The sequence below is a fragment of the uncultured Roseobacter sp. genome (genome assembly GCF_947493125.1).
GTDB lineage: Bacteria > Pseudomonadota > Alphaproteobacteria > Rhodobacterales > Rhodobacteraceae > Roseobacter.
This window is the reverse complement of sequence record NZ_CANLQB010000007.1, coordinates 57,672-115,342: the sequence shown is the minus strand read 5'-3', so window position 1 is coordinate 115,342 and position 57,671 is coordinate 57,672. Positions and strand designations below refer to the sequence as shown.

The following is a 57,671-nucleotide window of genomic DNA, read 5'->3' as shown; positions in this document are numbered from 1 at the left end:
TCGCATTCTGGAAGCCGGGTATCGGTTGAATATTCCACGCATGTTTGCGGCCCTTATCCTGATTGCCGCCACTGGAGTCATCATTTTCGCCGGGCTGAGTTTTCTCAGTCATATGCTTTTGCGGAAATGGCATGAAAGTGCCTTGAAGCAGGACCGATAATGGACTTTCTCGATCTTCCGAATGGGCATGTGACCCTGTGCAACCTGACTGTGCCTGCATGTCTGATAGGTGAGGAGGGTGATCTGATCAGGTGTGACATTTCGATGGATCGAGGCCGTATCTCTGACGAGCCCGGTCAGATGGTCGACATGCTGGGCGCGATGCTGTTCCCGGCCTTTGTCGATATGCACACCCATCTGGACAAAGGTCATATCTGGCCACGTGCGGCCAACCCTGATGGAAGCTTCGATGGCGCACTGCGCACCGTCGGCGATGATCGGACGGCGCATTGGACAGCGGAGGATGTCGCTGAGCGCATGGAGTTCAGCCTCCGCTGCGCCTATGCGCACGGAACCCGTGCAGTGCGCACGCATCTCGATAGCATTCCGCCGCAAGACGATGTCTCATGGCCCGTATTCATGGATCTGCGGGCCAATTGGCGAGGCCGTATAGACCTGCAAGCGGCGTGTTTGATTGGATGCGAGGGGGTCGGGTTGGACACGGGTTTTGTCCACACGGCAGATCTTGTCGCTGATGCAGGCGGTGTTCTGGGTATGGTTGCCTATCCCGTCCCGGACATTGAGGCGCGAGTTCGACTATTCCTTGATCTCGCGAAGGAACGCGGTTTGGCAGCGGACTTCCACGTGGATGAGACGCTTGACCCGGCTTCCGAAACACTCCGCGTGATTGCGGAAACGGTGATCGAAACGGGTTTTGATGCACCTGTCACCGTAGGCCATCTCTGCTCTCTATCGACGCAAGACGAGGACCGGGCCGCGAGTACGATGGATTTGGTCGCGCGTGCAGGTCTCCATGTTGTCTCCTTGCCGATGTGCAATCTCTACTTGCAGGACCGGCAGGCCGGTACCCCACGCTTGCGGGGCATCACACTGGTCCATGAACTCAAAGCGCGGGGCATCGCCGTAAGCTTCGCCTCCGACAATACGCGAGACCCTTTCTACGCCTACGGCGATATGGACATGATCGAGGTGATGCGGGAGGCCACGAGGATCGGCCACCTGGATCATTCCGATACCGATTGGATTCGCGCCTTCACATCCAATCCGGCTGCGGCCTGCGGGTTCGATGCGCCTGACCTGACCTCCGGGGCGCCGGCCGATTTTGTGATCTGTCGCGCGCGCACCTGGACGGAGCTCTTCGCGCGCCCGCAATCCGATCGTATCGTCGTGCGGGCGGGTCAACAGATCGACCGCGCCCTACCTGACTACTCCGAACTCGATCACTTGATGAGGATGCCATGATTGTAAATATAGACGCCGCAAAGGCTGCGCTCGCTCACCTGGATCTGGAGGATGCGGGGGCGGGCATCAAAGCGAAGAGTCGAGACTTCTTCTGGTACTCTCCTGTACTAAAGGCGCGTCTTGATGACGTTTCAGCAGACTTTGTGGTTTCCCCTCGTAGCGAGGCAGAGGTGATTGAAGTCCTCAAGGCCTGCTATGCAAACGATGTCCCCGTGACCACCCGCGGTGCGGGCACGGGCAATTACGGCCAAGCCATGCCCTTGGCGGGTGGATGCGTGATGCATTTACGGCATATGACGGCGGTGAAGGATATCCAACCCGGCCGCGTGGTTGTGGAGCCGGGCTGTCTGCTCAAGGATCTCGATGCGGCCTGCAAAGAGCATTCGCGTCAGGAAATCCGCATGTTTTCATCTACCTGGGCGACCGCTACGATTGGAGGGTTCATTGCCGGCGGTTCGGGCGGCGTCGGTTCCTGTACCTGGGGATCTCTTCGGGATCTGGGTAACATCATCCGCCTGCGTGTTGTCACCATGGAATCGGAGCCCCGAGTGCTGGAATTTCAGCGCGAGGAACTTGCCCGGGTCAGCCACGCTTACGGCACTAACGGTATCATCACCGAGGTCGAGATGCCGCTGGCGCCAGCTTACGACTGGGTGGAGATGTTTGTCGCCACGGAAGACTTCATGGAGGCCGCGCGCTTCGCAGAGGAGTTGGCGAATGAAGATGGTATTCTGATCAAGCTTGCTACAGTGTTCGAAGCACCCATCGCCAAAGACTATTTCCAACGGGTGGCTCCGCATGTCGAAAGGGAGACCAGTCTTGTGGCCCTCATGGTCGCGCCGCAGTCCATGGATGGGTTTCGCACTTTCTTGGAGCGCCGCCCCGCCGCGCGCCTGATCTATCGCAGCGACGATCATAGCTGGGAGAGGGGGCCGGGCATGATCTTTGAATATGGCTGGAACCACACCACGCTGCGCGCTCTGAAGGTTGACCCGAGTATCACCTATCTGCAGGTCCGCTATGGCTTCCCCCAGCATCTCGACCTGATCGCGAAAATGCGTGATGCGCTGAGCCCCGAGGTCCTGCAGCATCTGGAGGTCATGAAAGAGAACGGCAAGATCATGTTTGCCGGACTGAGCCTCGTGAAATTTACGACGGAAGAGCGGCTTGATGAGATCATTCAGATGCACGAGGACGCAGGTGCGCTGATCTTCAATCCCCATCGCTACACTCTGGAAGAAGGCGGGCGGCAGACCGTGGATGATCGGCAACTGGCGTTCAAGCGCGAAGCGGATCCGAAGGGCTTGCTCAATCCTGGCAAGATGATCGCCTGGGACGATCCGAACTGGAGCTTTGATCGCATGTACAGCTACCCGAAGATCCGCGCCGCCGAATAGCCATGACCCGCGCGCTGGTCCTCTTTGCCCACCCGTGCACGGAGAGCTTCTCCGCCGCCTTGCATGACCGGGTGGTCGGTCGCCTGCGCGCGCGGGGGTGGGACGTCGACGATTGCGACCTCTACGCAGAGGGCTTCTCGCCGCTTCTCACCGCAGAGGAGCGGCGCGGCTATCACGAGGAGGCGACCAACACCGGTTCGGTGACCCGTTACGTTGACCGCCTGCGCCGCGCCGAGGCGCTGGTGCTTGTTTTTCCTGTTTGGAATTTTGGCTATCCAGCCGTCCTGAAGGGCTTCTTTGATCGCGTGTTCCTGCCAGGGGTGTCCTTTCGATTGGAGCAGGGTAGGGTACGACCGAACCTGCGGCATATTCGAAAACTGGCGGCCGTGACGACCTATGGGGGCACCCGGACGCGTGCGTTTTTGGCCGGAGATCCCCCGAGAAAGAGCGTGACTCGCGCCGTCTGGCATGTGTGCCGTCCGGACAAGATGCGGTATCTGGCGCTTTATGACATGAATCGAGCAACGGACCAGCGCAGGGCGCGCTTCTTGTCCCAAGTGGATGCCGAAATGGAGAGATTCTGAATGCGCGCGCTTGTCGTCTATTGCCACCCGAAGAACACCAGCTTCACTGCTGCAGTGCGTGACGTCGTTCTCGAGCGTCTGAGCGCAGCGGGTGCCGAGATGCGCGTGATCGATCTCTATAAGCGCGGGTTTGCTCCGGTTCTCACCGGAGAGGAACTGGACATTTACGAGGATACGCCAGGCAATCGGGCCTCGGTTGCAGAGGACGTCGACGACATTCTGTGGTGCGATACCCTCATCTTCATTTACCCAACATGGTGGTATGGCTTGCCAGCCATGCTTAAGGGATGGCTGGACCGTGTGCTGTTGCCAGACGTTGCCTTCCTGATGCCAGACGGAGACAACGACAATATCCGTCCCGGTCTGACCCATATCAGTCGTTTGGGCGTCTTCACGACCTGCGGGGCCAGTTGGGGTTTGACGCAGATGATCGGTGCGCCCGGCAAACGCATGATCCTGCGGGGCGTTCGTGCCATCTGTGCGCGGCGCTGCAGGACCGCTTTCGCGGCGCATTATCTTATGGACAGTTCGACGGACGCAAGCCGTCGTGAGCATCTCGATAAGGTCGCACGCAAGATGGACAGGTTCATTGGCGCTGTGCCCGAGAAACGAAGGGAGGCCCGCGCATGATACCCATTCTGGATTGGTCGCAGTTCGAAACCAACCGCCCAGTGTTTCTCGCGGAGTTGAGCCAGGCGGTCCGCGGTTCGGGGTTCTTCTTGTTGCGAAACCACACTGTCTCACCGGCGTTGCGGGCGCGCGTGTTTGATTTCGTCGATGCCTTCTTTTCCTTGCCGGCCCGGGACAAGCGCGCGTTGTCCATTCTCAAGACGCCCCACTTCCGCGGCTGGGCGGCGGAAGGAGACGAGTCGCTTGATGACAACTCGGCGCTGGTGGACCGGAAGGAAAGTTTCAACATCGGTTTCGACTTGCCGCCCGATGATCCGCGTGTGCAGCGGGGAGAGCCTTTCCGAGGGGTCAATGTCTGGCCGCCGATACGGGGCTTTCGTGAAACGATGCTGGAGTACTTCGAAACTGCATTGGCTCTGGGCGTTGATATTCACCGGGCCTTTGCCGCCGATCTCGGATTGGAGCCAGAGCACTTCACCCCCGCATTCAAAGATCCCCTGGCCGCTTTGCGATTGCTGCATTATCCTCCGGCAACGGGCGCCCAGAACGAAATTGGTGCAGGCGCGCATACCGACTACGGCGCGATCACGCTTTTGATGACCGATGGTGAGCCGGGGCTTCAGGTCAAGCCGCGCGGTGGAGGCTGGACCGAGGTCCCGCACCTACCCGACGCCTACGTGGTGAATATCGGAGACTGCCTCATGCGCTGGACGAACGACATTTATGTCTCCACACCGCATCGGGTCCTGCCGCCCAAACGCCAGCGCAGGTCGGTTGCCTTCTTCGTTGAAGCGAATCCCGACACAATCGTTTCGGCTTTGCCGGGGACGGGAACACCAAAGTATCCTCCGGTCAGGGCGGCGGACTATCTGAGATCCCGCCTTGACGCGACCTACGCACCGAAGGAGGCCATATGACCTCATTGGATTGGGCCGACCTTCGCGCGCCCGACTTCGCCCAGGTTGATCCCATGAAAACAATTGCGATCCTGCCGACGGCGGCGATTGAGCAGCACGGGCCGCATCTGCCGGTTGGTACGGATACGCTGATCGGGCAGGGCATGCTGGATGAGTTCCGCAGGCAAGCGCCGAACGGCATGGATCTGCGCATCCTGCCGCTGCAGGCAGTCGGCAAATCCAATGAACATCTCTGGGCTGCTGGGACGCTGACGTTGACAGCGGCAACGGCGCTGTCGGCCTGGACAGAGATCGGGCTTAGCGTTGCGAGAGCAGGGATCCGCAAGATCGTAATTGTGAACTCTCATGGCGGAAATCTCGATCTGATCTCGATCCTGTCCCGTGAACTGCGCGTGCAGGCGGCGATGCTTGCGGTGAAATGCCAATGGGGCGCGTTCGGCGCACCTGCAGGTCTCTACTCTCAGCAGGAAGCGACCTTTGGCATTCACGGCGGCGATGTCGAGACCTCGCTGATGCTGCATTTTCGACCAGACACAGTCGATATCACCGCAGCAAAGGACTTTCGGTCAACCGCTGAGCATGGCGCAATTCAACCTATTGGCCCCGTGTCTTATGGATGGATCGCCAGTGATCTCAACCCCGAGGGGACCGTTGGCGAGGCGCATCTGGCAAGCGCCGAGAAGGGCGCGGCAACGGCGCGTCATCAGGTGGCGGGCTTTGTTGACCTTTTGAGACAGGTTGCCGAGGCAGATTTGCCACCGCTTTGATCTCCTCTCTAACCGACAACGAGGACTTCAGTACCCCAATCAATGCATTTCTGTGTCAAGTGACCGGGCAGGGGTTGATCGGTGACAACTGTGGAAACCGATCCCATCGAAGCGATTCTGGCCGGAGCTGTCCGGCTGAACTTGGAATGATCGGCAACCAGCAGGCATTTGCGCGATTGCGCAATGATGGCTTGGCTGACGCCGACCTCCTGAATGTCGAAATCAAGGATGTCTCCATCTTCATCCATGGCAGAACAGCCAATCACAGCAAAATCAAATTTGAACTGACGGATGGTCTCGACGGTCAGGGTGCCGATAAGTCCGCCATCCGAACGCCGAAAGGCGCCGCCCGTCACGATGATTTGGCAATCCGGGTTGTCGACCAGGATATTGGCGATGTTCATGTTGTTGGTGATCACCATCAGGTCACGATGCTGAAGCAGTTCCCGGGCGACGGCCTCCGTACTTGTGCCGATATTGAGAAAGACGGAGCAGCCTTCTGGGATCTGCTGGGCGCAGGCGCGTGCCATTGCCACTTTCGATCCTTGGTTGAGATTGCGCCTTTCCTCATACTCGATATTGGTTGTGCCAGACGGCAAAATTGCCCCACCATGAACACGTTCGAGTTTGTTCGCTTCTGCCAATTCCGAGAGGTCACGCCGGATCGTTTGCAGAGTCACTCCGAAATGCTCCGCCAAAGCTTCGACGGTCACTTTGCCTTCGCGTTGTGCGATTTTCAGGATATCTGGATGGCGAAAAGTCTGCGACATAGGGGACCTCTTTTGCCTTGACTAGCTGAAAAACAGAATATTTTCCAATATATTCTCGATGCCCTTGAATGAGTGTCAGCAAAAGGCGCAATCATTTGCAGGCCAATCCTCTGGCCAGCCGTGCCGCGGCATTACAGGCGCAATTGGAATGATATGCATCGGATTTGAAGTATCGAGAGGCGAGCAAAAGCGAAAATAAACGAAAAAATTCGCTTGATCATGGGGTGCAGGCGGGATAGCACTGCGGAAAAGAAGCGCACATGACGTTGGGAGGGTTTTGTGTCGTCGCAGAAAGTGCAATCCAAGGCGTATGATCTGTTCATCGTTGGCGGCGGCATCAACGGCTGCGGCATTGCGCGCGATGCGGCGGGCCGTGGGTTGAGTGTTGCGCTGGCAGAGATGAATGACTTGGCCTCTGCCACGTCTTCGGCGTCGACGAAGCTCTTTCATGGCGGTCTGCGCTATCTTGAGTATTTCGAGATTAATCTGGTGCGACATGCCCTTGCAGAGCGCGAGGTGCTTTTGAAAGCCATGCCGCACATCAGCTGGCCCCTGCGGTTCGTGCTGCCCTATCATAGAGATATGCGCTTTGAAGGGGCGACGCCGACATCTCGCATCCTGAATACAATAATGCCTTGGATGAAGGGGCGCCGCCCGGCGTGGCTGATACGCTTCGGACTGCTGCTTTACGACAATCTGGGCGGGCGCAAGATTTTGCCACCTACGAAGACGCTGAATCTGAAGGGCAGTGCCGAGGGCGCGCCGATCGAAGACAGATTTGAGAAGGCTTACGAATACTCCGATTGCTGGATCGAGGATTCCCGGCTGGTGGTGCTGAATGCGCGTGATGCGGAGGCCCGTGGCGCCCATATTATGGTCCGCACAAAGGTGGTCAGCGCCGCGCGTGTGGATGATCTTTGGGAGATCACGGTCGAGGACACGGAGAGTGGCGAGACGCAAGTCATTCACGCGCGGATGCTCGTGAACGCAGGCGGTCCATGGGTCGGCGACATCATTCAGCAGAAGGTGCGTATCAACTCGACCGAGGGCGTTCGGCTGGTACGGGGCAGCCATATCGTCACCCGCAAGCTCTATGACCACGACAAGTGCTATTTCTTCCAGGGCACTGACGGGCGTATCATTTTCGCAATTCCGTACGAGACGGACTTTACCCTGATCGGGACCACGGACGCCGAGCACAGCGATCCGAACAGCAAGCCCAAGTGCACTGTGGAAGAGCGTGACTACCTGCTCAACTTCATCAACCAGTATTTGAAAGATGACATCGGCGCAGAAGATGTCGTATGGAGCTATTCAGGTGTGCGCCCGCTTTATGATGACGGGGCCAGCAGCGCCACGGCGGCGACGCGCGACTACACGCTCAAGGTGGACGATGCTGGCGGCGCGCCAATTCTCAACGTTTTTGGCGGCAAGATCACTACCTATCGCAAGCTGGCTGAGGATGCGATGGACAAGATCGTGCCGTTTTTCCCCGCCGGCACATCCGGTCACTGGACCGCAGGTGTGCCCTTACCCGGCGGCGACTTTGCCGTTGACGGGTTCGAGGTGCTGGTGACGCGGCTAAAAGAGGATTTTGACTTTCTTTCCGATTTCTGGGCGCGGCGGCTGGTCCGCGCGTATGGCACTGAAGCCTGGGACGTGTTGGCGGGTGCGGAAAAAGAGGCGGATCTCGGCCAAGCCTTTGGCGCCACGCTGACAGAGCGCGAAGTGCGCTGGTTGCAGAGAAACGAATATGCCCGTACCGCTGAGGATGTGATCTGGCGACGGAATAAGCTAGGGCTGAGACTGACAAAAGAAGAAGTCGCCACATTGGAGACATTCATGCGGGCCGCTTTGGCGGAGCGCATTGCCAAAGCGGCAGAATAATGGGGGACGGACATGACCTTGGTTTTGGAAGGGGTGTCTAAGACCGTCGGTGGGGAGACCCATATTTATCCGACGGATATTGCGCTCCAAAAGGGCACGATGAACGTGCTGCTGGGGCCGACGCTGTCGGGGAAGACATCGCTCATGCGGTTGATGGCAGGCCTTGATGTGCCGGCGACCGGGCGAGTCATCTGGAACGGGGATGACGTCACCGGTATGCGTGTTCAGGATCGCAAGGTTGCGATGGTCTACCAGCAGTTCATCAATTATCCGTCGATGACGGTGTACGACAATATCGCTTCGCCGATGCGGTTGCTCGGACAGTCGCGAGACGAGATTGACCGCCGGGTCCGAGAGACGGCCGATCTGATGAAGCTGACACCGATGCTCGACCGCAAGCCTTTGGAATTGTCAGGCGGCCAACAGCAGCGCTGCGCGCTGGCACGGGCGTTGGTCAAGAATGCTGGTCTGGTTCTTCTCGATGAACCACTTGCAAACCTCGACTATAAGCTACGTGAAGAACTGCGTGCGGAAATCCCGAAAATCTTCGAAGAATCTGGGTCCATCTTCGTCTATGCGACGACGGAACCTGAGGAGGCGCTCCTTCTTGGCGGCAATACCGCGACTTTATGGGAAGGACGGGTTACACAGTTCGGCCCGACACCGTCTGTCTACCGCAAGCCGGTAAATGCGACGACCGCGCGGGTGTTCTCGGATCCGCCGATGAATTTTCTCCATATCACGAAGAGTGGCGCGGTGCTGTCTTTCGGCGATGGACAGACCGTTGATGCACCGCCAAGCGCGCACTCGCTGCCGGATGGCGCCTACACCGCAGGATTCCGACCCAATCATCTGGAACTAAGTCCGCACGCGACAGGCGCGATGTCCTTCAAGACAAAGCTAACAGTGACCGAAATCACGGGGTCGGAGACTTTTGTGCACCTCGATCACCATGGCGAGCGCTGGGTCGGCCTTGTGCACGGCATACAAAGCCTGACACCGGGCCAAGATCTGGAGGTCTACCTCGACCCTGCGCATGTGTATCTTTTCGGGCAAGACGGCGATCTGGTCGCTGCGGCGCCCTACGCAGAGGCGGCATAATGGCCAAGATCACGCTCGACAATCTGGCGCATTCCTATTTGGCTGCACCCAAGTCAGAAGACGACTTTGCTCTGAAAGAGCTCAACCATGACTGGGCTGACGGCGAAGCCTATGCGCTTCTGGGCGCCTCCGGCTGCGGCAAGTCCACTTTGCTCAACATCATTTCGGGTCTGCTGCATCCAAGCCAGGGGCGCATTCTCTTCGATGATCAGGATGTGACCCACGCGCCCACAGCCGAGCGCAACATCGCGCAGGTGTTCCAGTTTCCGGTGGTCTACGACACGATGACCGTGCGCGATAATCTGGCCTTTCCGCTGCGCAACCGTGGGGCCGACCCTGGCTACATCGCACAACGGGTGCAGCAGATCGGCGCGATGATCGGCATGGAGGCGGAGTTGGATCGCAAGGCGCGCGGGCTCACCGCAGATGCCAAGCAAAAGATCAGTCTCGGCCGCGGCATGGTGCGCGAGGACGTGAATGCGCTGCTTTTTGACGAGCCGCTCACCGTGATCGACCCGCATATGAAGTGGGAGCTCAGGACACAGCTGAAGTCGCTACATCACGAATTCGGCCACACGATGATCTATGTGACGCACGACCAGACGGAGGCGCTGACCTTCGCGGATAAGGTCGTTGTGATGTATGACGGGCGTGTCGTTCAGATCGGGACACCGGAGGAGCTGTTTGAGCGACCCGCACATACCTTTGTGGGCTATTTCATTGGATCCCCGGGTATGAATGTTTTCGATGCCGAGATCGACGGCGCAACCGCTCGCATTGCCGGAGCCGAAGTCCCGCTGGGCGCGGGATATGCGCCGCAGGGTGGCAAGCTGCAGGTCGGTGTCCGTCCAGAGTATGTCAAAGTGACCGCTGGTGATACAGGTTTGCCGGCGCGCGTCCTGCGCGTTGAAGATGTTGGCCGGCATAAGATCGTGCGGCTCGAGATCGACGGCACGCAATTCAGCGCAATCGCGGGCGAAGCCGATGTCATTCCCGAAACGAATCCGCACGTCACCTTCGATCCCAACGGGATCAACGTCTACGCCGACGATTGGCGCGTCGCACCAGAGGGGGAGGCCGCCTGATGAACAAGACAGTCAATCAAAAGGCGTGGTTTCTCGTCTTGCCGGTTCTGGTCCTCGTGGCTTTCTCGGCCGTGATCCCGCTGATGACCGTGGTGAACTATTCGGTGCAGGACACCTTCGGCAACAACCAGTTCTTCTGGGCCGGGCTCGAATGGTTCCGCGAGATGTTGCAGGACGACCGCATGTGGGATGCGCTGTGGCGGCAGCTGATGTTCTCCGGCATCATCCTGGCGATCGAGATTCCGCTGGGCATCTTCATTGCGCTGAACATGCCGAAGTCCGGCTTCTGGGCGTCCTTCTGTCTTGTGGTGATGTCGCTCCCTCTGCTCATTCCGTGGAACGTGGTCGGCACCATCTGGCAGATCTTCGGCCGCGTGGACATTGGCCTGCTGGGTTACACTCTGAACAAGATGGGGATTTCCTATAACTACACACAGGACGTCTTTGCCGCCTGGGTCACCGTGATTGTGATGGATGTCTGGCACTGGACCTCGCTGGTGGCGCTGCTGGCCTATGCCGGGCTGCAATCGATCCCTAACGCCTATTATCAGGCGGCCAAGATCGATCAGGCGAGCCGTTGGGCCGTGTTCCGCTACATCGAGCTGCCCAAGATGGCGGGTGTGCTGATGATCGCGATCTTGCTGCGCTTCATGGACAGTTTCATGATCTACACTGAGCCGTTCGTTGTGACTGGCGGCGGGCCGGGCAGCGCCACCACCTTCCTGTCGATTGACCTCGTGAAGATGGCGCTGGGGCAGTTTGATCTTGGACCAGCGGCGGCTTTCTCGATCATGTATTTCCTGGTGATCCTGCTGATTTCCTGGGTGTTCTACACGGTCATGACCAACCTCGACAAAAGGGATGGCGTCTGATGTCCGATACCACCATTCAAGCGCCCGGCGCCGGTTCTCTGCCGGGCAGGATGACCAAGAGCGAGGTCAAGATTGCTCGTCGCAAGAGTCCGCGCATCAACCGCTCGGCCATCGTCATGGGGCTTTACCTGCTGTTCCTGATGCTGCCGATCTACTGGCTTCTGAACATGAGCCTGAAGACGAACACCGAGATTGTGAGTTCGTTTTCGCTCTGGCCGCAGAACCTGACATTCCAGAACTACATCAAGATCTTCACGGATGAGAGTTGGTACATCGGCTATATCAACTCGCTGATCTATGTGGTGATGAACACAGCGATCAGCCTTGCTGTGGCGCTGCCTGCGGCTTATGCGTTCTCGCGCTACAGCTTCATGGGCGACAAGCACCTTTTCTTTTGGCTGCTGACAAACCGCATGGCCCCACCTGCGGTCTTTGCGCTGCCGTTCTTTCAGCTGTATTCCTCGGTGGGCCTGTTTGACACGCATATCGCTGTGGCGCTTGCACATTGTCTTTTTAACGTACCGCTGGCGGTCTGGATCCTAGAAGGCTTCATGCGCGGCGTGCCCAAGGAGATTGACGAGACGGCCTATCTCGACGGCTATTCATTCCCGAAGTTTTTCGTAAAGATCTTCATGCCGCTGATTTCCTCAGCCATCGGTGTGGCGGCATTCTTCTGCTTCATGTTCTCATGGGTGGAACTGCTGCTCAGCCGGACGCTCACGACCGTGGATGCCAAGCCCATCGCCGCGATCATGACCCGAACCCAAGGGGCGGCAGGCATCGACTGGGGCGTGCTGGCGGCTGCCGGTGTGCTGACCATCGTGCCGGGGGCATTGGTGATCTACTTCGTGCGCAACTACATCGCGAAGGGCTTCGCCCTGGGGAGGGTGTGATGGAGGAGCAGGAGGTCAAAGCTGCTGTTCGAAAATATTTGCGATCCATGATTATCCCGGCAGTTGCAGTTGTTGGGATTGTGGGCGGTGGTGTGGGCTTTCTGCTTACGCGGATAATAACCACGCAAGCCAATACACAAGCGACTCAACTTGTACTGGCAGACATGGGAGAGATCGCCAGGCAAACTGCAAGTGCCAAGTTCAGGGCTGAGGAGGCTGCAAAGTCCCTTGTCAAAGCGCAAGAGCAAAGCATGCAGACTGCCGAGCGGTTGGAGTCTTTCGAACGGCTTGTAGCTGTTGGTGACGCAATTGATGGAATTGAAGCGAAGGTAGTGCAGATTCTCAAAGAGGATCCGATTTTCATAGACAGTCTAGTGGGTGAGTGGTTTCCGGTAGACTCGATGGTTTTTGGTCGAAGCTATGAATCCTGCCCATCTGGTTGGGCGCAAGCGGGTAGATACGCTTTTGACATTGCCGATGGAGACGATCAACTGATCAACGAGTTTGGATTTAAAAACCTCGAAGATACAACAAGATCTTTTACCAAACACAACACCTTCACTCTTTTCGGTTGCATCAGGAGATCAAATTAATGGCCTGGATGGCATGGACCGTACCGACCGCAATTTTCTTTGGCGTGATCGCTTGCCTGTTGATCACCTTCACAATTCTCGCCATCAAATACCCCGAGACGCCCCGCGTGGGCATCTTGAGGATCGAAACAACACGGGGTGATCGTTTGTTCATCACGCTGTTGGGCTCAGCCTTCATCAATCTGATCTGGCTGGGCCTGGAAGTCGCACCACAGCCCTATGCGCTGCTGGCGTGCCTTGTCTACGCCGTGGCGGTGTTCCGCTGGGTGTAGCTTCGGGAAGATCGAGCCGCGCGGATCACGGGCGGTTCGGAAAAATAGTTCAATAACGTCTTGGGAGGACACTCATGAACTTTTCACTACGATCCACCACGGCCATGGGTGCCTTGGTCACATCGCTGATGGCGATGCCGGCCTGGGCCGATATGGACGCGGCCATGGAATTTCTCGACAATGAAATCGGAGGTCTCAGCGTTCTGAGCCGCGAGGAGCAGGAAGCGGAGATGCAATTCTTCGTGGATGCGGCTGCTCCGTTCCAAGGTATGGAAATCAAGGTCGTCTCCGAGACCATCACCACGCACGAGTATGAAAGCCAGGTGCTGGCCCCGGCCTTCACCGCGATCACCGGTATTCAGGTCACGCACGATCTGATCGGCGAGGGCGATGTGGTCGAAAAGCTGCAAACGCAGATGCAGTCGGGCGAGAACATCTATGACGCCTATGTCAACGACAGCGACCTGATCGGCACGCACTGGCGCTACCAGCAGGTGCGCAACCTGACCGACTGGATGGCCGGTGAGGGCGCGGATGTGACCCTGCCCACGCTGGATGTGGAAGATTTCATTGGCACCAGCTTCACCACCGGGCCGGATGGCAAGCTCTACCAGCTGCCAACCCAGCAGTTCGCGAACCTCTACTGGTTCCGCTACGACTGGTTCAACGACGAGAAGAACAAGGCCGATTTCCAAGAACAATTCGGCTATGAGCTGGGTGTTCCTGTCAATTGGTCGGCTTACGAAGACATCGCCGAGTTCTTCACGGGCCGTGATCTGAGCCATATGGGTGTCGAAGGCGACGTCTTTGGCAACATGGACTACGGCAAGAAAGACCCCAGCCTTGGCTGGCGCTACACCGATGCGTGGATGTCCATGGCAGGCATGGGCGACGTGGGTGAGCCCAACGGTCTGCCCGTCGATGAATGGGGCATCCGTGTGAACGAGAACTCGCAGCCTACAGGCTCCTGCGTGGCGCGCGGTGGCGCGACCAATTCGCCCGCGGCGGTCTATGCGGTGACCAAGGCGATCGAATGGCTGCAAAAGTACACGCCCCCTGCCGCTGCCGGTATGACTTTCTCCGAAGCAGGTCCGATCCCGGCACAGGGCAATGTGGCACAACAGATGTTCTGGTACACGGTGTTTACGGCCTCAACGGTCGAGCCCGGCTTGCCGGTGATGAACGAAGACGGCACGCCGAAGTGGCGCATGGCGCCATCCCCGCATGGCGTGTACTGGAAAGACGGCCAGAAGATCGGCTACCAAGACGCAGGCAGCTGGACATTGATGAAATCCACACCCGTGGACCGCGCCAAGGCGGCGTGGCTCTATGCGCAGTTCGTGGTGTCCAAAACAGTCGACCTGAAGAAGTCCGACGTTGGCTTGACGTTCATTCGTGAATCGACAATCAACGCCGATCACTTCACCGAGCGCGCCGACAAGCTTGGCGGTCTGGTGGAATTCTACCGTTCACCGGCCCGCCTAGCCTGGTCGCCAACAGGTACCAATATTCCAGACTACCCCAAACTGGCGCAGCTCTGGTGGCAGAACATCGGCGACGCCATGTCTGGTGCGAAGACCGTTCAGGAAGCGCTCGATGCGCTGTGCGCAGATCAGGAGCGTGTGCTGGAGCGTCTGGAGCGGGCCGGTGTGCAGGGTGATCTTGGCCCTGTCATGAACGAGGAACTGGGTGCGGAGCATTGGTTTGCTCAGCCGGGTGCCCCGTTCCCGAAACTAGAGAACGAAGACGAAGAGCCACAAACCGTCAGCTATGACGAACTGATCAAATCCTGGCAGTAAGTCTTTGACCTTTGGCCGGGGCGCGTTCTTGCGCCCCGGCTTTTTCATGGGCAGTCTTGTCCAATAGAATTCCGTGACAGCCGGGGGATGCCATGACCCATATTCTTGCCATTGATCAGGGGACAACATCCTCGCGCGCTATCGTGTTCGACGGAGATATGAAGATTGTCTCCAGTGCGCAGGAGGAGTTCCCGCAGCATTTCCCAAATAGCGGCTGGGTGGAGCATGACCCGGGTGATTTGTGGTCGACCACGGCAGGCACCTGCCGCGCGGCGATCGAGAAGGCAGGGCTTGGCCCAGATGACATCGCAGCGATCGGCATCACCAACCAGCGCGAAACCGTGGTAGTCTGGGAGAAGGCTACCGGCAAACCCATTCACAACGCTATTGTCTGGCAGGATCGGCGCACAGCGGACTACTGCCGCGAGCTGCGTGAGGCCGGGCATGATAAGATGATCACGGAGAAGACGGGGCTGCTGGCCGACCCGTATTTCTCAAGCACCAAGCTGAAATGGATCCTCGATCATGTGGAGGGCAGCCGCGCCCGCGCCCGCGCAGGCGAGTTGCTCTTTGGTACGGTCGACAGCTACCTGATCTGGAAGCTCACCGGCGGGGCGGCGCATGTGACGGACGCGACCAATGCGGCGCGCACCATGCTCTATGACATTCACCACGGGCGGTGGAGCACATCGATCTGCAAGCTCTTCGACATCCCGATGGAGATGCTGCCTGAGGTCAGGGATTGCGCCGCCGATTTCGGGATGACGCGCGCCGATCTCTTTGGCCGTGAGGTCCCGATCTTGGGCGTGGCGGGCGATCAGCAGGCGGCAACCATTGGCCAAGCTTGCTTTGAGCCGGGCATGCTGAAATCGACGTATGGGACCGGCTGTTTTGCGCTGCTGAACACGGGCGATACCGCCGTCACGTCGCAGAACCGCCTGCTCACCACCATCGCCTATCAGTTTGACGGCAAGCCGACCTACGCCCTGGAAGGCTCGATCTTTGTGGCCGGAGCGGTGGTGCAATGGCTGCGCGATGGGCTGAAGATTATCCGGGAGGCGGCGGAGACCCAGCCCTTGGCGGAAAAAGCTGATCCGAACCAAAACGTGGTGCTCGTGCCGGCTTTCGTCGGTCTTGGGGCACCCTACTGGAATGCGGAGTGCCGTGGCGCGACCTTCGGGCTGACGCGCAATTCCGGCCCCCAAGAGTACGCGAAAGCGGCGTTGGAAAGCGTTGGGTATCAGACGCGGGATCTGTTGGAGGCAATGCAAGCCGACTGGAAGGGCGAGGGGGCAGGGGCGACGCTGCGCGTGGATGGGGGCATGTCAGCCTCCGATTGGGCGATGCAATTTCTGTCTGATATTATCGGGGCACCTGTGGACCGGCCTGAAGTGCTTGAGACCACGGCGCTTGGCGCCGCATGGCTCGCTGGTCAACGCGCGGACCTCTATCCGGACATGGCCGGGTTTTCCCAAAGCTGGGCGTTACAGACGCAGTTCACGCCCCAAATGGATGCGACCGACCGAGAGAAAAAATATGCGGCATGGAAACGTGCGGTTGACGCTACGATGCGCTTTTGACGAATACGCGCTTCAATTTCCAAACAGCTGGTCGCGTGGAGTTTGGCCGCGGCGCGGCAGAGCTGGTCTGCGCGGAAACGCTGGCGCAGGGCCGTTCCGTCTTATTGATCCGCGGTCGCTCTGTTGCGTGGGTCGATCAGCTTGTTCAGGATTTGATGGCTAACGGTGCCGAGGTCACCACGGTCGTATGTTGCGAGGAACCATCGGTTGGCATGGTCGAGGACGCGCTCCAGATCGGTCGTGCCGCCGATGCCGATGCCGTTCTCTCCGTCGGCGGCGGGTCTGTGATTGATCTGGGAAAGGCAGTGGCAGCGCTGTTGCCCTGTGGTGGGACCGTGATGGACTATCTCGAAGGAGTTGGCGCGGCGAAACCACTGGGCTTGAACCCATTGCCATTTATAGCTGTTCCGACAACTTCTGGGACAGGTGCGGAAGTGACGCGGAATGCGGTCATCCTGGTACCCGAAGAGGGGCGGAAGGTCAGCTTGAGGGACAATCGCATGCTGCCCGATCTGGCAATCGTCGATCCGGCACTGACCGACCGTGCTCCGCGGGATCAAACGCTGGCGTCGGGGCTGGATGCGCTGACACAGGTCATTGAGCCTTATGTGTCTCATCGTGCCAATCCACTGACCGACGCGTTGTGTCGCGCGGCCATCCCCCTCGGCGCAAGGGCGCTGGCAAAGCTCTCCAGACAAGAAGACCAGTCAGCGCGCGACGATATGGCCTTTGTCAGCCTCGCCGGTGGTCTGGCGCTTGCGAATGCAGGGCTCGGCGCCGTTCACGGTTTGGCGGGTGTCCTGGGTGGACGTGTTGGTGCGCCGCACGGCTTGATCTGCGGCCGTTTGCTCGGCCCTGTTCTCGCCGCAAATGCCGCAACCATGGAAGGCAGTGGCGCCGATGTCAGCCGGTTCAAGGAAATCACGCAGTGGTTGGCGGAAGGATTCGGCCAGTCGGCGGAAACCGTAATTGAACACTTGCCCGTCACCCTGGATGAATGGAGGGTTCCGCGCCTGTCGCAATGGCTCACCGACCAGACCGATCTGGGGGCTATTGCCAAGGAGGCCGCGGGCGCATCGTCTATGAGGGCCAACCCTTGCGTGCTGCCGCCTTCGGCCTTGGTCGACGTGATGCGCGATGCCCTTTGAGATCTAGACGGACGACAACCCCGCATTGGTATTGAGGAAGAACTGCGAAAAGATCGGTCCGCTCGCTGCGCCAATGGCGCGGGCGTTAAAACCAATGTCACCTGCTTCGATGCGAGGGGGCAGCAGGCCACGCGTATCTTGATTGATCAAATAGCGCCGCACCCGGTCCACCAGTTCCGCGCGAACGCCTTCCGGGAAAGCACCGTCGATCAGAATGGCTTCGAAATCTATCACGGAGCAGATCGACAGAGCCGCCTTGGCCAGCTCCTGTGCAGTCTCTCCAACCCACGGATCAACGTGTCGGGCCAGAGTGCTCCAGTCCTGCGGCAACTGCCAGAGCTGTTTCGGGTTCAAGCCCACCTCGACCAGCCGCGCCTCAAGAAGATGCAACGACGCCACGTCGATCAACTGCCGACTTTCGCCGAGGGGTCCCGTGCTGCGCAGTGACCCCAGAGCGCCTGCATTGCCCTGATTGCCTTCGAAAACCGTGTGGTTCAGCACGACTCCTCCGCCAACGAAGGAGCCAATGTAGAAGTAGGCGTAGTCGCGATACTCCTTGCCCAACCCGTAGAGATGTTCCGCTCTGCAGGCGGCTGTCGCGTCATTGCAGACAAAAATCGGCAAGGCGCTGAACTTCGCCACCTCATCTGCGAATTGGATATCCTTCCACAAACTGAAGTCTTCTGCCGCCGGGCCGGACAGGTCGTGCCATTTCCAGAGTTCGAAGGGAGAGGCGACACCAATTCCGCACAACCGGCTTTGTTGCGCAGCCGTCATGTGCTCCATAAGGCTGTCGATTCCGTCTGACAAAAAACCGAATACGACCTCGGGCGATGGATAGGGGTAGGACATATGCAGTTGCCGGAGGACCGCCCCCTTGAAGTTCAGCAGTAGCAACTCGGCGCTTCTGCGTCCGATTTTCAGGCCGAAAGCGAACACGCCTTCCGGCGCCAGATCCATCGGGATTGACGGTTTGCCGACCTTACCCCGCTGGGGTTCTCCTCGCGCCAGCAGCCCGTCGTTTTCCAGTTTTCTGAGGATCACCGATACGGTTTGAGGAGAGAGCCCCGCCATCCGGGCCAGATCGCTGCCGGGCATTGCGCCATGGCGCATGAACATCGAGAGAAGCAGGCGTTCGTTATAGTTGCGCACGCCACGCTGATTCACTCCGATACTCAAACCCTTGACCTTATTGCCATCCATCGGGTCGCTCATATCCTCTATTTACTTGAATATTCTGACTAGGGCCAATTAATAAATCAAGTTTATTTATTTATTGACATGAGGTTCCAAATACTGTGTTTTGGCGAAGACCTGCTGGAGGAAAATTCCGCAGGCGGAGGCGCGCTGGTCGCGTTTCAACAAAAGACACCAAACGTTTCCTTGGGAGGAACACATGAAAAAACTTCTCGCCAGCACGATTCTGGGGATCAGCGCCTTGGGCGCGACGAGCGGCGCGGCTCTTGCGGATGGTCACGGCATCACCGCGTGTCTGATCACCAAGACTGACACGAACCCCTTCTTCGTCAAAATGAAAGAGGGCGCAGAGGCCAAGGCCGCTGAGCTGGGCATGACGCTGAAGTCCTTCGCAGGCAAGGTGGACGGGGACCACGAGACACAGGTGCAGGCGATCGAGACTTGCATTCTGGATGGCGCGAAGGGCATTCTGATCACGGCATCCGACACCTCCTCCATCGTCTCCGCAGTGACGCAGGCGCGCGACGCGGGGCTTCTCGTGATTGCGCTCGACACCCCGCTCGAGCCCATTGATGCCGCAGACGCGACATTCGCGACAGACAACTACAAGGCCGGTGTCCTGATTGGCGAGTGGGCCCGGGCGCAGCTCGGAGATGACGCGGACAGCGCAAAGATTGCCACGCTCGACCTGAATGTCAGCCAACCCACTGTCGATGTCCTGCGCAATCAGGGGTTCCTGGATGGTTTCGGCATTGATCTGGCGGATCCAAACGTCATTGGCGATGAGAGCGATCCGCGGATCGTTGGCAGTGATGTGACTGACGGCAACGAAGAGGGTGGCCGCCGTGCCATGGAAAACCTTCTCGCAAAAGATCCAACGATCAACGTCGTTCATACGATCAACGAACCGGCAGCAGCGGGAGCATACGAAGCGCTGAAGGCGATTGGTCGCGAGAACGAAGTGCTCATCGTGTCCGTCGATGGCGGTTGCCCCGGTGTTCAGAACGTGGCCGACGGCGTGATCGGCGCAACGTCGCAGCAATATCCGTTGCTTATGGCGTCGCTGGGCGTGGAGGCCATCAAGAAGTGGGCGGACGAGGGCGTGAAGCCCGAGCCGACACCGGGCAAAGACTTCTTCGACACCGGTGTGGCGCTGGTGACCGATGCGCCGGCCGATGGTGTCGAGTCCATCTCCGTGTCCGAAGGCAAGGACCTCTGCTGGGGCTAAACAGCTGCGATAACTGGCGCGCGGGATCCCCGCGCGCCACATCTGATCGGGACTTCTGAGGTCCGGTCTGTCATGCTGCAAAAGAGGCATCTGCGCGAAGCCCGAGGACAGGGAGGGGGAGATCTGTGTCTGAGACATCAGGAAAATCTCAAAACTACGAGGCTGATCTGAAGCGGCAGCCGGAGGCAGTGGCCGCGTTCGAGGCGCCACACCGGGGGATCGTCGGGACGGTTCAGCATCTGTTGCACGTCAACCCGTCTCTGGTGCCGCTCATCGTTCTGGTCGCATCAATCCTGATTTTCGGGCTGCTGCTGGGCACGAAATTCTTCTCGCCCTTCGCTCTGACGCTTATCCTGCAACAGGTTCAGATCGTAGGGATTGTCGCGGCAGCGCAAAGTCTGGTGATCCTGACGGCTGGCATCGACCTCAGCGTGGGCGCAATCATGGTGATGTCGTCCGTGGTTATGGGTCAGTTCACGTTCCGCTATGGTATCCCGGTCGAGATCTCCGTTGCCTGCGGGCTGCTCTGTGGCACGCTCATCGGCTTTCTCAACGGCTGGCTGGTTGCGCGGGTCAAGCTGCCGCCCTTTATCGTGACGCTTGGGATGTGGCAGATCGTGCTGGCCACCAACTTCCTCTACTCCGCCAATGAAACCATCCGCTCGCAAGAGATCGAGGCCGAAGCATCGCTGTTGCAGTTTTTTGGCACAACCATCCAGCTTGGCAGCGCGCGCCTGACATTTGGAGCGGTCTTTATGCTCGTTCTGGTCTTCGTGCTGGCCTATGCGCTCAAACACACAGCCTGGGGCCGCCACGTCTACGCCGTTGGAGATGATCCGGAAGCCGCCGAGCTGTCCGGTGTCAACGTCAAACGGACGCTCATATCCGTCTATATGCTTGCCGGGCTCATATGCGCCTTTGCGGGCTGGGCACTGATCGGCCGGATCGGCTCGGTATCGCCGACCTCCGGGCAGTTGGCCAACATCGAGAGCATTACAGCTGTCGTCATCGGAGGGATATCGCTCTTCGGCGGGCGCGGCTCGATCATGGGCACGCTCTTCGGCGCGCTGATCGTCGGGGTCTTCACGCTCGGGCTGCGCCTGCTGGGTGCGGACGCGCAGTGGACTTACCTGCTGATCGGGGTGTTGATCATCGCTGCGGTTGGTGTGGATCAATGGATCAGAAAGGTCTCAGTCTGATGGAACCCATCCTCAAAGGACGCAACCTGGTCAAACGCTATGGCCGTGTCACAGCGCTGGATCACTGCGATTTCGATCTGATGCCGGGGGAGATCCTCGCGGTGATCGGAGACAACGGTGCCGGGAAATCGTCGCTGATCAAGGCGGTCTCCGGTGCGGTCATCCCCGATGAAGGAGAGGTTTTTCTCGAAGGTCGACAGGTGCATTTCACGTCGCCGATCGATGCGCGGAACGAGGGGATCGAGACCGTGTATCAGACGCTCGCCATGTCGCCAGCCCTGTCGATTGCGGACAACATGTTCATGGGACGCGAGATTCGGAAGCCGGGGTTTCGCGGCAAATGGCTTCGGCAACTGGACCGGGCCGAGATGGAACGTATGGCGCGCGACAAGCTGTCGGAGCTGGGCCTGATGACCATCCAGAACATCAACCAGGCGGTTGAGACGCTCTCGGGCGGACAGCGGCAGGGTGTGGCCGTTGCGCGCGCCGCCGCCTTCGGATCAAAAGTTATCATCCTCGACGAGCCGACAGCGGCACTTGGCGTGAAGGAGTCGCGCCGGGTTCTGGAGCTGATCATGGACGTGAAGTCCCGCGGCATCCCGATCATCCTGATCAGCCACAACATGCCGCATGTGTTTGAGGTCGCCGATCGGATCCACGTGCACCGGCTTGGCAAGCGGCTCTGCGTCATCGACCCCAAAGACTACACGATGTCCGACGCGGTGGCCTTCATGACCGGCGCGAAGGAGCCGCCCGCAGCAGACGTGGCGGCGTGAGCCGGACAATCGAGACCCTTGATGCGCTGATTGACGTGATCCGCGCCGCGCCGCGCAAAGCGCAGCGCAGGCTGATTGCCGTGGCAGGCGCGCCGGGCAGCGGCAAGTCAACACTGGCAGATCGGCTTGCAGAGGCGCTGACCGCGAACGAGTGCGCGGCTGAGGTGGTGCCGATGGACGGCTTCCACCTCGACAACACGCAACTGGCCAGGATGGGGCTGCTGGACCGCAAGGGCGCGCCGGAAACCTTCGATGTTGGAGGCTTTCGGAGGTTGGCCGAGGCGCTCGGCGCGGAAACCCCTGTCTACTACCCGCGCTTTGACCGATCCCGCGATATCGCCATTGCCGGGGTAGGGTGTCTGCAAGCCGACTGCGATACCGTGATTGTCGAAGGCAACTATCTGCAACTGGACGCACCGGGCTGGCGCGATCTGCGGTTTCTCTGGGATCTGAGCATCCGCCTTGATGTGTCCATGGAAACTCTGCGCTTGCGTCTGATCGACCGCTGGTTGACCGAAGGTATGCCGCAAGAGGCAGCCGTCGCGCGCGCGGAGGGAAATGATTTGCGCAACGCGCGTCTGGTCGACGAGCAGTCACTCGCGGCGGATATCCTGTTTCGGGAAACCGCGTTGCAGTGCTGAAAAAGGCCGGGGCCGTGCTATTCTTTGGCAAAGCCGCGCCGATCAACCATTGAAGTCTGCGCAAAAATGTGATCGTTAGCGCTAACAAAGCGGGGCCGAATCCGATCGGCGCATGGCAGAAGAAGTTCTGGAGGAAGAAGATGTCTCATTCAGTTGCAATCAACGGGTTTGGTCGTATCGGTCGGGGTGTGCTGCGCGCGCTGGTGGAAAACAAGGTCTCCGCCGTCGAGGTCACCGCGATCAACGACCTGTCGACCCCTGAGACACTGGCGCATCTTCTAAAATATGACAGCGTGCATGGCCGTTTTGACGCAGAGGTCTCCGTGTCGGGTGATGCTCTTGTGGTGAATGGCAAATCCATCACCGTGACCGCGATCCGCAATCCGGCTGAGCTGCCCTGGGACGGGGTCGATGTGGCCATGGAATGCACCGGTCTCTTCACCGCACGGGAAAAAGCGGCGCAGCACCTCGAGAATGGATCGCGGCGCGTGCTGATTTCGGCACCCGGAGCAGGCGCGGATCGGACCGTGGTTTATGGGGTGAACCATAGGGATATGACCAAGGATGACATCGTCATTTCCAACGCCTCCTGCACCACGAACTGCCTGGCACCGGTGGCTTATGTGCTCGACAAAGCGTTCGGGATCAAAACCGGCTATATGACCACAATACACGCCTACACCGGCGACCAGCCATCGCATGACGCGCCGCACAAGGATCTTTACCGCGGGCGTGCTGCGGCTCTGTCGATGGTGCCGACCTCCACGGGTGCCGCCAAGGCGATCTCGCTGGTGTTGCCCCATCTGGAAGGCAAGCTCGAAGGCTCCGCCGTGCGGGTGCCGACGCCTAATGTTTCGCTGGTCGATCTGACCTGCACCACGGAGAAACCGGCCACCAAAGATGAGATCAACGCCGCGATGAAAGCCGCCGCCGAAGGTGAGCTCAAAGGCATTCTCGCGTATGAGACAGATCCGACCGTCTCCATCGACTATAACCACGACCCGCATTCGTCGAGCTTTGCCGCCCCGCAGACCAGCGTCACCGCCGACGGTCTGGTGCGCGTGGTCAGCTGGTACGACAATGAGTGGGGTTTTGCGAACCGGATGATCGACACTGGCCGCAGGCTCGCGGAGCTGTCCAAGACCTAAGCTGCCGTCTGAACCGTCCAGGGACCGAAAGGAACCGAGATGCCCTTGAACGACACGATTGCCCGCGTCACCGACCGGATCATCGCCCGCAGCGAGGGGCCGCGTGGCGACTATCTGGCCCGCATGCAAGCCGCCCGCGTGAAAGGCCCTGCGCGCGGGCATCTCAGTTGCAGCGGACAGGCGCATGCCTATGCGGGTGCGGGCCCGGATCAAGACGCACTGGCCACTGAACAGGCGCCGAACCTCGCGATTGTGACGACCTACAATGACATGCTCTCGGCGCATCAGCCGTTCGAGCGGTTTCCCGATCTGATCCGGGAGGCAGCGCGCGAAGTGGGTGCCACGGCGCAGGTCGCAGGTGGCGTGCCCGCCATGTGTGATGGCGTGACCCAAGGCGAGCCGGGCATGGAGTTGAGCCTCTTCTCCCGCGACCTCATCGCCATGGCGACGGGCATCGCGATGACGCACAACACCTTCGATGCGGCGGTCTATCTGGGTGTGTGCGACAAGATCGTACCGGGGCTGATTATCGCCGCGCAGACATTCGGCCATATCCCGACGGTCTTCCTGCCTGCGGGTCCGATGACCTCGGGCCTCTCGAACGAAGAAAAATCCCAAGTACGCCAGAAGTTTGCCGCTGGTGAGGTCGACCGAGACGCGCTGATGAAGGCGGAAATGGGCGCTTACCACGGTCCGGGCACCTGCACCTTCTACGGCACTGCCAATACCAACCAGATGCTCTTGGAATTCATGGGCATGCACCTGCCCGGCACCAGTTTTGTCACTCCCAATACCGAGATTCGCGATGCGCTCACTAGGGCGGGCGCGCAGCGCGCATTGGCGCATTCGGATCTGGGCGACACCTACCTGCCGGTTTGTGACGTGCTGGACGAGAAGGCCTTTGTGAATGGCATCATCGGGCTGAACGCGACGGGTGGCTCGACGAACCTGCTGATCCATCTGGTTGCCATGGCGCGCGCAGGCGGCATCCTCCTCGACTGGCAGGACTTCTCCGATCTGTCCGAGGTGACGCCACTGCTCGCGCGGGTCTATCCCAACGGCCTGGCGGATGTGAATCATTTCCACGCCGCCGGAGGCTTGGGCTACATGATCCGTGAGCTTCTGGGCGCGGGTCTTCTGCATGCAGACACAAAGACTGTCGCTGGTGGTGGGTTGGAGGCCTATACGCGGGAACCCAAGCTCAGAGATGGTGCGCTGGTCTGGGAAGAGGGCGCGCCGCACAGCTTGAACGAAAAGATCCTGCGGCCCGCGTCAGACCCGTTCCAGCCAACGGGCGGCCTGAAACGCATGAGCGGGTCCCTTGGCAACGCTGTCATGAAGGTCTCTGCCGTGAAGCCAGAGCATCAGATCGTCGAGGCGCCCGTGCGCGTCTTCCACGATCAGGAGGAGGTCAAGGTCGCCTGCCGCGCGCAGGAGATCACGGAAGATACAGTCGTTGTGGTGCGCTTTCAGGGCCCGAAGGCCAATGGCATGCCCGAGTTGCACAGCCTGACGCCGCTTCTGAAGAACCTGCAGGCGCGGGGGATCAATGTGGCACTGGTCACCGACGGGCGCATGTCAGGCGCCTCGGGCTCCGTCCCAGCGGCCATCCACGTCAGTCCCGAGGCTCTGGACGGCGGTGCGATCTCCAAACTTCAGGATGGTGATATCCTCCGCGTGGACGCCACAACCGGCGAGCTTGAGATCAAGACGCCGGGTGTGCTCGACCGCGAGCCCGTCCGCGCCAATCTCGGCGCGAATGAATTCGGTCTGGGTCGTGAACTCTTTGCACAGTTCCGCCGGTCTGTCGGGACCGCTGACACCGGCGCCAGCGTGCTCTTCTAGGAAAGGACATCCGATGACCCCGCAAGAGGCCAGCAAACGCGCTCGCGAGATTTGCAGGTTGGCACCCATCGTGCCGGTGCTCGTCGTGAAGGAGGCCGCGCATGCCCGACCCCTGGCCGAGGCCCTCGTGGCAGGCGGCTTGCCTGCGCTGGAAGTCACGTTCCGCACACCTGCCGCTCTCGAGGCCATTTCGGAGATGGCGAAGGTCAAAGGCGGTGTCGTGGGGGCGGGGACCCTGGTCAGTCCCCAGGACGTGAAAAACGCAAAGGCGGCAGGCGCCACCTTCGGTGTCTCCCCAGGGGCGACCGAGGCTCTGCTGGAGGCTTGCGAGGCCGAAGGCTTGCCGCTGCTTGCGGGCGCTGCGACCGCGTCTGAGGCGATGCGGCTGTTGGAACGCGGCTATGATGTCCTGAAGTTCTTTCCTGCTGAAGCCTCAGGCGGTGCCCCCGCGCTCAAGGCTATCGGTGGACCTCTGCCGCAAATCAGCTTCTGCCCGACGGGGGGCGTCAGCCCGAAGAATGCGCAGGAGTATCTCGACTTGCCGAATGTCCTTTGTGCCGGAGGCAGTTGGGTTGCTCCGTCCGATCTCGTTGCAAGCGGGGATTGGGCCGGGATCGAGGCGCTGGCGCAAGACGCATCGAAACTGAAGGCGTAGATCAAGCGATTGGTGATGCGGAAGGAGAGCCGGACCATGATCATCTGCTGCGGTGAAGCCCTGATCGACATGATCCCGTCGACCACCGTCGATGGGCGCAACTGCTTTACGCCGCATGCGGGTGGCGCGGTCTTCAATACCGCCATAGCGCTTGGACGCCTGGGGCAGGAAACCGGGTTCGTCACCGGCCTTTCGCAAGACCTGTTCGGGATGCAGCTTTCCGAGGCACTGGTTGAAAGCGGGGTGGATTGCAGCCACGTGATCCGCTCGCCACTGCCCACAACGCTGGCCTTTGTGCAACTGACCAACGGCCAGGCCCGCTATACGTTCTACGACGAAAACACGGCTGGACGCAGCCTGACCCCGGACCAGCTCCCCGATCTGCCGGACGCTGCAGCGGCGCTCTATTTCGGTGGCATAAGCCTGATCAGCGAACCCTGCGCCGAGTTCTATGCCGCTCTCGCAGAGCGGGAGGCACCGCGTCGTCTGATCATGATTGATCCAAATATTCGCGCGGCGTTCGTGAAGGACGCAGCGCGCTACCGCGCACGTCTTGATCGCATGGTCGCCGTATCGGACATCGTGAAGGTCTCTGACGAGGATCTTGATTGGATTGTGCCCGATGCGGCCGGCCTCGAGGACAAGGCCAGGCGCCTCTGTGCAGCCGGGCCACAGGTGGTCATCGTCACCCGGGGCTCGGAAGGCGCGTCTGCCATTCTTGCCAATGGCCCGGTCGTGAACGTGCCCGCCGAGCGGGTCGCGGTCGTGGACACTGTCGGGGCAGGAGATACGTTCAACGCGGGAGTGCTCTCCAAACTCGCCGAGGATGGCCTTCTGTCCAAATCCAAGAGGTCCGAAATCGACCCCGCAGCACTGACCCGCGCCTTGGCCCATGGCGCGCGAGTTGCAGCCGTGACTGTTGCAAGGGCTGGGGCAAATCCGCCTTGGGCCCACGAGCTTTGACAATCACCGCTGTTGTCCTCGATGCAAAACATATATCACCAGAGGAATTGCATAGTCCGATGCCTCGCGCGTCCATGAACCCATAAGTGAAGAGATCCGATGTCTGACATGAGTATTCCCCCGGTAACACCCCAAGATCTCAGCGCGGAAATTCTGCGCCATCTGAAACACTCGCTCGGCAAGGACGAAGGTCACGCCGCGCTCTACGACTGGCGCATGTCGCTGTCACTGGCTCTGCGTGACCGGGTGGTCGATCCGTGGTTTGAGAGTACGCGCAAGACGTATGAGGCCCAAGGCAAACGGGTCTACTATCTGTCGATGGAGTTTCTGATCGGGCGTCTGATCGAAGATGTCGCGGTCAATCTCGGGCTCGATGCAGTGGCCGAAGCAGCGTTGACCGAGCTGGGTCAGGATTATGGCGCGGTCGTTGCGAATGAACCAGATGCGGCACTCGGCAATGGTGGTCTTGGTCGCCTTGCGGCTTGCTTTATGGACTCTCTCTCCACGCTTGGAATTCCCGCTTACGGCTATGGCATCCGCTATGAGCACGGCCTCTTCGAGCAGCATTTCGAAGATGGGGCGCAAATGGAGACTGCAGAAACCTGGCTGGCCCAACGCCATGCCTGGGAGTTCGAACGCCCAGAGGTCAGCTATCCGATTGGGTTTGGCGGTCATGTGGAGGATCACGACGGCAAGCCCGTCTGGCACCCGGCTGAAACCGTCATGGCGTCTGCCTATGATACGCCTGTGATTGGTTGGCAGGGTCGCTGGGCCAACACGCTGCGCCTTTGGTCGGCCAAGCCGACGACGGCCTTTGACCTGGCGAGTTTCAACCGCGGGGACTACATCGCCGCCAGCGCGCCCGAAGCGCTGGCTCGGACGATCAGCCGCGTTCTCTATCCCGATGATACGACGGAGATCGGCAAGGAACTGCGGCTGAAACAGGAGTATTTCTTCACCTCTGCCTCCATTCAGGACCTGCTGCGGCGCTTTCTCAGCGAGGGTGGCGAGCTTTCCGATCTGCCCAACCATGTCGCGATCCAGCTCAACGATACCCATCCCGCGGTTGCGGGGCCCGAACTGGTCCGGCTCTTGATGGACACGCACGGCATGGAAGTGGCGCAGGCGATCAGCACGGCCCGCCGTTGCCTCGCCTACACCAACCACACCCTTTTGCCCGAAGCGCTTGAGCGCTGGCCCGAAGATCTCTTCACCCGCGTGCTGCCGCGCCATCATCGGATCATCCAACTGATCGAAGCGGCCCATTTGGCGGAGACCGACAGCGCCGTGCGCATCATCGAGCATGGCGAGGTGAAAATGGGCGAGCTGGCGTTTGTGATGGCCCATCGCGTGAACGGTGTCTCCGCCCTGCACTCCGATCTGGTGAAGGAGACGGTCTTTGCCGACCTGAACCGCGACTACCCGGGCCGGATCATCAACCAGACCAACGGGATCACGCCGCGGCGGTGGCTTTACTCCTGCAACCCGCCGTTGCGGAGCCTGATCAACGAGACCATCGGCACGTCCTGGCCCGATGATCTGCAACAGCTCGAAGGGCTAAGCGCGCACGCCGGTGACGCGGCCTTCCTTGACAGATTTCAGGACGCCAAGGACGCCAACAAGCGGCGCCTCTCGAACTGGCTCAAGACCCGCGACGACCTCACGATTGATCCCGCTGCAATGTTCGATGTGCAGATCAAGCGCATTCACGAATACAAGCGCCAGTTGATGAACCTCTTGGAAACCATTGCGCTTTGGAATGATATCCATGACGCCCCGAACGCGAATTGGACGCCGCGGGTCAAGATTTTCGGAGGCAAAGCCGCGCCTGGCTATGTTGTGGCGAAGGAAATCATTCATCTGACCAACGATACGGCCAAGGTGATCAACGCGGACCTCAAAACCCAGGGTCTGCTCCAGATCGTCTATCCGGAGAACTACAACGTCTCCATGGCTGAAATCCTGATCCCGGCGGCAGACCTTTCCGAACAAATCTCCACCGCGGGCAAGGAGGCGTCCGGCACAGGTAACATGAAGTTTGCGCTGAATGGTGCACCGACCATTGGCACGCTGGACGGGGCGAATGTCGAGATCCGCGACTGCGTGGGGGCAGAGAACTTCTTCCTCTTCGGACTGACGGCGGCGGAGGTTGCGGCGCGCCGGACAGAGCCGAACTATGCGCGCCGCGCCGTCGAGGCGAGCCCGCGTCTGTCACGGGTGCTGAAGCAAATCGAAAGCGGTGCGTTCTCGCCGTCGGACAAATCGCGGTACAGTGGTCTGGTCCAGGGCCTGCTCGACCATGACTACTTCCTCGTGACCTGCGATTTCGACAGTTACTTCGACATGCAGCGGACCGTGGACATGGCCTTTGCAGATCAAAACAATTGGACCCGGATGGCCGCGTTGAACACGGCCCGCGTAGGCTGGTTCTCCTCCGATCGGACAATCACGGGGTATGCACGTGATATCTGGAACGCCTCGAGCCTGATTGCTTCCCGCGCTTCGCGGAAGGATGTCGCCTAGAAAGGAGCCGCGTTGACACTCACTCCACAGGATACCGAAGCCCTTATCGAAGGCCGTCATGATGACCCGTTTTCCGTGCTGGGTCTCCACCAGATGGCGGGAAAGTGGGTCGTGCGCGCCTATGTGCCGGGTGCAGAGAGCATCGAAGCGGTGGACCCAAAGACAAAACAGCGCATCGTGGCGCTTACGCCCGTCGACGGAGCCCACGGCCTCTTCGAAGGCATCGCCGTGCGTCGAAAGAACCGATTTGCCTACCATTTGAGGATTGCCCGCGACGGACATCACTGGATCGCGGATGACCCCTATCGCTTCGGCCCTGTCATGGGGGATTGGGATGAACATCTGATCGGTGAGGGCACCCATCGCCAGCTCTGGCAGGTGCTGGGTGCGCATGTGATGACCCATGAGGGGGTGCCGGGGACTCACTTCGCCGTCTGGGCGCCCAATGCCTCCCGCGTTTCGGTGGTGGGCGATTTCAACAGCTGGGACGGTCACCGCTACCTGCTGCGTCGTCGCGGTCAGACCGGGGTCTGGGAGACATTCGTGCCCGGCATCGGCGATGGTGAAGTGTACAAATTCGAGGTGCTGGACGGCCACGGCCATCTTCTGCCGCAGAAGGCGGATCCGGTCGGGTTCGGCGCCGAACACCCGCCGCGCACCGGCTCCGTTGTTCGAGACATCCGCAATCATGACTGGGGCGATGCTGCTTGGATGGCCAAGCGTGGCGCGCAACAGCGGTTTGATCAGCCGATCTCGATCTATGAGGTGCACCTCGGTTCCTGGCGCCGGGTACCCGAGGAGGGCAATCGCCCGCTCAGCTATCTCGAGCACGCCGAGCAGCTGGTCTCCTATGCCAAGGAGATGGGCTTCACCCACATCGAGCTGATGCCGATCTCGGAGTTTCCCTTCGACGGCTCCTGGGGTTATCAGCCCGTGGGCCTCTTCGCGCCGACGATCCGCCACGGCACACCCGCCGAGTTTCGTGCCTTCATAGAGGCAGCACATAAAGCAGACATCGGTGTGATCCTCGACTGGGTGCCCGGGCACTTCCCCGAAGATCCGCACGGGCTCGCGAAATTCGACGGCACAGCACTCTACGAACATGCCGACCCGAAGGAAGGCTTCCACCCCGACTGGAACACGATGGTCTTCAACTACGGGCGCGCCGAGGTCTCCAACTATCTGATCGCAAATGCGCTCTACTGGCTGCAGGAGCATCACCTTGACGGGCTGCGCGTCGACGCGGTGGCCTCCATGCTCTATCGCGACTACAGCCGCAAGGAGGGGGAGTGGATCCCCAACAAGGACGGCGGGCGCGAAAACTACGAGGCCATTGCCTTCCTGCAGAACATGAACACGACCGCCTACGGCGAAGTCGACGGCATCATGACCGTGGCCGAGGAGAGCACCGCCTTTCCGGGCGTCAGCGCACCGACCGATGCCGGAGGGCTGGGCTTTGGGTTCAAGTGGAACATGGGCTGGATGAATGACACGCTCAGCTACATGTCCGAAGACCCGATCCATCGCAAATACCATCACTCGAAGATGACCTTTGGGCTGCACTACGCCTTCTCGGAAAACTTCATCCTGCCGCTGAGCCATGATGAGGTGGTGCACGGCAAGGGTTCGCTGCTTGACAAGATGCCGGGGCAGGGGGCGGAGAAATTCGCGAACCTGCGCGCCTACTACGGCTTCATGTGGGGTCATCCGGGCAAAAAACTGCTCTTCATGGGCTCCGAATTTGCCCAAGGTGCCGAGTGGAACCACGACAGCAGCCTTGATTGGCACCTGCTCGACAACGATTTGCACAAGGGCATCCAGACGCTGATCCGCGATCTCAATGCGCTCTATCGGGTGCATCCTGCCCTCTACCAGCAGGATACGACACCAGACGGCTTTGAGTGGATAGAAGAGAACAACGGCGACGAATCCGTTTTTGCATGGATCCGCCACGGCACCGATGGCACGTCGCCGGTGCTGGTTGTCTCCAATTTCACGCCAGTGGAGCGGACAGAACGTCGCATCGGCGTGCCGGAACAAGGCCGCTGGATCGAGCGTTTGAACACAAATTCGGAGTTTTACAGCGGCGATGGTCGCGGAAACTTCGGAGGGGTGGAAAGCGATCAGGTGGCGGCGTCAGGGAGGGCGCAGTCGATCCAGATCACCTTGCCACCCTTGACGACACTCTTCTTCGAATTGGAGCGTGCCTGACGCTTCGATCTGAAGAAGCAAATAAAAACAGAGGGGAGGACATGGATATGGATAGAGAAACCCAGCGGCTTGCGCAGCAAACGATGGCGTTCGTGCTTGCAGGGGGGCGCGGCAGTCGGCTCTACGAGCTGACCGACCGGCGCGCCAAACCGGCAATGTATTTCGGTGGAAAGAGCCGGATCATCGACTTTCCCCTGTCCAACGCGGTCAATTCCGGCATCAGGCGTATTGGCGTCGCAACACAGTACAAGGCGCATTCGCTGATCCGGCATCTGCAGCGCGGCTGGAGCTTTTTCCGGGCTGAGCGCAACGAGTCGCTTGATATCCTCCCGGCCTCGCAACAGCTCGACAATGAGAATTGGTACAAGGGCACAGCGGATGCGGTGGCCCAGAACAAGGACATCATCGAGGGCTACGGCCCCAAATACATCGTGATCCTCGCGGGCGATCACATCTACAAGCAGGACTACGCGCAGATGATCCATCACCACGTGGAGAGCGGCGCAGATGTCACCGTGGGCTGCATCGAGGTGCCGCGCATGGAGGCCACGGGGTTCGGCGTGATGAAGGTCGACACCGAGGATAAGATCCTCGATTTCATCGAAAAGCCCGCCGACCCGCCCGCGATGCCCGGTCACCCGGATCAAGCGCTGGCCAGCATGGGCATTTACGTCTTCGAGACGGAGTATCTCTTCAAGATCCTGGCGGATTGCGCAGAAAAGCCGGATTACAACCATGACTTTGGCGGTGATGTCATTCCTGAGATCGTGAAAAACGGCAAGGCCGTCGCCCATGCCTTCAGCCGCTCCTGCGTGCGTTCGAGCCTCGAGAAGAAGGCCTATTGGCGCGACGTGGGCACGGTCGACGCCTTCTGGCAGGCCAATATCGATCTCACGGATTTCACGCCCGAACTCGATCTTCACGACAACGAGTGGCCGATCTGGACCTATTCCGAGCTCACCGCGCCCGCCAAGTTCATCCACAATGAGGAGGGCAGGCGGGGTCACGCGGTCTCGTCGATGGTCTCGGGCGGCTGTATCATCTCCGGCTCCAGCCTCGATCAATGCCTGCTCTTCACGGGCGTGCGCACGCACTCTTTTTCGCAGTTGAACGGCGTTGTTGCTCTGCCCTATGTGGAAATCAACCGCAATGCGCAGCTGACAAACGTGGTGATTGACAGGGGCGTTGTGATCCCGCAAGGCCTCGTTGTCGGTGAAGATCCGGAGGAGGATGCCAAGCGGTTCCGGCGGACGGCAAACGGCACCTGCCTTATTACACAACCGATGATCGACAAACTGGATCTCTAACGTGAATTTGCTCTTCGTGGCGTCGGAATGTGCGCCTTTCGTCAAGACGGGCGGGCTTGCCGATGTTGTGGGCGCGCTGCCCAAGGCGCTCGCTCCGCTGGGCGTAACCGCGCGGGTCATGCTGCCTGCCTACCCCGCACTTGCCGAGGTCGCAGCCGCTGGTGAAGAGGTCTGGCATCATGCGGATTTGCAGGGTGGGCCCGCGCGCCTTATCGCAGCGAAAGCCGAGGAGATCGACCTCCTTCTTCTCGATGCGCCGCATCTCTATGACCGGCCCGGCAACATATACCTGGGCTCCGACGGGCAAGACTGGCCCGACAATGCTCAGCGTTTTGCTGCACTGTCCTACGCGGCGGCCGAGGTGGCCATGGGCGCGCTTGAAAACTGGCAACCGGATATTGTGCATGCGCATGATTGGCAGGCAGGCCTCGTGCCCGCTTATCTGCATCAATCCGATGCGCCGACACCGCCCTGTGTGCTGACGATCCACAACATCGCGTTCCAAGGGCTTTTCGACGCCTCGCTCATGACCTCGCTGGGCCTGTCGTCCGCGCTCTACACCTCTGAGGGGATGGAGTATTTTGGCCGCATTGGTTTTCTCAAAGCCGGCGTGGTCTTCGCCGGGAAGATCACCACCGTCAGCCCGACTTACGCGCGCGAACTGATGCAGCCCGAATTCGGTATGGGGCTGGAAGGGCTGATGCGGGCGCGGCAGGCGGATCTCTCCGGCATTCTCAATGGTATCGACCTGCAGGCCTGGAACCCGGAAGACGACCCGGCCCTCGAAACGCCTTACTCCGCAAGGCGACTGAAAGCCAAGGCGGCAAACCGGGGCGAGGTGCTCCGGCGCTTCGGCCTTCAACCAGATCTGCAGGGCCCGCTCTTCTGTGTCATCAGCCGTCTGACGACGCAGAAGGGGCTCGACATGCTGCTAGATGCCCTGCCCGCATTGGTGGGGCGCGGCGCGGGGTTGGCGGTGCTGGGCAGCGGCGACAAGGCGCTCGAGGCCGGCTATGTGGCCGCGGCCCATGCGCATCCCGGTGCGGTCGGTGTGATCATCGGTTATGACGAGCCGCTCTCGCATTTGATGCAAGGCGGCAGCGATGCCATTCTGATCCCGTCCCGCTTCGAGCCTTGTGGTCTGACACAACTCTACGGGCTGCGCTATGGCACCTTGCCCGTTGTGGCGCGGACCGGGGGGCTGGCCGATACGGTCATTGACGCGAACGAGGCGGCCCGGGCGGCAAAATGTGCCACCGGAGTGCAGTTTGCACCCGTCACAACCGCAGCTCTGGAGCAGGCCATTCACCGCACCTGCGATCTCTATGCGCAGCCGACCGAATGGGCCGCCATGATGCGCCGTGCGATGCGGCACCCGGTGGGCTGGGATGTCTCCGCTGCCGCTTACCGCGACATCTACGCGGATCTCGTCACAACTGACGCAGCACAGGGGTGACTCCGATGGCGCATGCGATCACCTCGGGAAGCCCTGCCCGACTGGGTGCGCAATTTGATGGCGAAGGCGTGAACTTCGCGATCTTCTCGGCGCATGCCAGCAAGATCGAGCTGTGTCTTTTCAGCCCCGACGGCCATCGTGAAACCACGCGACTGGCGCTGCCGGAGCGGACTGGCGATATTTGGCACGGCTATGTCACGGGGCTCCAGCCCGGAACACTCTACGGGTACCGCGCCCATGGGGTTTACGCGCCCGAACGTGGGCATCGCTTCAATCCCAACAAGCTGTTGCTGGATCCCTATACCCGTGAACTTCGCGGCGCCTGGCGCAACGATCCTGCAACACTTGGGTATGATCGCAGCTCCAGCGCCGAAGATCTTTCGTTTGACTCGCGCGATTCCGCGCCGTTCGTGCCCAGATCCGTGATCTCCGATCCCGTCATCTTCGCCGCATGCGCCCGTCCGTCCGGCACACCCTGGGACGAGACGCTGATCTACGAGGCGCATGTCAAGGGGCTCACCCAGCGCCACCCTGATGTGGCCGAAGGACTGCGCGGCACATATGATGGCTTGGCCTCAGACGCGGTGATCGATCATCTGCACAGGATCGGCGTCACCGCTATTGAACTGATGCCCGTACATGCGCTGATCAATGATGGGTTTTTGCTTGAAAAAGGCCTCACAAACTACTGGGGCTACAACACAATTGGCTTCTTTGCGCCCGAGCCACGATATTTCGGCCCGGCCGGTTTTGCCGGGTTCCGTCAGATGGTGGAGCGGTTTCACGCCGCCGGTATCGAGGTGCTGCTCGACGTGGTCTACAACCATACCGCCGAGGGCGACCACCGCGGGCCGACGCTGTCGTTTCGCGGGTTGGACAATGCCTCGTATTATCGGCTGCTCAGTGGTCAACCGCGTTATTATGTGAATGACACGGGCACCGGCAATACCGTCAATGTCTCGCATCCGCATGTGCTGCGTATGGTCATGGATTCGTTGCGGTTCTGGGTCGAATGCATGGGTGTCGATGGCTTCCGCTTTGATCTCGCCACCACGCTCGCACGCGAGGACCACGGCTTCGATGCCCATGGCGGCTTCCTTGACGCTCTGCGACAGGATCCGGTTCTGGCGGGAACCAAGCTGATCGCCGAGCCTTGGGATATCGGGCCCGGCGGGTATCGTCTCGGACAGTTTCCTCCCAAATTCGCCGAATGGAACGACGCCTACCGCGACACGGTCCGGCGGTTTTGGCGCGGCGATGTGCACAGTGCGCAGGAACTGGGTGCACGCCTCCTGGGGTCTGCCGGAGAGTTCGACCGTGGTGGCCGGCGCGCCTGGTCGTCCGTGAACTTCATCGCCGCGCATGACGGTTTCACGCTCGCCGACATCACCCGGTACAGCCGTCGCCATAATGAGGCCAACGGCGAGAGCAATCAGGATGGCCACCATGCCAATTACTCCGACAACTGCGGCGTGGAAGGCCCAACAACGGATCCGGAAATCGCCACGCGCCGCGTGCAACGCCAGCGCAACATGCTGGCCACGCTTTTTGTGTCGCAAGGCACGCCGATGCTGCTTTCCGGCGACGAGCTGGGCCAGTCCCAGAAGGGCAACAACAATGCCTACTGCCAGGATAATGAGCTGACCTGGCTCGACTGGCCGGAGGCCGATGTCGAGATGACAGCCTTCGTGGCGGAGCTTACAGCGCTCCGCAAACGCCACCCGGCGTTGCGTCAGTCGCGGTTCCTGCATGCGGCGCTGCGGCCCAAGGATGGCTTGCCCGATGTGGAGTGGTCGGATTTTGACGGCCATCCGCTGAACTGGCGCGATCCGGGGCTTTCGAGTTTTTGCGTCACCCTGCGGGGCTCCGCCGAAATCGCCACCCACCTGCAAAGTGACGATGTTGTCTTCGTGGTCTTCAATCGATCCGATGCCGCCGCGCAGGTGCGTTGTCCGCCAGCGCCTGCCGGTCGCGCTTGGGTCTGTGCGTTCGACAGCACGCTTGGAGAGGACGGACAAGCGGTGGTGTCGGCTGACGGGGTCACCGTCTCCGGGCCCTCTGTTGTCCTGCTCACGCTGACCGATGCGGCAGGGTCGGCATGAATTCGGACGCCGAGCTTGCAGATCTGGCCCGTCTCTGCGGTGTTTTTGATTCTTTCCGCGATCTGGACGGCGTGACACGTCCCACGGCACCCGAAACGCAGCGTGCTCTTCTGCGGGCGAATGGTCTCGATGTGGGCACCGCGTCGGAGGTGCGGGACACTCTGACGTGCCTGTGTGCCGAAGCGAAGGCGCGGATTGTTCCCGAGGACGCGGTGATGGACAGCGGGTCTCCGGCATCGCTGTCGTGCAAGGGAGAGGTGGCGTGGCACGTGCTGCGGGAGGGCTCCGATGACGTCCTCGCCGAGGGCACCGCGCAAGACCGGATTGATCTTCCCGCTCTGCCCACGGGCCTGCATCACCTGCACGCTCGCCACGGCCGGAGCCGTGCGGTCTGCAGAGTGATCGTCGCCCCCACCCGCGCGCCATCCTTGCAGGACGTGGCACATGTGCGGACCGCATGGGGCGCGGTGGCGGCGCTCTACGGTCTGAAATCGGATCGCAACGGCGGGCTTGGCGATTTCGAGGACCTCGCCCGGCTTGCAGAGATATTCGGGCCGCTCGGGGCCGGGTTTGTGGGCTTGAACCCGGTGCACGCCCTCGGCTGGGCCGCGCAGGACGTGATCAGCCCCTATTCACCGAGCCACCGCGGTTTCCTGAACACCAACCACATCGCACTTGATAAGGTGGCTGGGGCTGTGCCGTCAGGCCCGTCCAGCAAAGACGATTTCATCGACTACGCGGCGCATGCCCGACATCACCGCACGGCGCTGCACGCGGCCTATGATCACTTTCAGTCCAACGCGACCGCATCCGAGCGCGCCTCCCTGAAGAGGTTCTACGAGACTGCAGGCACCGCGTTGCAGGATTTCGCGCGGTTCGAATGCCTGAGCACGGAGCATGGGCCGGATTGCCGCCACTGGCCCGACGGGGTGCGCACTGCGGACAGAGCGCGGGCTCTCGACTTGCCAGACGCGGCGGGATTTCACATCTGGCTGCAATGGGTGGCGGACCGGCAACTCGAAGCCGCCCACGCACGCGCGCAAGAGGGCGGTCTTGCCCTTGGCCTCTACCTCGACCTTGCGGTCGGCGCCCGGCTGGACGGCGCAGAGGCCTGGTGCGCATCCACGGCCATGGCGCATGGCGTCTCGCTCGGTGCGCCGCCTGACCACCTCAGCCCCGCGGGACAGAACTGGCAGCTTGCAGCCTATGCACCTCGGGCTCTCGCTGAACAGGACTATGCGCCTCTGCGCCAGATCCTGAGGCAGGCGATGCGCCACTGTGGCCTGTTGCGCATCGACCACGCGCTGGGGCTCAACCGCAGCTATTGGATCCCGGAGGACGGCAGCCCCGGCGGCTATATCCGTCAGCCGTTCGAGGCACTCATGGCCATCATCGCGATCGAGGCTCACCGCGCCGGTACGCTGATTGTCGGAGAAGATCTCGGCCTCGTACCTGAGGGCTTTCGCGACACGATGGCCGCAAAGGGCTTTTACGGCTATACGGTGCTCCAATATGAAAAGACCGCTGCCGGAAAGTTTCGCGACGCAAAGGACCTGCGCCCGCAGTCTCTGGCCTGTTTCGCCACCCACGACACCCCAACGGTCGCGGGCTTCTGGGCCGGGCGCGACATCGACTGCTGGCACAAGCTCGGCTGGATCGACGCGAACGGTCGCAAGCGGGCACAGCGCCAGAGGGATGCCGAAAAGGCTGACCTTCTGGGTGTTCCGACCGCCGAGTTCGCCGGGCGGAGCGCCACCGATCTGCGCGATACGGTGCACCGCAGACTGGCCGATGCGCCCACGGCTTTGGCAGCGGTGCAACTCGACGACCTGCTGGATGTCGAAGACACCCAGAACCTGCCCGGCACCGTGGATGAGCACCCAAATTGGCGCCGCCGGAGCCCGGTCGCGCTCGAGGATCTGGCGACCCAGCCCGGGGTTGCGCAGATCGCAGAGACCATGGCCGCCGCGGGGCGCAGCGGACCACCGACGAGACAGAGTTGAAAGGAGCGTTTATGACCGTTCAAACCGTGTCCAAAGGACCATTCGAGGGGCAAAAGCCCGGAACTTCGGGTCTGCGCAAGAAGACACGCGTCTTCATGGAACCGGGGTATCTGGAGTGTTTCGTTCAGGCCACCTTCACGGCCATCGGCGGGGCAAAGGGCAAGACCTTCGTGCTCGGCGGCGATGGCCGGTTCTTCAACCGCGCGGCGATCCAGACAATGTTGCGGATGGCCGCCGCCAATGGGGCGGCGAAGGCCATTGTCGGGCAGGGGGGGCTGCTCTCCACGCCCGCGGTCTCCAACCTCATCCGCCAACGCAAGACCGATGGTGGCTTTGTGCTGTCGGCCAGCCATAACCCGGGCGGGATCGACGCGGATTTCGGTGTGAAGTACAATGTCGGCAACGGCGGCCCCGCACCCGAACACATCACCCAGGCGATGTTCGAGGAAACGCAACGCATCACCGAATACCAGACCATCGACGCGCCCGATCTGGATCTGTCCATCTGCGGGACGACACAGCTTGGCAGCATGGAGGTCGAGATCGTCGATCCTGTGTCCGACTATCAGGCGCTGATGCAAAAGCTCTTCGACTTTGATAAAATCAAGGCGCTCTTCGCCAATGGCTTCACCATGCGGTTCGATGCAATGCACGCGGTGACCGGCCCCTACGCCAAGGCCATCCTCGAAGACGCTCTCGGCGCGCCGGACGGCACCGTGATCAACGCCGTTCCATCCGAAGACTTCGGCGGCGGTCATCCCGACCCGAACCCGGTCTGGGCCAAGACGCTGATGGACGAGATGATGTCTGACAGCGCCCCGGATTTCGGGGCCGCCTCGGACGGCGACGGGGATCGCAACATGATCGTCGGACGCGGGATCTACGTGACCCCGTCCGACAGTCTCGCAGTTCTGGCCGCCAATGCCCAACTCGCACCGGGCTATTCCGCTGGCCTAGCGGGTGTCGCCCGGTCGATGCCAACCAGCGGGGCCAGCGACAAGGTGGCGGAGCGGCTGGGCCTTGCCTCCTTCGAAACGCCGACCGGGTGGAAATTCTTCGGCAACCTGCTCGATGCGGGCAAGGTCACCCTCTGCGGCGAGGAGAGCGCGGGCACCGGCTCTGATCATGTCCGCGAGAAAGACGGTCTCTGGGCGGTCTTGCTCTGGCTCAACGTGCTGGCCGAACGGGGCCAGTCCGTGGCCGAGATCCTAGTTGATCACTGGGCGACCTACGGGCGCAACTACTACTCGCGCCATGACTATGAGGCCGTGCCGGCTGATGCGGCCAACGCGCTCATGCAAGGGTTGCGGGACAAGCTTGCCAAGCTGCCCGGGCAGACCCATGCGGGCGTACAGATCACGGCAGCGGACGAGTTTTCCTATCACGACCCCGTCGATGGCTCTGTCAGCCACAATCAGGGCCTGCGGATCTGGTTCGCGGGGGAGGGCCGCGCGGTGCTGCGGCTGTCCGGCACAGGCACCGAAGGGGCGACCTTGCGGGTCTATCTGGAGCAGTACGCAGGGCCCGATGCCGCACATGACCTCACCCCAGATGCCGCTCTGCAGGCGGTGCGAGACGCGGTGGTCGAGATCACCGAGATGCAGGCCCTGATCGGTCGGACCGAGCCAGATGTGAAGACCTGATGGCCCGCGCGCCCTTGCGGTGCGATAGGGTCGCTGTCATGTCTAAGGTTGTTCAACGTGGTCAAAGGTGCGCTTGTGAGGATGAGGGGAGTTGCGGCCATCGCCGCTGTGATGATCGGCACGGCGGCTGCCGCCGAACTGCCCGAACCCTTGCGCGATGCGGATTACCTGCCCCTCGATCCGGCTCAGATCCGGCTTGGGCAGTTGCTCTTTTATGATCCGATCCTCTCGGGGAATCGCAACATTTCATGCGCCACCTGCCACCACCCGAAATTCGCAACGGGGGACGGCGTGGCGCTTTCCTTGGGCGAGGGAGGTGTCGGCCTCGGCCCCGAGCGGCGGGCCTCTCCGGACAATACGCCGGAACAACGTATCCCGCGCAACGCGCCGGCTCTCTTCAATCTCGGTGCGCGTGAGTTCACCGTCATGTTTCATGACGGCCGCATCGAAGTCGATCCGACCAAACCGGGCGGTCTCCGTACCCCCATGGGCGCGGACATGAACAAAGGCTTCGCCAATCTGCTGTCTGCGCAGACGATGTTCCCGGTGCTCAGCCCCGATGAGATGGCCGGGCACTACAGTGAGAACGACGTGAGCCAGGCCGTCCGGCAGGGCCGCATCACCGGTGAGGGCGGGGCGTGGGATCTGCTCAGCAGGCGGGTGGCCGAGACGCCCGGCTATGCACCGTTCATCTCCGCAGCCTTCCCGGACAGCGATGGCCTGACCTTCACGGACATCTCCGACGCCATTGCCGCGTTTGTCGCCTTTGAATGGCGGTCCGACAGCAGCCTTTTCGATGCCTATCTGCGCGGTCAGCGGCCGCTGCCAGCCGAAGCCGAAATCGGCCGCGCGCTGTTTTATGGGGCCGCGAGCTGTAGCGACTGTCATGCGGGCGCTTTCCAGACCGACCACAGTTTTCATGCGACGGGCGTTCCACAGTTCGGTCCCGGCAAGGCGGCCCGCTTTGAAAGCCATGCCCGCGATCTGGGGCGCATGCGGGTCACGGGAGACGCGGCGGATGCCTATGCGTTCCGCACACCGTCGCTCCGCAATGTCACGCAAACCGGACCCTATGGCCACACGGGCAGCCACGCCGATCTGGCGGCCTTCCTCGCCGACCACAGTGATCCCAAGGCGGCCTTCGCGCGGTTCGACCCCGCATTGATCGACCTGCCGGATCTGCCGGGCGCCGATGATTGGCGGCATCTCGAAGATCCGGCGGAGCAGGCTGCGCTGAGTTCCGCCATCACCCTAGAGCCGCGCGCCCTGAGCGCTTCGGACATCGCGGCACTTGTGGCTTTCCTGGAGACGTTGGAGGATCCCGAGGCGTTGGCGGGCCGGCTGGGCATCCCTGACGCTGTGCCCAGCGGTCTGCCCATCGACCGCTAGCGGCGAAGTATCAGCCGCTGATCTGCTGCAACATCCGACCGTGTGGTGACCGTCCCGTCCGGCCAGGTGACCCGCAGCTGGGCCACTCCAGCCTCTCCCAGACCGAAGTGCAGCGGGCCCGCTTGATCACCCGCATGGCCGCCGCCCAAGGTGATCTCCTGCACTTGAGACAGGTCCCCCGCCGTGACCTCGACAAGGGCGCCGATCGCCCGGGTGTTTGGGCCCTCCATCCGAAGCTCGACTGCCAGCCAGTGCCCCGTGGCTGGTGTGACGTTCCGGTAGAGTTCCATCGCGGCGCGACGGTTCACCACCACCAGATCCAGACGCCCGTCTCCGTCTAGGTCGGCCAGCGCTGCACCGCGCGACCGATCCACCGTGGCCACGCCTGCCGCCACGGATCGCTCAGCGAAGCTCCCATCGAGCTGCTGGATCAGCAGCGTGTTGGGGTCCTCCATTGCGAGACCTGGCATCTGGTCCACGTTGCCCTTCGCAATGAAGAGATCGGGCCGCGCATCGTTGTTCACATCTCCAAACTCCGCGTGCCAGCCCGTCGAAGGGCGCCCGTCGTCCCCCGAATGCGGGCGCTGCGCATAGGTGCCCAAGGAATACGGGGCAGGGCTGTAACGCCCATGCGCCTCCGCGATCTGCAGCAGCTGGTCCCCCATGGAGGTCAGCATCACCTCCGAACGGCCATCGCCGGTGATGTCGCGGCTGGCGATCCCCATGCCCCAGAGCTGCACGGTCTCCCAGCCATCCTCGGGGCCGAGAAACCGCCGCTCCGTCAGATCGTACATTTGCTCGCTGCCCGCGCGGACATAGTAGTGCCGGTCATTCGACAGGCGCAGCCGGGTCTGACCGGTGGCATCGCGCGCGAAGAGGATCGACAGCGCGCAGAACCCCGGTGACAGGCGCTCCGCCAAGAAGCGCGAGCCATCCCAACGATGCAAGGTGTTGTCATCGCAAGCCTCGAAGGGGCCATCCGGGTCGTCGCGGTCCACATAGTTGCCAATGGCCAGAACCGGCCCCTCCGCCGTCCAGGTCGCCGAGAAAGACGTGGACCAGGCGTCGCCACCGTCGAACCCCAGCGCCGCATTGGCGGGCGCGAACCTGCAGGCTCCGTCGCCGCGCAAGATTTGGTTCTCGCCCACACGCAACAGCATCACATCGAGATACCCATCACCATCTGCATCCAGCGGATAGGCCCCGGTCACGCCGGTGAAGGCAGGCAGGGGGGCGGCCTCGAACATCATACTGCCCTGATTGACCATCAGCGCGGCAGGGCGCTCGCCACCAGCGGCCAGCAGGTCCGGCAGGGCATCGCCGTTGCAATCGAAGACCGCCACGCCTCCGCCTACGAAATGCTCCCACCCGCCAGTATAGCTGTGCTCCGGCAAGGTTGCGGAAAGATCCTCGAAGACCACCTCCGCCGTCGCCGTCTGCGCCAGAAGGCAGAGGACCAGCGCTCTCATCCACGCCCCTCCGCCATTGCATCGGCAATCTCCGACAGGGCCAGCGCCGCCGCCCCATGCGCCCACATCAGATCGCCCCAGGCATGGGTCTCCACCTGTTGCGGCGTGTCTACCCGGTTCAACGTCAACTCGTGCATCTCGCGCAGCACCTCATCGGCATAAAGATAGTCGTACTGCATCCGCTCCCCCGCCAGGATGATCAGCGGTGGATCAAAGAGGTTCACCACATTGGCCAGCCCCAGGGCCAGAAACCGGCCCGCACGCCGGAAGATCACGCGGGCCGCCTCGTTGCCCGCCTTGGCCTGTTCATAGAGCTGTTGCAGCATCACATCGGGCGCCGTGGTGTCGGTATTGGCAGGGTCCAGCGCGGTCGACGCCTCGCGCACCAGCGCGTAGTCGGCGATGTAGGCCTCCAGACAGCCGCGCTGGCCGCATTGGCACAGTGCGCCGTCCATCTGCACCTTGGTATGGCCGATCTCCATGCCCAGCGAGCCCGCACCGCGATAAAGCCTGTGGTTGATCACCAGCCCCATGCCGACGCCTTGTTCGATGGTGACCACGGCGAAATCCGCCATCGCGCGTCCCTTGCCGAACCACAGCTCGGCCAGCGTGACCAGATTTGCGTCATTGTCGACGGCAACGGGCACGCCAAAGGCGTCCTCGGCCAACCGCCGCAGGGGCTTGTCGGTATCGGTCAGCATGGGCGACCAGACCATCTGCCCGCTGGCGTGGTCGATCATGCCGGGCATGCCCAATCCGATGCAGGCCACATCCGCGCGCGCAAGCTCTGCCTCCGCCAGCAGCGCATCCAGCACCTGCCCGGTTTCCTGAAGGATCTGGGCCATCGACCGGCGGCGCGGCTGGCAGGCCAGGTTCGCCTGTGCCAGCGGGCGGCCCGCGGCATCGACCAGCAGCGCGGTATGCTGAGCGCGGGCCAGCTTGATCCCGACGAAATAGCCCGCGTCCGGTTGCACGGACAGCGCCACGGGGGGGCGGCCCCGGGCACTGCTGCGCGTGGTGTCGTTGCTTTCGCGCAGCAGACCAAGGTCCAATAACTCACCCACAAGCGCTGTAATGGAAGCGGGGCTCACTTTCAGCTGCTTGGCCAGATCAATCCGCGAGATCTGTCCCGCCGAACGCACGCACTCAAAGACGCGGTACCGCAGCGAGTGCCCGGAGGCCTCTGCCTCGGGCCGAATCGGGCCGCATCCTGCGGGGCTGCCCCCCAAACTTCGCTGCGAAATCTCAAGATTCATTTATTCATCCCTCGAAAATATACGAGCATCACGGGAATGAATCCTGGCGAAATCCTCTGCGAAATCAGGTATTGCCCAGATTTTTGGCTCAAAACACATAAATTTATTTTGACAGCTGAATTAAAACAGTCAATCCTTTTGCGCATGCCAGTTCAAAAACTGGGCATGAACAGTCAACAGAACTGTCCTTTGGGAGGATATGATGAAGAAGAGAACATTCCTGGCTGCCGCAGTGTCGACAGCGCTGAGCTCGGTGGCCTTTGTGCCTGCGGCCTTCGCGGAAGGCCTGACCGTTGGCGTCAGCTGGTCCAACTTCCAGGAAGAGCGTTGGAAAACCGACGAGGCGGCCATCAAGGCAGCGCTGGATGCTGCGGGGGCGGAATATGTTTCAGCCGACGCGCAGAGTTCCTCGGCCAAGCAGCTGTCCGACGTGGAGAGCCTGATCGCGCAGGGCGTCGATGCTCTGATCATCCTTGCGCAGGACAGTGCGGCGATTGGCCCGGCGGTTCAGGCTGCCGCGGACGAAGGCATCCCGGTTGTGGGCTATGACCGTCTGATCGAAGATCCTCGCGCCTTTTACCTGACCTTCGACAACATCGAAGTGGGCCGGATGCAGGCGCGCGCGGTCTTTGATGCCCTGCCCGAAGGCAACTACGTCATGATCAAGGGCTCCCCCACCGACCCGAACGCAGACTTCCTCCGCGGCGGTCAGCAGGAAGTGCTGCAGGACGCCATTGATGCAGGAAAGATCAACATTGTGGCAGAGGCTTACACCGATGGCTGGCTGCCCGCGAACGCACAGCGCAACATGGAGCAGATCCTGACCGCCAATGACAACAACGTCGACGCGGTTGTGGCCTCCAACGACGGCACCGCCGGTGGTGTGGTTGCGGCTCTGGCAGCGCAAGGCATGGAGGGCATCCCTGTCTCCGGTCAGGACGGTGACCATGCGGCGCTGAACCGCGTGGCTCTGGGCACGCAGACCGTTTCTGTCTGGAAAGACGCGCGGGACCTCGGCAAGGCAGCTGCTGAAATCGCGGTGGCTCTCGCAGGCGGCACCGCCATGGCAGATGTGGCAGACGCGCAGGAATGGACATCGCCCGGCGGCACGACCATGACCGCGCGCTTCCTGACACCGGTTCCGATCACAGCGGACAACCTGTCGACCGTGGTGGATGCAGGCTGGATCGAGAAAGACGCGCTCTGCCAGGGTGTGTCGAACGGCCCGGCGCCCTGTAACTGACTTCTTTCACATGAAAGCGGCCTCCCGGTGTGTCCGGGGGGCCATCCGCCAGAGGCGCCTTGGCGCACCTTTCCCCTTGTCGTTGTGCAGGAGCAGTTTCCATGACTGACGTGTCCGCCCCGCAGACCAAGAAACGCACAGCCTTTCAGGCGCTGGAGCTCGACACCCGTTTGCTGGGCATGATCGGCGCGTTTCTGCTCATCTGTATTGTCTTCAACGTGATGACCGACGGGCGTTTTCTGACCCCCCGCAACATCTTCAACCTGACGATCCAGACAGTGAGCGTGGCGATCATGGCCACCGGCATGGTGTTTGTGATTGTCACCCGTCATATCGATCTGGCCGTGGGTGCGTTGCTGGCAACCTGTTCGGCCTTCATGGCCATGCTGCAGGCACGCTACCTGCCGGACCTCTTCGGCCTGGGTCTCGGGCACTCGATGATCCCCTGGATCGCCATTGCCGCCGGGCTGCTGCTGGGCACGCTGATCGGCGCCTTTCAGGGCTGGCTGGTGGGCTATCTGACCATTCCGGCCTTCATCGTGACACTGGGTGGTCTGCTCGTCTGGCGCAATGTCGCCTGGTATCAGACCAGTGGCCAGACCATCGGCCCGCTCGACCCGACTTTCATGAGGTTTGGCGGCATCAATGGCACGCTGGGCGAAACCTGGAGCTGGGTGCTCGGCCTCGCGGCCGTTGCCTGGGCAATTTATGCCATGTGGTCGGCCCGCCGCGCCAAGCTGGCGCATGATTTCCCGGTGAAGCCCGTCTGGGCCGAGGTCACCATCGGCGGCATCATCACCGCAGGCATCCTCGGGTTCATCGGCATCCTGAACGCCTATGAGATCCCGTCGCGCCGGTTGGAGCGGATGTTCGAGGCGCGGGGCGAGGTCATGCCCGAAGGCTTCACCGCTGCCTACGGGCTGCCCATCTCCGTGCTGCTGCTCATCGCGGTGGCGGTGGTGATGACGCTCGTCGCTCAGCGCACGCGTCTGGGGCGCTATATCTTCGCCACCGGCGGCAACCCCGATGCGGCAGAGCTGTCGGGCATCAATACGCGCATGCTGACTGTGAAGGTCTTTGCCATCATGGGCGCGCTCTGTGCGCTGTCGGCGGTGGTGGCCTCGGCCCGGCTGACCAACCACTCCAACGACATCGGCACGCTGGACGAGCTGCGCGTGATCGCGGCTGCCGTGATTGGCGGCACAGCGCTGGCCGGCGGCATCGGCACCATCTATGGCGCCATCCTTGGCGCATTGATCATGCAATCGCTGCAATCGGGCATGGCCATGGTCGGCGTGGACGCGCCCTTGCAGAACATCGTGGTGGGCACCGTGCTGGTGGCCGCTGTCCTGATCGACACGATCTACCGTAAAAAGACAGGAGGCCGCTGATGACACCTCTTTGCGAAATGCGCGACATCTCGATCGCCTTCGGCGGCGTGCGGGCGGTGGATGGGGTCTCCATCCACGTGAACCCCGGTGAGGTTGTGGGGTTGCTGGGCCACAATGGCGCCGGGAAATCCACGCTGATCAAGATCCTCTCGGGCGCCTACAAGGCCGACAGCGGCGAGATCTATGTAGAAGGGCAGAGGGTCACCATCACCAGTCCGCGCGACGCGCGGCGCTACAACATCGAGACGATCTACCAGACCCTTGCCCTGGCCGACAATCTGGATGCGGCGTCGAACCTTTTTCTCGGGCGGGAGCTGACCAACTGGATGGGCTTTGTCGACGATGACCGGATGGAGGCGGAGACACGCAAGATCATGGCGCGGCTCAACCCCAACTTCCGCAAGATCAAGGAGCCGGTGAGCGCGCTCTCGGGCGGTCAACGCCAGTCGGTCGCCATTGCCCGCGCGGTCTATTTCAACGCCAAGATCCTGATCATGGACGAGCCGACAGCGGCCTTGGGTGTGCATGAAACCCAGATGGTCGCTGATCTCATTCAGGAGCTGAAGAAACAGGGCCTCGGCATCTTCCTGATCAGCCATGACACCCGTGAGATGCTGGAGCTGTGCGACCGTGTGTCCGTCATGAAAAACGGGCGGCTCATCGGCACCGAGCGCGTGGAAGACGTGACCGAGGATGATATCCTCAGCATGATCATCATGGGCAAGAAACCGGATCAGGCGGCTTAAGCGATGTATCTGGGCCTCGATCTTGGGACCTCGGGCCTCAAGGCTGTTCTGATCGACGACAATCAGGCGCTGGTAGCGGAGGCAACTGCGCCTCTGACGATGCAGCGGCCTCACAGCGGCTGGTCGGAGCAGAACCCGGCGGATTGGCTGGCCGCAACCGAGGATGCGATGACCGCTCTGGCCGAGCAGCACCCGCTGGACGCCGTGCGCGGTATTGGCCTCAGCGGGCAGATGCACGGGGCGACCTTGCTCGACGCGGCGGGTGATGTGCTGCGGCCCTGCATGCTGTGGAACGACACGCGCAGCCACGCGGAGGCCGCCGCCTTCGACGCCGACCCGCAGTGGCGCGCGATCACCGGCAACATCGTCTTTCCGGGATTCACCGCGCCGAAGGTCGACTGGGTCCGCGTGAACGAACCCGAGATCTGGGAGAAGACCGCCAAGATCCTGCTGCCAAAGGATTATCTGCGGCTTTGGCTCACGGGTGAGGCTGTCTCCGAGATGTCGGATGCTGCGGGCACCAGTTGGCTCGACACCGGCGCGCGCGACTGGTCGGACGCGCTGCTCGGCGCCTCAGGCCTGACCCGCACCCACATGCCGCGCCTCGTGGAAGGCGCCGCGCCCTCGGGCCAGCTGCGCGATGCGCTCGCGGATCGTTGGGGCCTGCCCAAGGACGTTGTGGTGGCCGGTGGAGCCGGGGACAATGCCGCCTCCGCCGTGGGTATGGGGGTTGTAAAACCGGGCCAGGCCTTCCTGTCGCTCGGCACCTCCGGCGTGCTCTTTGCCGCCAGCGCCGCCTATCAGCCGGACGCGCCCTCCGCCGTGCACACCTTCTGCCACGCGCTGCCTGATACTTGGCACCAGATGGGCGTGATCCTCGCCTGCACCGATGCGCTGAACTGGTACGCAAGCCTCGTGCAATCGGATGCAGGCAGCCTGACGGCAGGTCTCGGGCCGCTACAAGCGCCGGGTGAGACGCTGTTCCTGCCTTACTTGGGTGGCGAGCGCACCCCGCACAATGATGCGGCGGCGCGCGGCGCTTTTCTGGGTCTTGGCCACGCCACAGATCGCATTGCCGGGACACGTGCGGTGCTGGAAGGGGTCAGCTTTGCCTTCCGCGACAGTCTGGATGCGCTGCGCAGTACGGGGACGCAGATCGATACGCTGGTCGCCGTGGGCGGCGGCAGCAAATCCGACTACTGGCTTCAGGCCCTCGCGACGCTGCTTGAGATGCCCATCGACCTGCCTGAGGCGGGCGATTTCGGCGGCGCCTTTGGCGCGGCCCGGCTGGGCCAGATGGCTGCAACTGGCGCCGGCGCCGAGATCGCCACACCGCCTGCCACGGCCCGCACCATCGAGCCGGACACCACACTCACATCCGCGTTCCTCGACAAACACGCGCAATACCGGGCCGTCTACGCGGCCCTCAAGGAGACCCTATGACCGACTTCTTCGCTGGCATCTCGCCCGTCACCTACACTCCCGACGCGCCTGCGGATGACCTGGCCTACCGCAACTACAACGCCGACGAGGTGGTCGCGGGCAAGCGCATGGAAGACCATCTGCGCTTCGCCGTGGCTTGGTGGCACAGCTTTGCCTGGCCCGGCGGTGACCCCTTCGGCGGGCAAACGTTCGAGCGCCCGTGGTTCGGCGACACAATGGATCTGGCGCGGCTCAAGGCCGATGTGGCCTTCGAGATGTTCGCCATTCTTGGCCAGCCCTTCTATTGCTGGCACGATGCTGACATCCGCCCCGAGGGCGCGACATTTGCCGAGAGCAAGCGCAATTTTGAGGAGATCATCGACTATATTGGTGAGAAGATGCAGGGCCAGGGCACCAAGCTGCTCTGGGGCACCGCGAACCTCTTCTCGCACCGTCGCTTCATGTCCGGGGCGGCCACCAACCCCGACCCGGAGGTCTTTGCCTGGTCTGCCGCCACGGTGAAGAACTGCATCGACGCCACGCACAAGCTCGGCGGTGAAAACTACGTGCTCTGGGGCGGGCGCGAGGGCTATGAGACGCTGCTCAACACCGACCTGAAACGCGAGCGCGCGCAGGCGGGGCGCTTTTTGCAGATGGTGGTCGACTACAAGCACAAGATCGGCTTCAAGGGCGCGATCCTGATCGAGCCCAAGCCGCAGGAGCCAACCAAGCATCAATACGACTACGACGTCGCGACAGTCTATAGCTTCCTCAAGGAGTTCGGGCTAGAGACGGAGGTGCAAATGAATATCGAACAGGGTCATGCGATCCTCGCCGGCCACAGCTTCGAGCACGAGCTGGCCATGGCCTCCGCTCTCGGCATTTTCGGCTCCATCGACATGAACCGCAACGACTACCAATCCGGCTGGGACACCGACCAGTTCCCCAACAACGTGCCCGAGGTGGCGCTGGCCTACTACGAAGTGCTCAAGGCGGGCGGATTCACCACCGGCGGCACCAACTTCGATGCCAAACTGCGCCGCCAGAGCCTCGACCCCAAAGACCTGATCGCTGCGCATGTAGGCGCGATGGACATCTGCGCCCGTGGCCTCAAAGCTGCAGCCGCCATGCTCGAAGATGGCGGCCTTGAAGCGGCGCGTGATGCCCGCTATGCGGGATGGGATGCGGCGCAGGGGCACTCCTGGCTGACCTCCGCGACGCTGGATCAGATCGAGGCGCAGGTCGCAGGCGGCGGCATTGACCCGCAGCCGCGCTCCGGTCAGCAGGAGATCCTGGAGAATTACGTCAGCCGATTTGTCTGAGGACACGAGACCATGGCACTGATCCTCGCAGATGTTGGAGGCACAAACGTCCGCTTTGCCTGCGCGCGCGAGGGCGTCATCCAAGGCGCGCTGACGCGACGCTATCAGAACGACGATTACGCCGATTTCGACGCGGCGCTTGAGGCGTATCTCGCCCACGCGCAGGTGCACACACTGGAAGCGCTCACGGTGGCAGTCGCCGGTCCGGTGACAGCCCAGACAGCCCGGCTGACAAATCGCGGCTGGTCCTTCGATGCCGGTCAGCTCTCCGGCCGTCACGGTGCGCAGCGCGTCGGGCTGCTGAATGACCTCAGCGCCCTGGGCTATGCGCTGGACAGCCTTGGCCCGGATGGCACGGAGGTGGTCGTTGAAGCGCCCGTACTGGAAGATGACCAGCGGCTGGTCATCGGGGCGGGCACCGGCTTCAACGTCAGCCCGGTCCTGCGGGTTGGAGACCAGACGGTCTGTCTGCGCGCGGAGGCGGGTCTCGGCAGTCTCCCGACCCGTGTGGCCGACCACCTGCATGCCTACGTGGGATCGTCCACGCCATGGGTCCGCTGCGCCGAGGATGCGGTGCGCGGGCCCGGTCTCGCCGAATTGCACGCCGCGGCAACCGGTGCGGCCAAGATCGATGCGCGCGAGGTGATCGATGCCGCCAATCAGGGCGACGATAACGCACGGGCGTCGGTCGAGACCTACGCCCGCATGCTGGGCGCCTTCATTCATGACCTGCGGCTGCTCTACATGCCGTCGGGCGGCATCTTTCTTGCGGGCTCGGTTGTGCGTGGCCTGCTTTCCAGCCCCGCACGGGCGCTGTTCAAAGAGGTGCTGAGCGGCCAACCAACGGTGAAATCAAAGCTGCCGCCCGTGGCGGTTTCGGTGATCACACAGGATGAGGCGGCGCTGCTCGGCTGTCTCGCCTATGCCAAGGCGCAGGCGTAACGCGCAGGCTTAGATGCCCCACCAGGCGACATCGGCAGGCATGATGGTTTTTCCCTGAAAATCAACAGGCTCCGGCCCATAGTTAAACGCAAAGCGATGGGTGCGCGTGTCGCGCAGACGCAGGCCTTCGGGCAGGTTTTGCGCCGCGAGTCCTGCCTCTTTCGCAAGACCATGCACGATCCGCTCCCAGAGCTCGGCGTCGGGCCAGGCGCCGAGGTAGTGCATCGGGCCATCACCCTTGAGCACGGCCTGGCCAGTCTCGGCTTCGATCAGCGTGTCCGCGCTGCCATCCAGATCCTCGATCCAATGCTGCACCGCGCCGCCGCCCAGCACTGGACGTTGCACATGCGGTGGCAGGCTTTCGACACGGGCTGCCGTGACATCGAGACCCGGCAGGTCTGGCCCCATCGGTGTCGGGATCCGCAGCTCATCGGTGACAGCGTTGCTGCGCGGGCCGACCAGTGCCACGGTCTGTCCCAGCGCCTGCTGCAGCGCCTCGGGCATCGCTGCCAACCCCGGTGCCAGCACCAGCGCATAGGCAGAGAGATCTGTCGTGTTTGACGGCACGATATCGATGGAAAACCCGCACCGGCGCAGCGCACGATAGGCGTCCAGCATAAGACGGAAATAGCTGAACCCATCCCCCTGCGGCAGCGTCGCCCAGGCCCATTCGGACGGGTAATCGAAGACCAGCGCAACCGGCGCCTGTTGCAGCGCGATCTGCGGCATATCCGCAATCTCGCGCCCCACTTGCGCGGCCTCTTCCAGCCCCGGTGCGGGCGCATTGTCCGGCCGCTTCAGCCCGGCATGCATCTGCTCCTGCGCAAAGGGCGCTTGCCGCCAGCGGAAATAGCTGACCACTTCGGCGCCATGGGCGAAGGCCTCCCAGCTCCACAGCCGCACCATGCCGGGCAGGGGTGCAGGGTTGTGCGGGGCCCAGTTCACCGGGCCGGGCTGCTGCTCCATCACCCACCAGCGCCCGTCCTTACCGACGGCGCGGTAAAGGTCGTGATGAAACGCCTGCATATCCGGATCGCCCTGCTGCAGATAGCGCGCCTTGTGCTCGGCACTGCCCTCCAGCCGGTCCGAGAGAAAGCCGATTGGATAGCTGTCCCAACTCGCGATATCAATCGAGGCGCCGACGTCAAAATGGTCGAACTCCAGCACCCGCCCCATGTAGTTGTGGATGAGCGGTGCCTCCGTCCGTGCCCGCAGCGCCGCGACCTGCACCTCGTGATAGGCCACCACCTGATCCGAGGAAAACCGCCGGAAGGCCAGCTCATGGCTCGGGTTCGGCTGGGTTACGGTCAGGTTCGGCAGGCCGATCTTGTCGAAGCTGCGATATTCCATCGACCAGAAGACATTGCCCCAGGCATCGTTCAGCGCGTCGATGCTTTGATAGCGCTGCACAAGCCAGGCGCGAAAAGCGTCCCGCGCCGCCTCAGAATAGGACAGGATGGTGTCGTGACATCCGTATTCATTGTCGATCTGCCAGGCGTGGATGCGTGCATCACGCCCGTAGCGGTCGCCCAGCACCTCGGCGATCTTGCCGCTGGCCGCGCGGTAGCCTGCGTGGCTGAAGCAATAATGCCGCCGCGAGCCGAACCCGCGCACGTGCCCCTGCGCATCGACCGCCAGCATGTCGGGAAACCGCTCCAGCATCCAGCGCGGCGGAGTGCAGGTCGGTGTGCCGAGGATGATCTTCAGCCCCGCGCCGCTCAGCACCGCAATCGCCCGGTCCAGCCAGTCAAACCTGAAATCACCCGGCTCCGGCTCGATCCGGCTCCAGGCAAATTCGCCGATCCGCACCCAGGAGATGCCCGCTTCGACCATCTCGGCGGCATCCCGCGCCCACATCTCCTCGGGCCAGTGTTCGGGATAATAGCACACACCCAACGCGCGGTTCATAAGATCACCCTCGGCTCCGGCAGCCCCTCCGCGACACCAGATATCGCGAAAGTCTGACCATGCGGGCTTTGATCATGCGCCACCGCGGCAGACAAGCCTTGCCGTGCGCTGGTCACAAAGAGCGTGCGGAAACCCGGGCCCCCGAAGGCCGGGCAGGTGGTATGCCGGGCCGGAAGGGCGACCGCCCGCAGGAAGGTGCCTTCGCCGGAATAGGCGGTCACACGGGCCGCGCCCCATTGCGCGATCCACACAGCACCGCTCTTGTCGACCACGGCGCCGTCGGGATTCAAACCGTCGGGGGTGAGGTCGAGAAACACCGCCGGGTCGCCCTCGGGCCAGCCGTTTCGGTCGAGGGCCACGCGCATCACCCGCTTTGTCGTGGTGTCGGTGAAATAGGCGCAGCTGCGGTCCGGCGCGAAGCAGATGGCGTTGGAGATGGTGATCTCGCTGAAAAGCCTCTGCAACCTGCCCTGATAGAACCGATAGATCGCTCCGGCGCCGCTTTCTGCAGTCCGCCCCATGGTGCCGATCCAGAACCCGCCCCAGGGATCCGCGCGCCCATCGTTCGAACGCGTCACCGCATTGTCCTGCTCCAACCTGCAAAGCTGCGTTTTGCTGCTATCCCGCACATCGAACCGCCACAGCGCCGAGGCTGAGGCAATGAGCAGCGTCTCTGTATCCACCCATCCGGCCGCCGAAACGGGCTCACCGAACCGCCATTCCAACGGGCCGGTGGCATCCCGGCTCAGAAGCCGATGCCGCATGATGTCGAACCAGAAGAGCTGTTCCCGCTCCGGGTGCCAGAGCGGGCCTTCCCCCAGGATGCAACGCCGGTCGTCGAAGACCTCTGCGCTCATCCGACCGCCTGTTTGTAGGCGGCAACGATGGCTCGGGCGCGCTCGGCCAGATCCGCCACACTCATGTCGGGCTTGTAGAGCGCGGAGCCGATGCCGAACCCGTCTGCACTGGCCGCGATCCACTCACCAAAGTTCTCCGGCCCCGCGCCGCCCACCGCATAGACCAGCGTGCCGTCCGGCAGGATAGGGCGCATCGCCGCCAGTCCGACCGTGCCCGCCATCGCACCGGGGAAGAGCTTCAGCCCATCCGCGCCCGCTTGCAGCGCCGTGAACGCCTCCGACGGTGTGAAGACACCGGGCCAGCTCTGCAGATCCAGCGCCTTGGTGGCTGCGATCACGGCGGTGCTGCAATTGGGTGAGACGATCAGCCTGCCGCCGGCCTCTGCCACCGCGTTCACCTCCGCCACGGTCAGCACAGTGCCCGCGCCGATCAATGCCTGATCGCCAAAGCGGCGCGCCAGCGCGCCGATGCTCTCCAGCGGGTCGGGAGAGTTCAGCGGCACCTCGATCTGCGTGATGCCAGCGGCGATCAGCGCCTCACAGACGGCGGGCGCCTCCGCCGGGGTGATCCCGCGGAGAATGGCGATGATGGGCAGGGTCATGTCAGAGCCTTCGCGTTTCGATATGCGGCCGTGAGCCCGGCCAGGGTTGCTTTTTCGGTGTCAACCAGCATGGCTTCGACCCCTTGCGGGCGCAGCGCGTCCTGATAGGCGCGTGCCTGATCACCCATGCCGAGGAGGGCCACATTCTGGCCCAGCCAATAGGGCCGTGCCGCCGCCAGCTCCGCGCCGATCAGCAGCCCGGAGAGCGCGGCGCGTGTCTCTGGCGCCTGAATACCGTTCAACAGATGACCCGCCCGCAGGCCAAAGAGCCGCGCGGCCATCGCCTCGGGCTTGGACATCGCATCGCTCACGGCGGCAGCGAAGGCCTCTGCGTCCCAGCCGTCCTGTCCCAGCGAATGCCGCAGCACAGACTGCCCACTGATCAGAGCAAAGAGCTCGCCGCTCATGAAGGTCTGAAAGCTGACAACCTCACCGGCGCTCAGATGCACCCATTTCGTATGGGTGCCGGGCATGCAGAGAACCCCGTCCCAGCCGGGGTTGAGCGCGAGGAAACCCGCCACCTGCGTCTCTTCCCCGCGCATCACATCCGCCGGGCTGGCCTGTGACAGGCCGGAGACGACGCGCACATCCAAGGGGCCGGTGGTCGGTGCCGGTGTCAGCGTTTCAGCCAGAGGCATGCAGGGCACCGGACGATAGGGCGCCTCGACCCAGCCCTGGCGCGAGCCCACCATGCCGCAGGCGATCACCGGCACCGGTCCGCTCTCCAGCCACGCACCGATCAGCGCCAGCAGCGCCGGCTCGAACTCGGCCACCGCCAGCTTGCCCATGCCATCGTCAGACTGCGCGCGCGCCAGTACCGTCGCACCCTGCATCGCAAAGGCGCGCAGATTGGTGGTGCCCCAATCCACAGCGATCCAGTCCGGTGTCACGCGCTCAGCCATCGCCTATCCCGTTGTCACGACGCCGCCGTCGACGACCATGCACTGCCCCGTCATCATCTTGCTGGTGTTCGAGGCGAGAAACAGCACCGCATCCACGATATCCTGCGGCGCCAGATGCGTCTTCAGGCACTGCCGCTCCAGATGCGCCGCCAGCCCCTCGGGTGTCGCCCATTTGTCGAGCTGCTTTTCGGTCAGCACCCAGCCCGGCGCCAGCGCGTTCACGCGGATGCCATCTGGTCCCAACTCGCGCGCAAGGCTGCGGGTCATGGCGGTGATACCCCCATTCGCTGCCGTATAGGCCGGGTAGCCCGCATTCCCCATCATATAGCTGATCGAGCTGAAGTTGATGATCGATCCCGCGCCACGGTCCTGCATCGCTGGCGCCACGGCTTGCGCGGCAAAGAAATACGCCTTGAGGTTCACTGCCAGCAGGAAATCCCACTCCTCGGGGGTCACATCCTTCCAGCTGTGCCGCTTGTCATTCGCCGCATTCGAGACCAGCGCATGGATCGGGCCATGGGCCTCTGCCGCCTCGGCAATGCTCCGCTGCAGGCCGTCCGTGTCGGTGATGTCGCCTTGAAAGAACAGCGGGCGCACCCCGTGTTTCTCCTCCATCTCGTCGACAAAGGCGCTGGCGTCCGACCGCCCGATGAAAGCGACCTTCGCGCCCTGGGCCAGGAACCCGTCGGTCAGGTCCGCGCCAATGCCGGACCCGCCGCCAGTGATGTAGATCGACGCGCCGTCGAGGTCGTGGAATGTGGCTGTCTTGGTCATGAGCGTACCTCTTCAGTCGCGTGCGAAAAGATCATAGTCGTTTTCCTTCCAGCACCCATAGGGTTTCGGGATAGCTCCAGGGCAGGGCGATCCCATTGTGCATCAGTGCCGTGCCCGTGAGCGTGAGCGAGCCCTTTTTCAGCGCTGGGCTGCCGCGCGACAGCTGCGTCGCATCGGCGCGGTTGCGCAGGCTGATCTCATACCGCGCCTCCGGGTCCAGCCGCGTGAGCCGCAGCGGGCGCGGCGCGATCTGGCGCGAGGTGCCCGACTTGCCTGCAAAGATGACGAAGCGGTCGCCCTCGCGCGTCATCTGCTGCTCGGCGATGACCGAGGGGTCCGTGGCATCGAGCCGCAGGATATCGGCGCCATACATCCAGTCGCGATTTTCCTTCCACCAGCTTGTCACATCGCGCAGCACCGCAGCCTCGCGGTCGGTCAACTCGCGGGGGTCCATCTCGAACCCCATGTGCCGCTGGGCCGCCACCCAGGCGCGGAATGAGATATCCAGCACTCGCCCAGATGTATGGCACTTGCGCGGCCCCACATGGCTGCCGGTCACGGCGGCAGGCAGGAAGAGGGCGGCGTTGTGCTGCATGTGCAGCCGTTCCAGCGCGTCGTTGCTGTCCGAAAGCCAGACCCGCTGGGTGCGACTGAGAATGCCGAAGTCGATGCGCCCGCCACCCGAGGCACAGCTTTCGATCTCCACATCCGGGAAGTCCTTGCGCAGCCGGTCGATCAGCGCATAAGACCCACGTGTCTGCGCCGCATCCGGCGCAGGCAGCACACGGTTGTGGTCCCATTTGATGTAATCAATCGGATGGGCGCGCAGCAACG

At 61.9% G+C, this 57,671-nt stretch carries 49 protein-coding genes (2 of these 49 cut by a window edge); 39 read left to right on the top strand and 10 right to left on the bottom strand.

Going from position 1 to position 57,671, the window contains the following annotated elements:
- The 7 genes in view from Q1A71_RS16000 to Q1A71_RS15970 are tightly spaced (at most 2 nt apart) and all read left to right on the top strand, a layout consistent with a single transcriptional unit that may run on beyond the window.
- A protein-coding gene (locus tag Q1A71_RS16000; RefSeq protein ID WP_299678426.1) for an ABC transporter permease crosses the window boundary here: on the top strand, nucleotides 1-160 show its final stretch. The gene continues 698 nt to the left of window position 1, outside the view; only the last 160 of its 858 coding nucleotides appear in the window; its start codon lies off the left edge, out of view; it ends in the stop codon at nucleotides 158-160.
- Nucleotides 160-1,422 carry a cytosine deaminase gene (locus tag Q1A71_RS15995; protein WP_299678423.1) on the top strand — a complete coding sequence of 421 codons (1,263 nt, stop codon included), beginning with the start codon at nucleotides 160-162 and terminating at the stop codon, nucleotides 1,420-1,422. The genes Q1A71_RS16000 and Q1A71_RS15995 overlap by 1 nt, the downstream gene beginning before the upstream one ends.
- Nucleotides 1,419-2,819: an FAD-binding oxidoreductase gene (locus Q1A71_RS15990; protein ID WP_299678420.1), complete on the top strand. Its 1,401-nt coding sequence runs from the start codon at nucleotides 1,419-1,421 to the stop codon at nucleotides 2,817-2,819. The genes Q1A71_RS15995 and Q1A71_RS15990 overlap by 4 nt, the downstream gene beginning before the upstream one ends.
- A gap of 2 nt (nucleotides 2,820-2,821) precedes the next feature.
- A complete protein-coding gene (locus tag Q1A71_RS15985; protein WP_299678417.1) occupies nucleotides 2,822-3,403 on the top strand; it encodes an NAD(P)H-dependent oxidoreductase in 582 nt (193 codons plus the stop codon).
- Nucleotides 3,404-4,033, top strand: coding sequence for an NAD(P)H-dependent oxidoreductase (locus tag Q1A71_RS15980; RefSeq protein ID WP_299678413.1), 630 nt, complete (start codon nucleotides 3,404-3,406; stop codon nucleotides 4,031-4,033).
- Entirely contained in the window at nucleotides 4,030-4,950 is a 921-nt protein-coding gene (locus tag Q1A71_RS15975) for a 2-oxoglutarate and iron-dependent oxygenase domain-containing protein (protein WP_299678410.1), read from the top strand. Before Q1A71_RS15980 ends, Q1A71_RS15975 begins: the two co-directional genes overlap by 4 nt.
- Entirely contained in the window at nucleotides 4,947-5,717 is a 771-nt protein-coding gene (locus Q1A71_RS15970) for a creatininase family protein (protein WP_299678407.1), read from the top strand. Before Q1A71_RS15975 ends, Q1A71_RS15970 begins: the two co-directional genes overlap by 4 nt.
- A gap of 8 nt (nucleotides 5,718-5,725) precedes the next feature.
- Here the strand turns inward: Q1A71_RS15970 and Q1A71_RS15965 are convergent, their stop codons facing one another.
- A complete protein-coding gene (locus tag Q1A71_RS15965) occupies nucleotides 5,726-6,487 on the bottom strand; it encodes a DeoR/GlpR family DNA-binding transcription regulator (RefSeq protein ID WP_299678404.1) in 762 nt (253 codons plus the stop codon).
- 279 nt (nucleotides 6,488-6,766) lie between these two features.
- Between Q1A71_RS15965 and glpD the strand changes: the two genes are divergently transcribed.
- The 10 genes from glpD (at nucleotide 6,767) to Q1A71_RS15915 (ending at nucleotide 17,717) form a co-directional block, all read left to right on the top strand.
- Nucleotides 6,767-8,374: a glycerol-3-phosphate dehydrogenase gene (gene glpD / locus Q1A71_RS15960; RefSeq protein ID WP_299678401.1), complete on the top strand. Its 1,608-nt coding sequence runs from the start codon at nucleotides 6,767-6,769 to the stop codon at nucleotides 8,372-8,374.
- A 12-nt stretch (nucleotides 8,375-8,386) separates the two neighbouring features.
- Nucleotides 8,387-9,475: an ABC transporter ATP-binding protein gene (locus tag Q1A71_RS15955; RefSeq protein ID WP_299678398.1), complete on the top strand. Its 1,089-nt coding sequence runs from the start codon at nucleotides 8,387-8,389 to the stop codon at nucleotides 9,473-9,475.
- Nucleotides 9,475-10,560 carry an ABC transporter ATP-binding protein gene (locus Q1A71_RS15950; protein WP_299678396.1) on the top strand — a complete coding sequence of 362 codons (1,086 nt, stop codon included), beginning with the start codon at nucleotides 9,475-9,477 and terminating at the stop codon, nucleotides 10,558-10,560. The genes Q1A71_RS15955 and Q1A71_RS15950 overlap by 1 nt, the downstream gene beginning before the upstream one ends.
- Nucleotides 10,560-11,432 carry a sugar ABC transporter permease gene (locus Q1A71_RS15945; RefSeq protein WP_299678394.1) on the top strand — a complete coding sequence of 291 codons (873 nt, stop codon included), beginning with the start codon at nucleotides 10,560-10,562 and terminating at the stop codon, nucleotides 11,430-11,432. Before Q1A71_RS15950 ends, Q1A71_RS15945 begins: the two co-directional genes overlap by 1 nt.
- Before the next feature lie 50 nt (nucleotides 11,433-11,482).
- A complete protein-coding gene (locus tag Q1A71_RS15940) occupies nucleotides 11,483-12,325 on the top strand; it encodes a carbohydrate ABC transporter permease (RefSeq protein ID WP_299679127.1) in 843 nt (280 codons plus the stop codon).
- Complete coding sequence (locus tag Q1A71_RS15935) at nucleotides 12,325-12,918, top strand: hypothetical protein (RefSeq protein ID WP_299678392.1); 594 nt, start codon at nucleotides 12,325-12,327, stop codon at nucleotides 12,916-12,918. The genes Q1A71_RS15940 and Q1A71_RS15935 overlap by 1 nt, the downstream gene beginning before the upstream one ends.
- Nucleotides 12,918-13,190 (top strand): DUF2160 domain-containing protein, encoded by a 273-nt coding sequence (locus tag Q1A71_RS15930; protein WP_298917332.1) that lies wholly within the window; start codon nucleotides 12,918-12,920, stop codon nucleotides 13,188-13,190. Before Q1A71_RS15935 ends, Q1A71_RS15930 begins: the two co-directional genes overlap by 1 nt.
- A 74-nt stretch (nucleotides 13,191-13,264) precedes the next feature.
- Nucleotides 13,265-14,989 carry an ABC transporter substrate-binding protein gene (locus Q1A71_RS15925; RefSeq protein WP_299678389.1) on the top strand — a complete coding sequence of 575 codons (1,725 nt, stop codon included), beginning with the start codon at nucleotides 13,265-13,267 and terminating at the stop codon, nucleotides 14,987-14,989.
- A gap of 92 nt (nucleotides 14,990-15,081) precedes the next feature.
- Nucleotides 15,082-16,569, top strand: coding sequence for a glycerol kinase GlpK (gene glpK, locus Q1A71_RS15920; protein ID WP_299678387.1), 1,488 nt, complete (start codon nucleotides 15,082-15,084; stop codon nucleotides 16,567-16,569).
- Nucleotides 16,570-16,604: 35 nt separating this feature from the next.
- Nucleotides 16,605-17,717 (top strand): iron-containing alcohol dehydrogenase, encoded by a 1,113-nt coding sequence (locus Q1A71_RS15915; RefSeq protein WP_299678385.1) that lies wholly within the window; start codon nucleotides 16,605-16,607, stop codon nucleotides 17,715-17,717.
- 3 nt (nucleotides 17,718-17,720) lie between these two features.
- On the opposite strand, the gene Q1A71_RS15910 is transcribed toward Q1A71_RS15915, so the two are convergent.
- Entirely contained in the window at nucleotides 17,721-18,920 is a 1,200-nt protein-coding gene (locus tag Q1A71_RS15910; protein ID WP_299679124.1) for an ROK family transcriptional regulator, read from the bottom strand.
- Nucleotides 18,921-19,113: 193 nt separating this feature from the next.
- Between Q1A71_RS15910 and Q1A71_RS15905 the strand changes: the two genes are divergently transcribed.
- The 16 genes from Q1A71_RS15905 to Q1A71_RS15830 all read left to right on the top strand — a co-directional run bounded on the left by Q1A71_RS15905 (nucleotide 19,114) and on the right by Q1A71_RS15830 (nucleotide 42,003).
- The gene (locus Q1A71_RS15905; RefSeq protein ID WP_299678383.1) at nucleotides 19,114-20,142 is read left to right on the top strand and encodes a sugar ABC transporter substrate-binding protein; all 1,029 of its coding nucleotides are present in this window, start codon (nucleotides 19,114-19,116) and stop codon (nucleotides 20,140-20,142) included.
- Nucleotides 20,143-20,267: 125 nt separating this feature from the next.
- A complete protein-coding gene (locus tag Q1A71_RS15900; RefSeq protein ID WP_299678381.1) occupies nucleotides 20,268-21,341 on the top strand; it encodes an ABC transporter permease in 1,074 nt (357 codons plus the stop codon).
- On the top strand, nucleotides 21,341-22,117 hold the full coding sequence (locus Q1A71_RS15895) for an ATP-binding cassette domain-containing protein (protein ID WP_299678379.1): 777 nt from the start codon (nucleotides 21,341-21,343) through the stop codon (nucleotides 22,115-22,117). Before Q1A71_RS15900 ends, Q1A71_RS15895 begins: the two co-directional genes overlap by 1 nt.
- Nucleotides 22,114-22,758 (top strand): AAA family ATPase, encoded by a 645-nt coding sequence (locus tag Q1A71_RS15890; RefSeq protein ID WP_299678377.1) that lies wholly within the window; start codon nucleotides 22,114-22,116, stop codon nucleotides 22,756-22,758. Before Q1A71_RS15895 ends, Q1A71_RS15890 begins: the two co-directional genes overlap by 4 nt.
- Nucleotides 22,759-22,898: 140 nt before the next feature.
- Complete coding sequence (gene gap, locus Q1A71_RS15885; protein ID WP_299678375.1) at nucleotides 22,899-23,906, top strand: type I glyceraldehyde-3-phosphate dehydrogenase; 1,008 nt, start codon at nucleotides 22,899-22,901, stop codon at nucleotides 23,904-23,906.
- A 39-nt stretch (nucleotides 23,907-23,945) separates the two neighbouring features.
- Nucleotides 23,946-25,751, top strand: a complete 1,806-nt coding sequence (edd, locus tag Q1A71_RS15880; RefSeq protein WP_299678373.1) for a phosphogluconate dehydratase — start codon at nucleotides 23,946-23,948, stop codon at nucleotides 25,749-25,751.
- Between the two features lie 13 nt (nucleotides 25,752-25,764).
- Nucleotides 25,765-26,406 (top strand): bifunctional 4-hydroxy-2-oxoglutarate aldolase/2-dehydro-3-deoxy-phosphogluconate aldolase, encoded by a 642-nt coding sequence (gene eda, locus Q1A71_RS15875; protein ID WP_299678370.1) that lies wholly within the window; start codon nucleotides 25,765-25,767, stop codon nucleotides 26,404-26,406.
- 36 nt (nucleotides 26,407-26,442) lie between these two features.
- The gene (locus Q1A71_RS15870; protein ID WP_299678367.1) at nucleotides 26,443-27,369 is read left to right on the top strand and encodes a carbohydrate kinase; all 927 of its coding nucleotides are present in this window, start codon (nucleotides 26,443-26,445) and stop codon (nucleotides 27,367-27,369) included.
- A gap of 99 nt (nucleotides 27,370-27,468) precedes the next feature.
- Complete coding sequence (locus Q1A71_RS15865) at nucleotides 27,469-29,892, top strand: glycogen/starch/alpha-glucan phosphorylase (protein WP_299678364.1); 2,424 nt, start codon at nucleotides 27,469-27,471, stop codon at nucleotides 29,890-29,892.
- A gap of 12 nt (nucleotides 29,893-29,904) precedes the next feature.
- On the top strand, nucleotides 29,905-32,103 hold the full coding sequence (gene glgB / locus Q1A71_RS15860) for a 1,4-alpha-glucan branching protein GlgB (protein ID WP_299678361.1): 2,199 nt from the start codon (nucleotides 29,905-29,907) through the stop codon (nucleotides 32,101-32,103).
- A 47-nt stretch (nucleotides 32,104-32,150) separates the two neighbouring features.
- Complete coding sequence (gene glgC / locus Q1A71_RS15855) at nucleotides 32,151-33,410, top strand: glucose-1-phosphate adenylyltransferase (RefSeq protein ID WP_299678358.1); 1,260 nt, start codon at nucleotides 32,151-32,153, stop codon at nucleotides 33,408-33,410.
- A gap of 1 nt (nucleotide 33,411) precedes the next feature.
- Entirely contained in the window at nucleotides 33,412-34,866 is a 1,455-nt protein-coding gene (glgA, locus tag Q1A71_RS15850) for a glycogen synthase GlgA (protein WP_299678355.1), read from the top strand.
- A gap of 5 nt (nucleotides 34,867-34,871) precedes the next feature.
- Nucleotides 34,872-36,968 carry a glycogen debranching protein GlgX gene (gene glgX, locus Q1A71_RS15845; protein ID WP_299678352.1) on the top strand — a complete coding sequence of 699 codons (2,097 nt, stop codon included), beginning with the start codon at nucleotides 34,872-34,874 and terminating at the stop codon, nucleotides 36,966-36,968.
- Nucleotides 36,965-38,971 carry a 4-alpha-glucanotransferase gene (gene malQ, locus Q1A71_RS15840; RefSeq protein ID WP_299678349.1) on the top strand — a complete coding sequence of 669 codons (2,007 nt, stop codon included), beginning with the start codon at nucleotides 36,965-36,967 and terminating at the stop codon, nucleotides 38,969-38,971. The genes glgX and malQ overlap by 4 nt, the downstream gene beginning before the upstream one ends.
- A gap of 11 nt (nucleotides 38,972-38,982) precedes the next feature.
- Entirely contained in the window at nucleotides 38,983-40,614 is a 1,632-nt protein-coding gene (locus Q1A71_RS15835) for an alpha-D-glucose phosphate-specific phosphoglucomutase (RefSeq protein ID WP_299678346.1), read from the top strand.
- A gap of 81 nt (nucleotides 40,615-40,695) precedes the next feature.
- The gene (locus Q1A71_RS15830; RefSeq protein ID WP_299678343.1) at nucleotides 40,696-42,003 is read left to right on the top strand and encodes a cytochrome c peroxidase; all 1,308 of its coding nucleotides are present in this window, start codon (nucleotides 40,696-40,698) and stop codon (nucleotides 42,001-42,003) included.
- Here the strand turns inward: Q1A71_RS15830 and Q1A71_RS15825 are convergent.
- Complete coding sequence (locus Q1A71_RS15825; protein ID WP_299678340.1) at nucleotides 42,000-43,472, bottom strand: CRTAC1 family protein; 1,473 nt, start codon at nucleotides 43,470-43,472, stop codon at nucleotides 42,000-42,002. The genes Q1A71_RS15830 and Q1A71_RS15825 overlap by 4 nt on opposite strands.
- On the bottom strand, nucleotides 43,469-44,728 hold the full coding sequence (locus tag Q1A71_RS15820; protein WP_299678337.1) for an ROK family transcriptional regulator: 1,260 nt from the start codon (nucleotides 44,726-44,728) through the stop codon (nucleotides 43,469-43,471). The genes Q1A71_RS15825 and Q1A71_RS15820 overlap by 4 nt, the downstream gene beginning before the upstream one ends.
- 202 nt (nucleotides 44,729-44,930) lie before the next feature.
- Between Q1A71_RS15820 and xylF the strand changes: the two genes are divergently transcribed.
- The 6 genes from xylF (at nucleotide 44,931) to Q1A71_RS15790 (ending at nucleotide 51,794) form a co-directional block, all read left to right on the top strand.
- The gene (gene xylF, locus Q1A71_RS15815) at nucleotides 44,931-45,971 is read left to right on the top strand and encodes a D-xylose ABC transporter substrate-binding protein (protein WP_299678334.1); all 1,041 of its coding nucleotides are present in this window, start codon (nucleotides 44,931-44,933) and stop codon (nucleotides 45,969-45,971) included.
- A 101-nt stretch (nucleotides 45,972-46,072) separates the two neighbouring features.
- Complete coding sequence (locus Q1A71_RS15810) at nucleotides 46,073-47,362, top strand: sugar ABC transporter permease (protein WP_299678331.1); 1,290 nt, start codon at nucleotides 46,073-46,075, stop codon at nucleotides 47,360-47,362.
- Nucleotides 47,362-48,108, top strand: coding sequence for an ATP-binding cassette domain-containing protein (locus Q1A71_RS15805; RefSeq protein ID WP_299678328.1), 747 nt, complete (start codon nucleotides 47,362-47,364; stop codon nucleotides 48,106-48,108). Before Q1A71_RS15810 ends, Q1A71_RS15805 begins: the two co-directional genes overlap by 1 nt.
- 3 nt (nucleotides 48,109-48,111) lie before the next feature.
- Nucleotides 48,112-49,551, top strand: coding sequence for a xylulokinase (gene xylB, locus Q1A71_RS15800; protein ID WP_299678325.1), 1,440 nt, complete (start codon nucleotides 48,112-48,114; stop codon nucleotides 49,549-49,551).
- Nucleotides 49,548-50,852 (top strand): xylose isomerase, encoded by a 1,305-nt coding sequence (gene xylA / locus Q1A71_RS15795; RefSeq protein ID WP_299678322.1) that lies wholly within the window; start codon nucleotides 49,548-49,550, stop codon nucleotides 50,850-50,852. Before xylB ends, xylA begins: the two co-directional genes overlap by 4 nt.
- 12 nt (nucleotides 50,853-50,864) lie before the next feature.
- On the top strand, nucleotides 50,865-51,794 hold the full coding sequence (locus tag Q1A71_RS15790) for an ROK family protein (protein ID WP_299678319.1): 930 nt from the start codon (nucleotides 50,865-50,867) through the stop codon (nucleotides 51,792-51,794).
- A gap of 9 nt (nucleotides 51,795-51,803) precedes the next feature.
- Here the strand turns inward: Q1A71_RS15790 and Q1A71_RS15785 are convergent, their stop codons facing one another.
- The 6 genes in view from Q1A71_RS15785 to Q1A71_RS15760 are tightly spaced (at most 31 nt apart) and all read right to left on the bottom strand, a layout consistent with a single transcriptional unit that may run on beyond the window.
- Complete coding sequence (locus tag Q1A71_RS15785) at nucleotides 51,804-53,702, bottom strand: beta-galactosidase (RefSeq protein WP_299678316.1); 1,899 nt, start codon at nucleotides 53,700-53,702, stop codon at nucleotides 51,804-51,806.
- Entirely contained in the window at nucleotides 53,699-54,559 is an 861-nt protein-coding gene (locus tag Q1A71_RS15780) for an SMP-30/gluconolactonase/LRE family protein (RefSeq protein WP_299678313.1), read from the bottom strand. Before Q1A71_RS15780 ends, Q1A71_RS15785 begins: the two co-directional genes overlap by 4 nt.
- The gene (locus tag Q1A71_RS15775; RefSeq protein WP_299678310.1) at nucleotides 54,556-55,161 is read right to left on the bottom strand and encodes a 2-dehydro-3-deoxy-6-phosphogalactonate aldolase; all 606 of its coding nucleotides are present in this window, start codon (nucleotides 55,159-55,161) and stop codon (nucleotides 54,556-54,558) included. Before Q1A71_RS15775 ends, Q1A71_RS15780 begins: the two co-directional genes overlap by 4 nt.
- A complete protein-coding gene (locus Q1A71_RS15770) occupies nucleotides 55,158-56,063 on the bottom strand; it encodes a 2-dehydro-3-deoxygalactonokinase (RefSeq protein ID WP_299678307.1) in 906 nt (301 codons plus the stop codon). The genes Q1A71_RS15775 and Q1A71_RS15770 overlap by 4 nt, the downstream gene beginning before the upstream one ends.
- 3 nt (nucleotides 56,064-56,066) lie before the next feature.
- Nucleotides 56,067-56,837, bottom strand: a complete 771-nt coding sequence (locus Q1A71_RS15765; RefSeq protein WP_299678304.1) for an SDR family oxidoreductase — start codon at nucleotides 56,835-56,837, stop codon at nucleotides 56,067-56,069.
- Between the two features lie 31 nt (nucleotides 56,838-56,868).
- Nucleotides 56,869-57,671, bottom strand: partial view of an alpha-galactosidase gene (locus Q1A71_RS15760; protein ID WP_299678301.1) — the final stretch only. The gene runs 1,282 nt beyond the window's last position; 803 of the gene's 2,085 nt are visible here — the last part of the coding sequence; its start codon lies beyond the right edge, outside the window — the gene reads right to left on this strand; it ends in the stop codon at nucleotides 56,869-56,871.

What these genes read in the sequence shown, in the direction of transcription:
- eda (WP_299678370.1), top strand. Translation starts at nt 25,765, where the DNA reads ATGACCCCGCAAGAGGCCAGCAAACGCGCTCGCGAGATTTGCAGGTTG.
- edd (WP_299678373.1), top strand. Translation starts at nt 23,946, where the DNA reads ATGCCCTTGAACGACACGATTGCCCGCGTCACCGACCGGATCATCGCC.
- Q1A71_RS15970 (WP_299678407.1), top strand. Translation starts at nt 4,947, where the DNA reads ATGACCTCATTGGATTGGGCCGACCTTCGCGCGCCCGACTTCGCCCAG.
- Q1A71_RS15930 (WP_298917332.1), top strand. Translation starts at nt 12,918, where the DNA reads ATGGCCTGGATGGCATGGACCGTACCGACCGCAATTTTCTTTGGCGTG.
- Q1A71_RS15770 (WP_299678307.1), bottom strand. Translation starts at nt 56,063, where the DNA reads ATGGCTGAGCGCGTGACACCGGACTGGATCGCTGTGGATTGGGGCACC.
- xylB (WP_299678325.1), top strand. Translation starts at nt 48,112, where the DNA reads ATGTATCTGGGCCTCGATCTTGGGACCTCGGGCCTCAAGGCTGTTCTG.
- malQ (WP_299678349.1), top strand. Translation starts at nt 36,965, where the DNA reads ATGAATTCGGACGCCGAGCTTGCAGATCTGGCCCGTCTCTGCGGTGTT.
- Q1A71_RS15945 (WP_299678394.1), top strand. Translation starts at nt 10,560, where the DNA reads ATGAACAAGACAGTCAATCAAAAGGCGTGGTTTCTCGTCTTGCCGGTT.
- Q1A71_RS15895 (WP_299678379.1), top strand. Translation starts at nt 21,341, where the DNA reads ATGGAACCCATCCTCAAAGGACGCAACCTGGTCAAACGCTATGGCCGT.
- Q1A71_RS15835 (WP_299678346.1), top strand. Translation starts at nt 38,983, where the DNA reads ATGACCGTTCAAACCGTGTCCAAAGGACCATTCGAGGGGCAAAAGCCC.
- xylA (WP_299678322.1), top strand. Translation starts at nt 49,548, where the DNA reads ATGACCGACTTCTTCGCTGGCATCTCGCCCGTCACCTACACTCCCGAC.
- Q1A71_RS15870 (WP_299678367.1), top strand. Translation starts at nt 26,443, where the DNA reads ATGATCATCTGCTGCGGTGAAGCCCTGATCGACATGATCCCGTCGACC.
- Q1A71_RS15975 (WP_299678410.1), top strand. Translation starts at nt 4,030, where the DNA reads ATGATACCCATTCTGGATTGGTCGCAGTTCGAAACCAACCGCCCAGTG.
- Q1A71_RS15995 (WP_299678423.1), top strand. Translation starts at nt 160, where the DNA reads ATGGACTTTCTCGATCTTCCGAATGGGCATGTGACCCTGTGCAACCTG.
- glgC (WP_299678358.1), top strand. Translation starts at nt 32,151, where the DNA reads ATGGATAGAGAAACCCAGCGGCTTGCGCAGCAAACGATGGCGTTCGTG.
- Q1A71_RS15990 (WP_299678420.1), top strand. Translation starts at nt 1,419, where the DNA reads ATGATTGTAAATATAGACGCCGCAAAGGCTGCGCTCGCTCACCTGGAT.
- Q1A71_RS15790 (WP_299678319.1), top strand. Translation starts at nt 50,865, where the DNA reads ATGGCACTGATCCTCGCAGATGTTGGAGGCACAAACGTCCGCTTTGCC.
- glgX (WP_299678352.1), top strand. Translation starts at nt 34,872, where the DNA reads ATGGCGCATGCGATCACCTCGGGAAGCCCTGCCCGACTGGGTGCGCAA.
- Q1A71_RS15780 (WP_299678313.1), bottom strand. Translation starts at nt 54,559, where the DNA reads ATGAGCGCAGAGGTCTTCGACGACCGGCGTTGCATCCTGGGGGAAGGC.
- Q1A71_RS15775 (WP_299678310.1), bottom strand. Translation starts at nt 55,161, where the DNA reads ATGACCCTGCCCATCATCGCCATTCTCCGCGGGATCACCCCGGCGGAG.
- Q1A71_RS15910 (WP_299679124.1), bottom strand. Translation starts at nt 18,920, where the DNA reads ATGGATGGCAATAAGGTCAAGGGTTTGAGTATCGGAGTGAATCAGCGT.
- Q1A71_RS15940 (WP_299679127.1), top strand. Translation starts at nt 11,483, where the DNA reads ATGACCAAGAGCGAGGTCAAGATTGCTCGTCGCAAGAGTCCGCGCATC.
- Q1A71_RS15955 (WP_299678398.1), top strand. Translation starts at nt 8,387, where the DNA reads ATGACCTTGGTTTTGGAAGGGGTGTCTAAGACCGTCGGTGGGGAGACC.
- Q1A71_RS15785 (WP_299678316.1), bottom strand. Translation starts at nt 53,702, where the DNA reads ATGAACCGCGCGTTGGGTGTGTGCTATTATCCCGAACACTGGCCCGAG.
- xylF (WP_299678334.1), top strand. Translation starts at nt 44,931, where the DNA reads ATGAAGAAGAGAACATTCCTGGCTGCCGCAGTGTCGACAGCGCTGAGC.
- Q1A71_RS15985 (WP_299678417.1), top strand. Translation starts at nt 2,822, where the DNA reads ATGACCCGCGCGCTGGTCCTCTTTGCCCACCCGTGCACGGAGAGCTTC.
- Q1A71_RS15865 (WP_299678364.1), top strand. Translation starts at nt 27,469, where the DNA reads ATGTCTGACATGAGTATTCCCCCGGTAACACCCCAAGATCTCAGCGCG.
- Q1A71_RS15820 (WP_299678337.1), bottom strand. Translation starts at nt 44,728, where the DNA reads ATGAATCTTGAGATTTCGCAGCGAAGTTTGGGGGGCAGCCCCGCAGGA.
- Q1A71_RS15810 (WP_299678331.1), top strand. Translation starts at nt 46,073, where the DNA reads ATGACTGACGTGTCCGCCCCGCAGACCAAGAAACGCACAGCCTTTCAG.
- Q1A71_RS15765 (WP_299678304.1), bottom strand. Translation starts at nt 56,837, where the DNA reads ATGACCAAGACAGCCACATTCCACGACCTCGACGGCGCGTCGATCTAC.
- Q1A71_RS15950 (WP_299678396.1), top strand. Translation starts at nt 9,475, where the DNA reads ATGGCCAAGATCACGCTCGACAATCTGGCGCATTCCTATTTGGCTGCA.
- Q1A71_RS15905 (WP_299678383.1), top strand. Translation starts at nt 19,114, where the DNA reads ATGAAAAAACTTCTCGCCAGCACGATTCTGGGGATCAGCGCCTTGGGC.
- Q1A71_RS15980 (WP_299678413.1), top strand. Translation starts at nt 3,404, where the DNA reads ATGCGCGCGCTTGTCGTCTATTGCCACCCGAAGAACACCAGCTTCACT.
- Q1A71_RS15965 (WP_299678404.1), bottom strand. Translation starts at nt 6,487, where the DNA reads ATGTCGCAGACTTTTCGCCATCCAGATATCCTGAAAATCGCACAACGC.
- Q1A71_RS15925 (WP_299678389.1), top strand. Translation starts at nt 13,265, where the DNA reads ATGAACTTTTCACTACGATCCACCACGGCCATGGGTGCCTTGGTCACA.
- Q1A71_RS15830 (WP_299678343.1), top strand. Translation starts at nt 40,696, where the DNA reads ATGAGGGGAGTTGCGGCCATCGCCGCTGTGATGATCGGCACGGCGGCT.
- glpK (WP_299678387.1), top strand. Translation starts at nt 15,082, where the DNA reads ATGACCCATATTCTTGCCATTGATCAGGGGACAACATCCTCGCGCGCT.
- Q1A71_RS15805 (WP_299678328.1), top strand. Translation starts at nt 47,362, where the DNA reads ATGACACCTCTTTGCGAAATGCGCGACATCTCGATCGCCTTCGGCGGC.
- Q1A71_RS15935 (WP_299678392.1), top strand. Translation starts at nt 12,325, where the DNA reads ATGGAGGAGCAGGAGGTCAAAGCTGCTGTTCGAAAATATTTGCGATCC.
- gap (WP_299678375.1), top strand. Translation starts at nt 22,899, where the DNA reads ATGTCTCATTCAGTTGCAATCAACGGGTTTGGTCGTATCGGTCGGGGT.
- Q1A71_RS15825 (WP_299678340.1), bottom strand. Translation starts at nt 43,472, where the DNA reads ATGAGAGCGCTGGTCCTCTGCCTTCTGGCGCAGACGGCGACGGCGGAG.